Here is a 57,671-nt window from a genome sequence, read left to right as displayed (position 1 = left end):
CGCGGCGATGCGTCACGCGGCCATCGTCGGGCTCCAGCGTGCCGGCGAGCACGCTCAGCAGCGTCGACTTGCCGTCGCCGTTTTTACCAACAATACCAATGCGGTCGCCCTCGCCCACGCCGAGCGTCACGCTATCGAAAATATGCTTGGTGGGAAACTCTAGGCTGATGGAATCGCATCCCAAAAGAATCGCCATATGCCCTGCTCCTTCGTAGAAATTCAACGTTGTCCATGATAGCAGCGAGCCCCACCCCAAACCACCACGAAGGTGCCTGTCCCCTTTGTGGTGGTCGATTCGGTTGCAGAGCAAAAGGCGGGCCATCTCCCATAAGAGATGACCCGCCTCTCCAATCAGTCCCGTGGCGACCGTGGCCGCCGCGGGCCTCAAGCATGTCCCGGACTAGGAGAACATGCCGGTGAGGTAATCGTTCAGCCGCTTGTCCTTGGGCCGTTGGAATATCTCGTCGGTCTCGTCGTACTCGACCATATCGCCCATGTAGAAGAACGCCGTGCGGTTGGACACGCGCGACGCCTGCTCCATGTTGTGCGTCACGATGACGATGGCGCGCTCGGCCACAATCGACGACATAAGGTCCTCAATCGCCAGCGTCGAGATGGGATCGAGCGCCGAGCAGGGCTCGTCAAACAGGATTACGTCGGGGTTGAGCGCCAGCGTGCGTGCAATGCACAGGCGCTGCTGCTGACCGCCTGAAAGCGCATAGGCGCTCTTGTCGAGCTTGTCCTTGACCTCGTCCCACAGCGCCGCGCCGCGCAGACTCTCCTCGACCATGCGGTCGAGCTCGTCACGGTCGGTGATGCCGTGGCGCTTAGGCGCAAACGTGATGTTGTCGCGAATGGACTTGCGGAACGGGTTGGGCTGCTGAAACACCATGCCAATGGAGCGACGCAGCTCATAGGTGTTCTCGGCCTTGGTGTTCACGTTGCGCCCGCGGTAGTTGATCTCGCCCTCCACGCGGCAGCCGCGAATCTCTCGATTCATCAGGTTGAGGCTGCGCAAGAAGGTCGACTTACCGCAGCCCGAAGGCCCGATGAGTGCCGTGATCTCACCCTTGTGAAAGTCGAGCGACGTATCGTGCAGCGCATGGTGGTCGCCATAGTACACGTTGACGTCCTTGGTGGAGAGCACGACCTCGTCGCTCACGGCCTTGCCGCTCACGCGCACGCGCTTTTCGCTCTCCCCCACACTCGACAGAAAGTCCTGGGTCTCGGACGATGCCGCTTCGGTTGCGGGCATTGCATTCATCTCGCTCATTCGGCCGTCATCTTCCTTGCCAGTTGCTTGCCCACGATACGGGCAACTATGTTAAACAGCAGCACGCAGATCATCAGCAGTGCAGCGGTGCCCCAAACGATCTGCTGGGCCTCGGGGCTGCCCTCGCCGTAAATCTTGTAGATGTGCACGGCGAGCGACTCACCGGGGCGGAACACGTTCCAAGCGCAGGTGGGGCTCGACAGGTTAAAGCTCAAGAAGTTCAAACGCACCGGCGAGCTCATGCCCGAGGTAAAGAGCAGTGCCGCGGCCTCGCCAAACACGCGGCCGGCCGAAAGCACGATGCCGGTCACGATGGCAGGCATGGCCTCGGGGATCAGGATGTGCAGCGTGGCCTCCCAGCGGGTAAGGCCCATGGCCAGGCACGCATCGCGCTGGGCCTGCGGCACGTCCTCGAGCGCCTGCTGGATCACGCGCACCAGGATGGGAATGTTGAACATGGTGAGCGCGACGGCGCCGGAGATGATGGAGTACTTCCAGCCCAGCTGCACCGAGAACACCAGGAAACCGAACATGCCGACAACGATGGAAGGCAGCGAGGACAGCGTCTCGATGGCGGTGGAAGCGATGTCGCGGATGGGACCGTCCGGCGCGTACTCAACCAAAAAGACCGCGCCGCCCAGGCTGATGGGCACCGAGATGATCAGGGTGATCAGCAGCAGATAGAACGAGTCGAACAGCTGGTAGAGTACGCCGCCCTGAGTTCCGTTGGCGCGCGACGGCTGCGTGAGAAAACCCGGCTGGAACAGCGTCGAGATGCCCTCGAACAGGATATAGGCCACCATGGAGACGACGATGAGCATGACGATGGCGATGATTGCCGTCAGCACGCCCGTGGCGATGCGATCCTGCTTTTGGACGCGCCCGAGTCTCGCCTCGTCGATATGGATGCGCGTGCTAGCCACGAGCCTTCGCCCCCTTGCGGCCGATAATGTGGATGATCAGGATGAAGATGAGGCTCATACCCATCAGCAGCAGACCGAGCGCCCACAGAACATCGTCCTGGGCCGAACCCTCGGCATAGACCGCCATGGACGTGGTGAGCGTGGTGGTGATGGTCGAGGCCGGCGACAGCAGCGACGTCGGCATGGCCTCGATACCGCCGATGACCATGCGCACGGCGAGCGTCTCGCCAAAGGCGCGCGTCATGCCAAGGATGACCGCAGTCATGAGCGACGGCATGGCGGACTTGAGCACCACGTGCCAGATGGTCTGCCAGCGGGTGTAGCCCAGCGCGAGCGAGCCCTGACGGTAGCCGTCGGGCACGGCGCGCAGGCCATCGACCGAAAGGGTGGTCATCGTCGGCAGGATCATGACAGCCAGCACGATGGCGCCGGGCAGGATGCCCAGACCCGTGCTCACGTGGAAAACGGACTTCATAAGTCCGACGACCACGTGAAAGCCAATCAGTCCAAAGACGACCGAGGGAATGCCGGTCAAAAGCTCAATAAGCGGCTGAAAGACCTTGGAACCAAATTTGGGTTGGATCTCGACCGCAAAGATGGCGGAGCCGATGGCGATGGGCAGCGCGATGAGCGTGGAGAGCACCATGACCGCAAACGAGGTGACGATCAGGGGCAGGGCGCCGGTATAGGGCAGACCGTTTTCGGCTGTGTTGGCCAGGTCCCACTTGGTGCCGGTGAAGAACTCGACAACCGAAACGCCATCCTTGAGAAAAGCCGAGAGGCCCTTTTGGGCGACCATGAAGATAAGCGCGGCAACGACAAGCGTCACGAGCGCTACGCACGCGCCCGTGACGCCCAGGCCCACGTTCTCAAGGTCGCGCTTTGGCAGCTGTTTTGCCATTGCAAACCTTTCCGGGGGCGATTACTTATTTAGCAGAGACCTTGCCGCTGGCGTCCTTGACGACCTTCATGGCAGAGACGGGGATAAAGCCCTGCTCCTCGACGAGCTTGCCCTGGACGTCGTCGGAAAGCATGAACTCCAGGAAGGCCGTGGTGGCCTCGTCGGCGTCCTTGGAGCAGTACATGTGCTCGGTAGCCCAGATCTTGAAGGAGTCGTCGGTGACGTTTGCGCTCTTGGGCTCGACGCCCTCGACCTTGATGGCGTTGAACTTGGAGTCATCGAAGTGCGAGAAGTCGAGGTAGGAGATGGCGTTATCGGTGCTGCCCATCTGAGTCTGGACGTCGCCGGACTTGTCGAGCTCGGCATCGCCCTTAAAGTCGACTGCCTCGTCGCCAAAGACGGCAGCCTCGAAGGTGGCGCGGGTACCGGAACCGGCCTTGCGGTTGAGAACGACGATCTTGGCGTCGTCGCCGCCGACCTCCTTCCAGTTGGTGATCTGGCCGGAGAAGATGCCCTTGAGCTGCTCGAGGGACAGGTCGTCGACCTTCACGTTCTTAGAGACGACGGGACCCATGCCCACGACGGCGACCTCGTGGTCGACGAGGTTCTTGACCTGGTCGGCCTCGAGCTTGGTCTCGGCGAAGACGTCGGAGTTACCGATGGTGACGGTGCCGGCGGCAACAGCGGTCAGACCTTTGCCCGAACCGTTGCCCGAGCCGGAGACGGAGACGTCGGGGTTGGCATCCATGAACTTCTCGGCAGCGGCCTCGACGAGAGCCTGGAACGAGGAGGCACCGTCGTAGGTCACCTCGCCGGAGACGGACTCGGCAGCAGCGGCGCTACCCTTGTCGGCGGCGTCGGATGCGCCTGCGCCGCCGCAGCCAACGAGACCGAGACCGACGATGCTGGCAAGACCACCAGCAAGGCCGAGGAACTGACGACGAGAATAAGCCTGATCGAGCATGATCTTCCTTTCGTACATGCGAATCGCGGGCACCCTGCCCGCTTTGCTGTTTGGAAAGATACGACCCCGACCGGGCAGCACCCGCGCCAACTGCGGTTTCTTACGGGCATTTGATAAACCCTTACCGCAAGCGCGGCAGGGCTTTACAAACGAATAACAATCCAGCGCCAAATATGGCGCACCTTTTACACCAATAAAAGCAAAGTTGCGGTGAAATAGTTCCTGTTTGGCTGTTAGGCAGCCGATTCTAGGAACTATTCCACCGCAACTTAGATTGGCAAAACGCCGCAACCTTAAAGCTCGAGCTCGTTGAGCCTTAAGATCGCAACAATATAGATCTTGAGCGCTTGCTTGAGCTGTTCCTCGTTGGCGCACTCGTTGGGGCCATGCATCTGGCCGCCCCATGCGGGCAACTCCAGGCCGGTCTCCTCGGGGCCAAATGACACGGCGCGGGCAAAGTTGCGCGCGTACGTGCCGCCGCCCATGGCAAAGGGCTCGGCATGCTTACCCGTAAACTCGTTATAGGTATCAATCAGCGCTTTCACGGCCGGATCGTCGGCAGAGACCGAGAACGGCACCTTTGCATGACCCACGCGACAGGTCACGTCAAAGCGCCCCACGAGCGGCTCGAGCTGCTCGCTGATGGTATCGGCGCTCGTGCTATCGGGGAAGCGCACGTCGATGACCTGCTCGATATGGCCATCCACCACACGGATGACGCCGGGGTTGCAGGTGAGCGGGCCAAACGCCGGGCTCGTCGCATCGATTCCCAGGCCGCGGCCATAGGCGTCCGCATGCACAAAGGCCAGAAACTTGACAAACTCGTGCTCGGCAGGCGTCAGCAGGCGCTCGTCGCGCGCACCAAACGCATCCTCGGCCTCGCGCAGATACGCCACGATGAGGCCGACGGCATTGATTGTTCCCTCGGGCATCGAGGCATGACCGCCAATGCCGTGGGCGAAAATCTGCGCATGCCCGTTGCCGAGCGCCGTGATCTCCAGGCGGTCGGCGTTCTCAACAGGCGCCGGCAGCTCATCGGCGGCAATCGCAAGCTCGCAGATAGACTGCGACGGAATGGCGTTGCTCGCTTCGGCGCCGCTCCAGGACACAATGCGCCCGCCGTCGATCTTGGGACTCACAAACGTCGCCCCAAACTGGCCCTTCTCGGCATTACAAACCGGGAACTCGGCATCGGGCGTAAACAGAAAGTCGGGGTTCGCGTGGTTCTCCAGATAATGGTGAACGTCGGACATGCCCACTTCCTCATCGCATCCCAGCAGCGCGCGGAAGGTATAGCGCGGGGTAATGCCGTGCTTGAGCAGATAGGCGCCGGCGTAGAGCGACAGCACCGCCGGGCCCTTGTCGTCGATTACGCCGCGACCGAGCAGCCAGCCCTCTCGGCGCTCCATCGCAAACGGGTCGGTGTTCCAACCGGGACCGGCGGGAACCACGTCCACGTGGCAGATGGTCGCGAGCTGCTTGTCGCCGCGGCCAGGGATATCGGCAATGCCCACATAGCCCTCGTCGTCGCTCGTCTGGTAGCCGAGCTTCTGCGCAATGCCGAGCGCGCAATCGAGCGCATCACGGACCGGGCGGCCAAACGGCGCACCGGGCTCTGCGTCGGCAGCAACGGCTACGGACGGATAACTCACCAGCTGCTCGATATCGGCGACGACATCTTCCCAGACCTCGTCGACATACTCAGCGACGCTCTGCTCCACCTGATTCATGGACGACCTCCTTACCAATGAGGGGCGAGCGTGCCCGCCCCTCACATCACATACTTATATAGCGAAAAGTTTAGCAAGCTCGGCCACCGAGTGCACCACCGCATCGGCACCCGCGGCCTCGTGCTCCCCCAGCGCCGCCGCGCCCGAATAGATGCCGATACACGGCACACCCATCGCGTGCGCGCCCTCCACATCGTTAAAGCGATCGCCGATCATCACGGCATCGTCGGCCGCCGCACCCAGAGCCGCCAGGGCATCGCGGACCGAATCGGCCTTGGTCTCGCGCCCCTGCGGCGGATTCATGCCAATCACCGCCTCAAACTGAGAAAGCCCGAGCTCACGCACCATGTCGATGCACTTTGCCTCCATGCGCGACGTTGCCACAGCCATACGCTTGCCCTGGGCGGTCAACCCATCCAGCAGCTCGGGAATCCCATCGAACACGGGGTACTCTTCCGGTCCCAGTTCATCAAAAAAGGCGCGGTACTCATCGGCCACAACCAGCGACTCCTCGCGGGAAAAGCCGTAAAAGTCGTGAAAGCTCTTCCACAGGGGTGGCCCGATCATGCGGCGCAGGTCACCCATCTGCGCCTCAGAAAGCCCGCGCGCAGCCAGCGTCTTGCGCGTCGAGGTCATCACCGCCCGGCCCGTATCTGCCACCGTGCCGTCAAAATCGAACAGCACGACCGGCCGTCTGCATATCTCCAACGCCTCCATCGGCATTCCTCTTCCCCAGTTGACGATTTCCACACCGACACTTCAAACTGTTGACTATTCAACAATTGAACCTAGTAATGTGGAACGACTCTACTATACTTGTCGCACTTTGCTCTCAGAAGGCGGCGCGCAAGCGCCCCAATGAAAGGTGCAATTATGTCTTTTGCCATCATAACCGACTCCACGTCGGACATCTCCCCCGCCCGCGCCCAAGAGCTCGGCATTTACGTGATTCCGCTGCATGTGATTATCGAGGGCGAGGACCTGCTCGACCAGGTGCAAATTACCGCCCAGGAGTACGTCGCGCGCATGGCCGGCACCGAGCAGCTGCCGCACACCTCGCAGCCGAGCGCCGGCGAGTTCAAGGCACTCTTTGACCGCGTGCGCGCCGACGGCCACGACAGCGCCATCTTTATCTCGCTATGCAGCGAGTGGTCTGCCTGCTATGCCAACGCCAGCCTGACGGCCGATACCCACGAGCTCGACGTGCGCTGCATCGATTCGCGCACCGGCTCGGGTGCCGAGGGCCTGCTGGTGGAGTATGCGCTCGCCATGCGCGAGGACGGCCGCAGCCTGGACGAGACCGAGGCGCAGATCCGCGCGACGCTGCCCGACGCCCACCTGCTGCTGATTCCCCGCACGCTCGAAAACCTCGTTAAGAACGGCCGCGCACCTAAACTCGCCGGCCAGCTCACGCAAATGCTCAACATTCGCCTAGCCGTTTCGCCGGAGTGGAAATCGGGCGAGATCAAGGCCATCAAGAAGGGCCGCGGCGCCAAGCGCATCGTCGCCAACACCATGGCCGACTGCCTCGCGTTTTTGGCTGAACACCCGGGTTCGAGCGTGCGCGTACTCACAACCGGCGCCGCCGAGGAGCACGAGCTCGTCAACCAGGCGCTCGCAGGCCAGAACTACGTAGACGCCGGCACCGGCCCCATCGGCTGCACCATCGCCACCCACGTAGGCGTCGACGCCATCGCCATCAGCTACTGCCCCCGCTACCAGCCCATTCACTAGGGGCACCTTTACCACTTGCGGTGGAATAGGGACTGTTTTTGGCTTATCAGCCGCAAATCAATCCCCATTCCACCGCAACCTCTTTTGCTGAGCCATCCATATACAAGATATGCTGACGATCGGCGCATTCCCAGCTGTTTGGGGGAGCTTCGACTAGCCCCTAGCGGTACCCGGTGGGCAAAAAATGGCAAATATGAGTACTGTCATAAATTTAGTAACAGCAAAATGTCGCTGAAATTGCCCGCTTCCACCGATTTCAAGCTCCATAAAGCCCCGAATCGTCGTGTTTAGAGGGGTGAATATACTAAAACTCAGTCAATTGGTCTTAGATACTTCTCAAATGATATGAGACTAACCGAGCAACAGTACTCATATTTGCCATTTTTTGCCCACCGGGTCTGAATGAGGTCCGCTCTTTACGCCTCCGGCTACCTATATGACCGCAAACCCTGATTATCAAGGGCCGTCGCGCGCCTTGGCATCGACCGAAAGCCGCTCGCAGAATAATCCCTTGCCATTAGCAAACTTGAATCGAAATTACATATCCCAAAAAGCCGTAATGCCGTACCCTCGTCTCAACAACTCCAATACAAGGACGGCATTCAAATGGGCAACGCCATGCATCAATACGCCCTCTTTGGGACCGCACAATTTAAATACGATCAGACGATCACACATATATCGGACCAACACCGACAAATCGTCATTTGCAACAACGGTTCAGACGTACGCTACGCAACGCTAGAAGAGTGGGAAGAAGCTGGCGCTTTGTTCGATGAACGAGCGCAAATCGAGGGCATCGTCACCAGCGCGAGCCCAGCACGCGATAAACTCGAGCTCTTTCGCAGTCTCTTTACCGGGCGCAAAGATGTTTACGCTCATGGATATCGCAGAAAGGACGGGGGCATTGGCTATACGCCTGCTTGTGCTAATGAGTGGGAGCCAGGAATTTGCCCCAAAGCAGCCCATCAAAGAGTTAAATGCGTAGAATGCAGCAATCGCGTCTTCCCGGAATTAAGCGATGCCGCAATCATTGCTCACTTTAAAGGCAACGATGACCGGTTCCGCGATGTCCTCGGGCAATATGTTCTCGATAGGAACTGCAACACGAAAGTTCTCGTCATCGATTTTGACAAAGCGGACTGGAAAGAGGCAACAAATGCCGTACGGCTTGTTGCAATACGACGGGGCATTAACGCCGCCGTTGAGCGCTCAAGGTCCGGCAACGGCGCCCACATCTGGTTTTTCTTCCTCGAGCCAATCAGCGCAAAGGCTGCCCGAGAGTTTGGAAGTTGCCTCATAACCGAAGCTGCGGCGCATAATAAGACAATCACGTTCGAGGCCTTTGATCGAATGCTACCCGCTCAGGCCACTATTCCCGATGGAGGCTTCGGAAACCTCATCGCACTCCCCTTTCAAGGCAAGGCGCAACGTGAAGGAAACAGTGTATTTGTAGACGAACAATTCAAGCCCTTTCCCGACCAATGGCTCTATCTATCACAAGTCCAGCTGATTCCGCGCTCGACGGTGCAAGATCTGATTGAGGCCCCTGGAAACAACCCGCACGGACCAGCAACAACTACGGTGGCAAACAAGGGCAAACGGTATGCCCAAAGACCACGAAAGCGACTACCACTCACATCGCGGGACTTTCCCTCATCGCTGCCCGTTATTCAAGCCGATATGCTGTACATCCCCGAGAAGTCTCTGAGTCCAGCAGCTCAAATGGAAATCCGCGGACTTGCGACATTTGCCAATCCGGCATTCTATCGCGCGCAGTCCATGCATCAATCAGTATTCGGCAAACCGCGACTCATAGACCTTAGCGAACTGAGAGATGGTCATGTTGCAATTCCCCGGGGCTGCAAAACTCAACTTGAGCAGCTAGTTCAAGAGACCGGCGTTACCGCCCACTATTCAGACGAGCGCAAATCGGGTAATCCGATTGTTATGGCATTTAAAGGAGTCCTTCGCCCTGAGCAGCAAATCGCCGCTGATCAGATGCTCATATACGAAGACGGAATCATGTCCGCGCCGACAGGCTTCGGTAAAACAGTCATCGGAGCTTATCTTATTGCATCCATTGGTCTTCCAACGCTCGTCATCGTTCCCAAAACCGCACTCATAACCCAATGGAAATCCCAGCTCGAGCGATTTATCGACATTACGGACAACAGGGAGCCCGTCCGAACCCCAAAAGGACGAATCAGCAAAAGGCAGCCTCCGGTCATCGGACAAATAGGAGGAGGCAAAATGGCCGTAAGCGGCCTCGTCGACATCGCTTCATTCCAGTCGTTATCTGGCAAAGACCGCCAAACCGGAGAGCCGATAGTTAAGGGCCTTGTTCGTAATTACGGCCTCATTATCTGCGACGAATGCCACCATGCCGCCGCACCACAGCTCGAGCTTATTCTCAAGTCCGCCCCGGCCAAATACGTATACGGCCTTTCTGCGACGCCCGAACGATCCGACGGCCTTACGCGGGCGCTCTCCATGCTCTGCGGCCCGCTCCGTTATGTTATCGATCCAAAAGCGCAAGCGATTCAGCAGGGCATCCAGCGCATCGTACGGCCTCGTTTTACTGGAATTCGACTACCCGCCTACGAGCCAGGTGCAAACTTCAATCAGATTCTCGACCTGCTGTGCACGCATGCAGCTAGAAACGAATTGATTGTCAACGACGCTATTGAAGCTGCGTCAAACGGCCGGCATCCGCTCGTGCTGACTAAAAGGAAAAAGCATGCCGAGGAGCTGTTCGGGATGCTCAAAAACCAAGGACACGAACCCGTTCTCCTGACCGGGGAAATCGACGCCAAAGAAAGAAAAACGATACTGAGCAGTCTTCCCCGCTTCGAGCATGAACATCGAATCATCGTCGCCACCGAAAGCCTTTTGGGCGAGGGCTTCGATCTGTCCTACCTTGACACTCTACTCATTGCCACGCCGATATCGTGGGACGGCAGCATCACGCAGCAGGCGGGCAGGCTCCATAGAAGCCACGAGGGCAAGCGACGGGTTGAGATATTCGACTACGTTGATTTATCTATACCCATGCTCGCCCGCATGTACCAGAAGAGACTCAAGACCTACGCCAAGCTCGGGTACGAAGTCTACGTGACCGGAGGCAGCGAGCAGTCCGATCAAAACATTCTCATAGAACCGGCTAATGCCGTAGAGACTCTGGTTGAAGACATCGTTGGCGCCGCCAAGAGCATCTTCATTGCCGCGCCCTACGCATCCGCCGCCTGCCTCGCAAAGCTCGGCGATGCAATCAAAGGTGCCACTGCCCGAGGGATTGCTCTTGAGTTTTTCATTGCCTCGACTCCGCGCGAAGATGCAAGCGAGACTTTGGCAGAAATGAACGTCGAGCATGCCATTAGAGCAGAAGGACGTTTGTGTGCAGCGATAATTGACGAAGAAACTATCTGGTACGGAACGATCCCGCTACTAGCTTTCCCCAAGAAAGAAGACTGCAGCATCAGGTTCAAAAACAGCGAGATCGCAGCGGAGCTCTTAGACGAAATCAACCACAAGGGAAAGCCAGATGCCACGTCAACAGGCAGGACATCCCCACCACTTGCGGTGGAATAGGGACTGTTTTTTGGCGTATCAGCCGCCAATCAGTCCCTATTTCACCGCAAGTTAAAAGCGAGTGGCTAGCTCAGTGGGCCCTGGAACAGTTCTTGATGCGAGCCCATTCTGACCAGTCGGATCACAGGATTAGTCTTATGCGGCAAGTACAGAACGACCACATCGACCAAGCCATCGGATAGGTGGAAATCGATGTGGCCGTTGTAGTTTCCGCCCGGGTTTGAGAGCTCGTGGGCGCCGTACTCCGCTGGAAGCGACCCATGGGCCACAAGCTCTGCAACCGCCGCTTTAAACTCGCTCTTTAGCTGCGGATGGATGCGCATCGTCCGTTTGTAATCCACCTTAAACTGAGCCTCGACTTTAATCTCAAACATCGCTAGCCCTCATCGAGGAACGATATAAGCTCATCAGCGTCGTTGAATGACGGGCTATCGTCCGGCAAAATCCCCAACTCATGAGCTTCGGCGATTACCATGGCACGCCTCGTCGCCTCGTTGGGCACTTCCGCCCTTCCTACAATCTCAAAAGGAATCTTTCGCTGATTTACCAGCTGCCGAACAGCAAGGTTGAGATACGAATTGAGACTCAAACCAACTGAGTCCAAGAACTCAGTCGCCTGTTCCTTGAGCCCCTCTTCGATGCGAACCGTCGTAGGCTTAACCGTTGCAGTAGACATACGCGACCTCCTCGCCTCGTCTTTTGCATCAGTATACCCAGTTTAGATGGCAGGCTGATGTTAAATAACATCAATCTGCCGTTCTCATTACTACAACAACAGGCACGCTCGCCCTACATCAACCCGCTCAGGACAATGTCGACAGCTTCGTTGAGGTCGTCGGTGATGTGTACGAGCTCGGGATCGAGCGGGCTGATCATACCGGTGTCCATCACCGGACCGTTAAGCCAGTCGAATAGGCCCTGCCAGTACTCGGTACCCACCAGCACAAGCGGCATGCGCTTGACCTTGTGCGTCTGCACCAGCGTAAGCACCTCGAACATCTCGTCGAGCGTGCCAAAACCGCCGGGAAACACGATAGCACCCGAGCTGTATTTAACGAACATGGTCTTGCGCACAAAGAAGTAACGGAAGTCCATGCCGAGGTTCACGTATTTATTGAGCCCATGCTCGTGCGGCAACTCAATGCCAAGGCCAACTGACTTGCCGTTGACGCTCGCCGCTCCCCTGTTGGCCGCCTCCATGATGCCGGGGCCGCCACCGGTTATGACCGCCACGCCGCGCTGGGCGATTTTGCGGCCGACGGTACGCGCCGCCTTGTAGAGTGGATCGGTCTTGGGCGTGCGGGCGCTGCCGAAGATGGTCACCGCGGGCCCGAGCTCGGCAAGCGCACCAAAGCCGTCGACAAACTCGGCCTGAATGCGCAGCACGCGCCACGGATCAGCATGCAGCCAGTCGGTCGACTCCTCGGGCGCCAGCAGGTTGGCGTAGGTGTTGTCCTTAGGAATCATGGGGCCGCGCATGACCACGGGGCCGCGGCGGTACGTCTCGTCGTAGGCGGGCTCGCCCTCGACGTTCTCATTCTTAATCATGGGTACTCCTATCGAGAAAAAGAAAACGGGCGGGGTCGACGCCATGCGCCAAACACCCGCCCGAACATCAACTATTCGGTATGGTACCCACGATGCATCAAGTGCTTGCAAGCTATCGGTCAGCGGTCGCGCAACCGATGCCGGCGCATGCGATGGCCGGCGCCGGTTGCGCGCGGTCGATTGGCACACGATCTCGACACCGCACGAACGCCCCCACAAGCACGCCCGCAGCTCTTAGTAGTCCACCGCCGCAGGACTGTTCATCCAGTCGCTCACAAACGCGCCGTAGCGGCCCTCGATAATGGCCTGGCGGGCACGCTGCATAAGGTTGAGCAGGTAGTAGATGTTGTGCATCGACAGCAGAATACCGCCGAGCATCTCCTTCTGCGTGACCATGTGACGGATGAGCGCGCGGCTGTAGCCGCCCGTGCACACCGGGCAGGTGCAGGTGGGGTCGATGGGGCCGTCGTCGTGCGCAAAGCGCGCGTTGCGGAAGTTAAGGCGACCTTCACTGGAGAACGCCGTACCCATGCGGCCGGTGCGCGTCGGCAGCACGCAGTCGAACATGTCGATGCCCACGCCAACGCCGCGCACGAGCGTGGTAGGGTTGCCGACGCCCATGAGGTAGCGCGGCTTGTGCTTAGGCATGTACTCGGAAACCAGCGGCGCCAGAGTCTCGAACATGGTCTCGTGGTCCTCGCCCACCGAGTAGCCGCCGATGCCGTAGCCGGGGAAGTCGCCGCACTCCTCCAGGTGGCGCAGCGATCGAAGGCGCAGGTCCAGATGCATGCCGCCCTGGACGATGCCAAAGAGTGCCTGGTCATCGCGGGTGTGAGCCTTGTAGCAGCGCTCGGCCCACATGCTTGACAGCTCCACGGCGCGCTCGACGTAGGCGCGCGTGGCAGGATAGCCGGGGCACTGATCGAGCTGCATGCAGATGTCGGAGCCGAGCTTCATGGCGATTTCCATGTTGTCCTCGGGCGTCCAGAACACGTGGCGGCCGTCGTAGTCGTTGACGATAAAGCGCACGCCCTCGTCAGTGAGCTTGACGGCGTCGTTGTGGCTGAAGACCTGGAAACCGCCCGAATCGGTGAGGATGGGGCCGTGCCAGTTCATAAACTTGTGTAGGCCGCCCAGCTCGGCGATGGTGTCCTCGCCGGGACGCATGGACAGGTGGTAGGTATTGGCAAGCACGATCTGGGCGCCGAGCTGCTTGACGGTCTCGGTAGGAATACCCTTGACGTTTGCCTTGGTGCCCACGGGCATAAAGATCGGCGTCTCGATGTCGCCGTGCGGGGTGTGCAGCACGCCGGCGCGCGCGTGCGTCGTCGGGTCCTCGGCGATCAGGTCGAATTTAAAAAGGCTCTGGTCCATAAACTGGAACTCCTTGGTTGCGGTTCATACGCAAACCATTATACGGGCAACCAACAACCCGCACCGACTCGACAGAAACTGATGCAAAGGGGTCATAGTCATTGGGGACGTTCTTAAACGACTAGCCGTCGGGGACAGTCTTCAGCGCCACCTTACAAAGGAGTGTCCCAATCTGCCGGCAAGAGTGTCCCCAAGTGCCGGCAAGAGCGTCCCCCTCGACTAGTCATTTAAGAACGTCCCCAACGACTACATCAACAAAGGCAACGCCGATGCTCTGGCAACGTCAGCGAGCGGTCGCCAGAGCGAACAAGTTGGCATGAAAAGAGGGCGGCATAGACCTTCTGGTCATGCCGCCCTCTTTGAATGACAAATTGTCGCTCTGGTGACCGCGCAGCGTCGGCCCGTTACGGCGTTTGGTAAAACGCCGTAACTCCTACGGCCGCTGGCCCATGCCACCCTCGAGGGTGACGGTCTCGCCGTTCATGTACTTAAAGTCGGGGCCGCAGAGCTGAACGACCACGCGGCCGATCTCCTTCTCGACGTCGCCGTAGTGGCCTGCCGGCGGCATGTGGACGTTGGCCTTAAACGCCTCGGGATAGGCATCCTGGAAGTTCTCGAGCGCAGCAGTCCAGGCAAGCGGGCACACAATGTTGACGTTGATGCCGTCCTTGCCCCACTCGTTGGCGGCGACGCGGGTCAGACCGCGGACGCCCTCCTTGGCGGCAGCATAGCTGCACTGGCCATAGTTGCCAAACAGGCCGGCGCCCGAAGCAAAGTTGACCACGGAGCCCTTGGTCTCCTTCAGGTGCGGATAGGCCTTCTGCATGTACAGGTAGGTGGCATACAGGCCAGAGTAAATGGCCAGGTTAAACTGGTCCATAGTGTGGTCGGCGATGGTCACACCCGAGGCGCTGGCCTGAGCGTTGTTGACGACGGCGTCGATGCGACCGAACTCCTCAATCGCCTTGTCGATAACGTTCTGCACGACGGCCTCGTTGTCCTGACCAGCCGAGACATCGGCCTGAACAGGCAGAACCTTGACGCCGTACTCGGCCTCAAGAGACTCTTTGGCAGCCTCGAGCTTGGCGACGTTGCGACCGGTGATAACGAGGTTCGCGCCCTCCTTGGCAAAAGCGATATCGATACCGTAGCCGATGGAGCCAGCAGAGCCGTCCTTAAGCGTGGCCTTGCCGCCGCCGGTGACGATCACGGTCTTACCAGTGAAAAGTCCCATACGAAGTCCTTTCAAAATCGCGACGGGCACGCCCGCCGACTGCGCGCATCCAAAATAAACGCGCCAAAAGCTGAGATGCAACTTTAGCTTCTTCAAGTGAAAAGAAAAGGCCTCGATAGGCGAACGGCATAACGTTTTTCGGCGAAGGGATTGTCAAGTAAAAATTGGGTAGAGCGGCCGAGTTTTTGCTATCGACGCGAGCCATCGAACACGTTTTGAAACTTTGCTGCGGCGCGCGGGATGTCGGCGCGAGACTTTATCATAGGGTGACAAACAACGATGAGGAGCACATGCCTATGACAGACGAGCTGGACCCCCAGACTCAACAGCATATTGATGATTCCGCAGACGTCGCCGCAGATACTGACGCCGCGACCTGCAATGATACCGACGTCGACGACGCCACTCTGGATAACGGCGCTGCGGCGGAAACCCCTGCGACCGAAGATGCCGACGAGCAAAACGGCGATTCGGCCGCTCAGGACGACGCCCCCGAAAAGGACGCCACCCCGCAAGTAGCGGGCCCCATCGAGGTGTCTTCGGAAGAAGAGCTCGACGCCGTCATGGACTCCATGATGGATGCCGTCAAAGCGATGAAGGACGCCGTCGCCGATGCTGATGTCGACGCCGAGGAAGAGGAAGCCGCCGAGGCTGCCTCGACGTTTGTGCCCGGCGAGACCCCGGTTGCCGACCAGGGCAGCACCATGCCCTCGTTCCTGCAACTCGAGCACCCCACGATCGGCGCCGACGCGGTCGACCCGCATGCAGCGGGCTTTTCTGTGATCGAAGGCGGCACCGGCAATATCGCCGCGCCGCAGACTGCCGATACGAACGCCGCCGAGGCCGCACACCCGACCACCTCGCATGCTCCCGCCACGAGCCGCGACCTGGGGAGCGCCGTCTCAAACACCGCTAACGCCGTGGGCACTTTTATCGCCCAGGGCGCGTCGGCCATGCGCGAGATGAACGCCGCCAAAAAGGCGCTCGCCGATGCCCGCGCCCATTTAGCCGAGCTTGAGCAGCGCATCGCCGACCAGGCAGAGGAGCTCGAGACGCGCCAGGACATCGCAGACCGCTACGATCAGATCATCGCCGATCAACGCCAGGCGATTGCCGCGGCACAAAAGACCGCTGCGGCAGCTGAAATTAACCGTGATGCCCGTGCCGCCAAAGCGACTGAGCTCAAGGGCCAGCTCGAGCAAATGAAGGCAGAAGATGATGCGACCGAGCTCCGCCTGAAGGCTGCACTCGACGCCGTGGAAGCCCGCGAGGCGAGCTCGCGCGAGACCGGCAACCGCCTCGTTCGTCGCCTTGAGGATTCCAAGCGCATCCGCGACAAAGTGAAGGCTGAGCGCGATGCCGGTGTCGCCGCCGCACGACAAACTGCCGATGCTACGCGCGCGCAGCTCGAGACCTTGCGTCGTGAGTATGCCGAGCTGCAGCGCAACCCTTCGGCAAATCCCGCCAATTACACCGTGCGCACCAGCGAGTTGTCTATGCAAATCTCCGACGCTGCCGACGCCCTCCGCAAGGCCGAGGAAGATATTCCGCGCGTGACCGCCGATCTTGAGCATTCACTCGCCGCCGCCGAGCAGGCCGTCGAGCAGGCACAGGCCCCCATCGCTGACGCTAAACGAGCGCACCAGGCCGTAACGGCTGAGGCAGATGCCGCGCGCGACGAGTTGCAGTCCGCAAAAACTGCCGCCGCGACGCGCCAGCGCGAGCTGCGCGAAAAGATCGCCACACAGGACAAGGCACGCCGCGAGCAAGAGCAGGCCATCGCAAACGCCCGGGCAGATGCCGCGCATGCGCAGTCGATTATCGAGCAGGCGACCGAGGTGCACGACCATCCCGAGATCACCGAATCGCTCGCCGGGTCCTTGGCGCGCGACAAGGCCGAGCATACCGAGACCGAGCGCGAAGTTGCCCAACTCGAGGCCGCCGAAGACGACGTTCGCAAGCGAACCCGCGACTCACGCGTCAAATTCACCGGAGCCATCGCCTGCATCATCGCAGCAATCCTGGTGATCATCCTGATCTGGCTGTTCGCGAGCAAGTAAACCCGCTGCCAAAAACGCTCAACGCAGTTGCGGTGAGATAGTTCCTGTTGAGCCCTCAAAAAGGCCAATTCAAGAACTATCTCACCGCAACTTTTTGATTGGTGCAAGGTAGTCATTGGGGACGTTCTTAAACGACTAGTCGAACAAGAACGTCCCCAACGACTAGTCAAGTGCCAAGCGCCGCAAGAGTGTCCCCTTTGACTAGTCATTTAAGAACGTCCCCAATGACTACAGCAACAACCACGGCAACGCCAATGTTTTGGCGCGGACAGCGAAAACGCCCCTAAGCGAGCAAGGTGACGTGAAAGAGGAGGGCATTGACCTTCTGGTCATGCCCGACGATTGAACGTCAGATTGCCGCTTAGGGGCGTTTGCAGCGTCGGCCGGTTACGGCGTTTGGAAAACGCCGTAACCTACAAAATGAGCATTGCATCGCCAAAGCTGAAGAAGCGGTAGCGCTCCTCGATGGCGGCGGCGTAGGCATCCATGATCTGGTCGCGGGAGGCAAGCGCGCTTACGAGCATCATGAGCGTGGAGCGCGGCACGTGGAAGTTCGTGATCAGCGCGTCAACCACGTGATAGGTCGAGCCAGGCATGAGGTAGAGCTGCGTCGTCGCGTTCTCGCGCACCACGATGTCACCGCGGCCGAGCGTGTCGGCGCCGTCCTCACGGCCCTCAAAATAGCGCGCCGTCACAGCCGGATCGGACACCGGCGCGTCCGCGTCAAACGCGCTCTCGAGCGAGCGCACCGCCGTGGTACCGACGGCGATCACGCGATGCCCCTCGGCCTTCGCCTTATGCACGGCGTCGACGACCTCCTGCGATACGTGGTAGCGCTCGGTGTGCATCACGTGCTGCGTGGGGTCGTCCTCCTCCACCAGACGGAAGGTATCGATGCCGACCTCGAGTTCGACAGCGGCAAACTTCGCACCCTTGGCCTCGATAGCGGCCATGAGCTCGGGAGTAAAGTGCAGACCCGCCGTAGGAGCGGCAGCCGAATGCTCCTCCTTCATGGCGTACACGGTCTGGTACTTCTCGGGGTCGCCCTCGTAGTCGGTAATGTAGGGCGGTAGTGGCACATGGCCGGCAGCATGAATAGCCTCGTCGAGCGTGCGCGGGTCGCCGGCGGCATTGCAACCGGCCGGCTCAAAACGCACCAGGCGGCCGCCGCGGCTATCGATAACAAAGTCGACAACCTCGGCCGTCAGCACCACGGGAGCCCCCTCGGGCGCATGAGCGCCACCGGCACGATACTCAATCTGAGCACCGGGCTTCAGGCGCTTACCCGGCTTGACCAGGCACTCCCAAACATGACCCAGCGGGTCAACATCCTCGCGGCGCTTGAGCAGCAGCGTCTCGACCACGCCGCCCGAGCCCGTCTTGCGACCGATAAGACGGGCCGGCATCACGCGCGTCTGGTTGATGACGAGTACGTCACCCGGCTCGATATAGTCGATGATGTCGCGGAAGATGCGGTGCTCGACGGTACCGCCATGCTCCAGCGGCGTTCCAGCGTGGGTGCCCTTGCGATCCACCACCAGCAGGCGGCAGGAATCGCGCGGCTCGGCAGGAGCCTGGGCGATCAGTTCCTCAGGAAGGTTGTAATCAAAATCATCGGTACGCATAGACACGTCGGATACTCCTTATATAGCTAAAGTCCGCTCTACATCCTAGCAGGCCGCCAGCCCAAAAGAACTACTTTTTGGACGCTTTGCGCTCGTCGCGAATGCGGGCGCGGTCCATGGCCGCCTCGACAGCAGAGAAGCGGCAACCACAGTAGTTCTGCCGATACATGCCCAGCTCGCGCGAACGGCGTGTCGCTTCGGGGTAATACGGGCGAAAATCGCGAATGACCGGAGTGAGGTCGCGGGCGGCAGCCAGACGCTCCAGCACATCATTGCAGGTTTCGAACAGCTGATACGGCGAAACGGCGAGCGTCGTGCCCACATATTCAAACCCGTGCTCCTGGGCCACACGGCATGCCTCGGCCAGACGCAGGGCATAGCATGCACGACAGCGGCGGGGTCGATCGGCGCCCAACGGGGCCACACCGGCCTCCCAGCGCTCGCGGTCCTCCCCCGCCTCGATAAGCTCGATGTCGCCATCGGCACACCACCGGCGCAGCTCGTCCAAGCGGCGCTGCCATTCATCGCGCGGTTGAATATTGGGGTTGGTCCAACAAATCGTGGGCTCAAACCCCTCCTCGCGCAGCAGGCGAACCGGCTCGAGCGAACACGGCGCACAGCAAGCGTGCAGCAGCAACGGCTTCATCAACATCCCCGTCCCAAAAAAACATCCCAAAATGACTACCTTGCGAAAAAACGCACGCCAAAGGACGTGTCCTCGCAGGCGACAATGCGGCGGTCGCGCAAAATGGTCCGCACGTAATACCAATCGCCCACACAGCCCGACAAATGCAAGCCGGCCGCCAGGTAGCACAGCAGCGGATAGCCCGAGAACGCAAACCCCAGGGCAAACGCCGTCGTCACAACAACCGTCGGCGCCAGGCAAATCGCCATATACCGCATGCGCGAATACACAACGCCCTCGGCGCAGGCATAGATCATCGCCGTCTCGCGATTCGCCCCAAAGGTCACCTGCGCGCCCGCAGGCGCCAGCAGCTTAAAGAACACCGCGTGTACCAGCTCGTGCACGGCAAATGACGCCGCCGAAACCGCAGCCAAGCCGACTATCCAGCCCAAGACGGCCGTCCAACCGCCCGCGCCAGCCGCATCCAGGTCCGCAGGCCCGCCCATCAGCATAAACACCGGCACCAGGCACACGGCAAACACCGCAAGCACGGCCATCCCCCACACAAAGCAGGCGTGCAGAAAATCCTCATCTTCAAACGCATGTATGTTGGAAATCTCATTCATGGCATCTAAGGATAGCGCCCCTGCCACGTGTCCGCCCGCATGTGCGATAATGATGAACGATATGCACGAATTGACCACCGCGTCGCCAGGCCTTGCGCCCGGCCGCGCCCTCACCATATGCGAAGGAGTCCCATGGCATCCAAATACTCCATGAACGACCGTCCCAGCTGGCCGCGCCGCGCCATCGTTACCGCCGGCGAGCCCTATGGCAACAAGGGCCTGCACTTTGGCCACGTCGGCGGCGTCTTTGTCCCGGCCGACTTCTTCGCCCGCTTCCTGCGCGACCGTCTGGGCCGCGAGAACGTCATCTTCACCTCGGGTACCGACTGCTACGGCTCGCCCATCATGGAGAGCTACCGCAAGCTCAAGGAGAACGAGGGCTACGACAAGTCCATTAGCGAGTATGTCGAGTCCAATCACTCCCGCCAGGCCGCGACCCTCAACAACTACAACATCAGCTGCGATATCTATGGCGGCTCGGGCCTTGAGCCGGCGGCCCAGATCCACAACGAGGTGACCGCCGAGATTATCGAGCGTCTGCACGAGCAGGGCACCATCTCCAAGCGCTCCACGCTGCAGTTCTACGACGCCAAGGCCGGCACGTTCCTCAACGGTCGCCAGGTCATCGGCCGCTGCCCCATCCAGGGCTGCAAGTCCGAGAAGGCTTATGCCGACGAGTGCGACCTAGGTCACCAGTTTGAGCCCGAGGAGCTCATCGCGCCCAAGAGCCAGCTCACCGGCGAGGTGCCCGAGCTGCGCCCGGTCGATAACCTCTACTTCGACCTGCCCGCCTACCTCGACTTTATGAAGACCTACACCGCCAAGCTCGCCCAGAACCCGCAGGTTCGCTCCGTGGTCTCCAAGACCATGGAAGAGTGGCTGCTGCCGGCTCAGCTCTACATTCAGAACAAATTCCGCGAGGCCTTCGACGCCGTCGAGGACCTGCTCCCCGAGCACACCGTGCTGGAGCCCGAGGGCAACAAGAGCAGCTTTACCGTCACCTTCCCCAGCTGGAAGGAGCGCGATGACGCCCACGCGGTGCTCGCCAACGGCGGCGTGCGCTTCCGCAGCGGCAAGGCACTCGTGCCCTTCCGCATCACCGGCAACATCGACTGGGGCGTTCCGGTGCCCGAGGTCGACGGCGTGAACGACGTCACCTGCTGGTGCTGGCCCGAGAGCCTGTGGGCGCCCATCAGCTACACCCGCACCGTGCTCGCACGCGATGCCAAGGCCGCCGGCGTGACCGAGGGCGTCGCCGCCCAGGATGCCGCCCTCATGGGCGAGCCCGCCGCCGATTCCACGCAGGTCCCCGCGCCCACCTACCAGCACAGCTCGCTCGACTGGCGCGACTGGTGGTGCTCTGACGACGCTCAGATCTACCAGTTCATCGGCCAGGACAACATCTACTTCTACTGCATCGCGCAGACCGCCATGTGGGAGGCCCTGGGTTGGGACCTTACGCAGAGCACCGTCAGCGCCTGCTACCACCTGCTCTACATGGGCAAAAAGGCAAGCTCGTCCTCGCAGACGCCTCCCCCACCGGCAGACGACCTGCTCAACCACTACACCTGCGAGCAGATGCGCGCGCATTGGCTGTCGCTCGGCCTGTCCGAGAAGCCGGTGAGCTTTAGCCCCAAGGCATACGACACCCGCGTGACCGGCAAGGACAAGAACGGCAACGAGGTGCGCGCCTGCGACGACAAGCGCGTCATCGATCCGGCCCTTAAGGAGAGCGCCCTTTTGACCGGCGTGTTCAACCGCCTGGCCCGCAGCTGCTTCTACGGCGTCGCGGTCAAGGAGGGCGACGAGAGCCCGTACCGCAACGGCTGCATCCCCGCCGGTGCCGCCTCCGCCACCGTGGTCGAAGCCGCCGAGCAGGCAGCCCTCGCCTTTGAGCAGGCCATGTACAAGTTCGAGACGCACCGTGCGCTCGCCGTGTGCGACGACTACCTGCGTGCCGCCAACAAGCGCTGGAGCGACGCCTCCAAGGCCGCCAACAAGCTCGAAGGTGAGCCGGCAAACGCCGCAATGACGCAGGCCCTCGTCGACGCCTTTACCGAGCTGCGCGTGGCAACCGTGCTCATGCACGGCATCGTCCCGGCCGGCTGCGAGCTCATCTGCGAGTACTTCGACGTCGATCCGGTCGCCTTCTTTAGCTGGGACAACATCTTCGCCTCCACGGACGAGTTTGTGGAGAGCCTGGGCGAGAAGCCCGGTGAGCACCGCATAAAGCCGCTGCCCCCGCGCTTCGACTTCTTCAGCAAGCACGAGAGCCAGTACTAAAGCACGCCAGCAGCGGCGTGCCCGGAAAGTAGTCAATTTGGGACGGGAAGGAAAGACGGATGTCCAAGCCGCGTCGTCGTAAGCAGAAAAAGCAGGTCAAGGCCGAGCTCAAGCTCAGGCAGTTTGCTGCTACCGAGCTTTCCGACCAGCTTGCCGCCCTTCCCTGCGCCACCGACCTGCCGCGCTTTATGGTCGACACGGTCGCCGGCGCCTATGCACCCGCCGATGCCGAGCTCATGATCGAAGGCTTTGGCGCTGCGGCCACGCGCCCAGTCACACTGCGCGCCAACACGCTCAAGGCGACCGCCGAAGACATCGCTGCCGCACTCGACGAGGCCGGCATCGCACACCAAACCGTTACCTGGTACCGGGATGCCTTCATCCTGCCCGAGGCCCAGGTTTCCGACCTATGGGACCTCGACATCTACCGTGACGGCAAAATCTACTTGCAAAGCCTGTCGTCCATGATGCCGCCGTTGGTCCTGGGCGCTCAAGCCGGCGAGGACATCCTGGACATGTGCGCAGCCCCTGGCGGCAAGACGACGCAGATTGCCGCCCTCACGCAGGGACAGGCGCACCTCACGGCCTGCGAGATGAGCATTCCCCGCGCCGAAAAGCTTGAGTCCAACCTCCGCCGCCAAGGCGCCAAAAACGTGCCCGTCATGCGCATCGACGCACGCGAGCTCGACGAGTTCTTCCGCTTTGACCGCATCCTGCTCGACGCCCCCTGCACCGGCACAGGCACCGTCATCAGCGGCAACGAGAAGAGTCTGCGCGGCCTCACCGAGCAGTTGCTCGGCAAGTGCGCCCGCTCGCAGCGAGCACTTCTGGACCGCGCCATGGGAGCCCTCAAACCGGGCGGCACGCTCGTCTATTCGACTTGTTCGATTATGCCGCAGGAAAACGAGGACGCCCTGCAAGAGGCCCTCGACAAGCATATGGACTGCGAGCTCATCCCCCTCGATGGCACGCCGAGCGAAAGTGAAACGCGCCGTGCTCAGGAAGCTGGCGAAGAGCCGCGCGTCGAGTGCAACGCCCTCACCGAGGCCATCGCCGCCGGCCACGTCTCGTCCGTCGCCAACGGAATGCCCGGCACGCTGACCATTCCGCCCAGCCGCGACTTTGAGGGCTTCTACATCGCCCTGATCCGAAAACGCAGCTAGCGCACGGATTCAAAACTCAACAAACTATCTCTGTGCGCGCTTGTCCTGCTGGTCACGGTGCTGCTTAAGTGCCTCGCGTTCCTTGCGCTCGGCTCTTTTGCCCTTAATGGCCGTGACCACCAAGTAGATGATCGCGGCGGCAACGATTGCGCCCACACACAGGCCAATCGAGCCCAACATTGCTGTGAATTCCATACCGCGTCACCTCTCTTTTAAACGGGACATTCAAGATAGCACCTCAATACCCGCCACCACAGCTCCTTCACGTTCGCCGGTCCTTCGGTCTAACGGATGGCGCGGCGGGGAAAAATCAGCTCGTCAAACGATTTAGCAAGTACAACGCTGTCGGCACCCTGCCAGCCACCATCGCATAGAATCGAGCCCCCATGGATACTCTCAACGATTTGAACGAGCGCGTCGACGCCTTTGTCGGCACCAGCTCCTTCGAGACGCCTGCCGCGACTAACGACCAAGCCCCCATCGATGTTCCCGCCGAGGTTCACGAGGACATCGTCGCCTCGGTCGACTTCTCCGAGGTTGAGCTTGCAGACGAATTTACTGAGCCCCAGGTGGCCGTAACTCCCAACGGCCTTTTGCCCATGGAGCCGCTGCCCATCGACGGGCGTCTGCGCAAGGCAGCCCTCCGTATGCCCGATGAGATCGAGGAGGCCAGCGGCTTTACGCTCTTTGGCCGCCGCATCAAATCGCTCATCTACACCACCGACGTGGCGGTCATCCGCAACTCCAATGCCGACGCCGTGTTTGCCGTCTACCCCTTCACGCCGCAGCCCGCCATTACGCAGGCGCTGTTGACCGTCGCCGAGTGCCCGGTCTTTGTAGGCGTGGGCGGCGGAACTACGACCGGCAAGCGCTCCGTACAGATGGCAGCCGTCTCCGAGATGCAGGGCGCGGCGGGCTGCGTGGTCAACTCCCCCGCTACCGCCGAGATGGTCGAGCACATCACCAACATCGCCGATATCCCCGTCATCGCCACGGTCGTTCGCTGCGACGATGATGCGCATGCCAAAGTGCGCGCCGGAGCCAAGATCCTCAACATCGCGGCCGGCAAGAACACGCCGCAGGTCCTGCGTGAACTGCGCGAGCACTATCCCAACCTGCCGCTCATCGCACCGGGCGGCAAGACGCCCGAGAGCATCCGCGAGACCATCGCCGCCGGTGCCAACGCCATCATTTGGACGCCGCCTTCGGCCCAACAGCTGCAGACCGACATGATGCAGCGCTACCGCAAGATGAAGGAAGACGCCACGCCCGTCATCTCGCACGACGATGTGCCCATTATCGACCAGGTCGCCGCCGCCGAGGTCAGCCAGGTCGAGAACATGAATCCCGACGTGCCGATCCCCGACGAAATCATTGAGCGCGTCGCTTCGATCCACGATCATATCGAGGAGCGTCGCGCCAACCGTGGACTCAAGCCCTCGCTGCACGGCTTCTTCTTCCGCGGAAAGAAACACTAACCCCAACAGCAAGGCCCGCCCCACAAACGTGAGGCGGGCCGTTTTCGTTTGAGCAATCATGCAGCGACGTGATGAGGCAAATTAATCCACGCGCTGGTCGCCCATAAAGAAGAGTGCCACCGTACCTGGTCCGGTGTGCGAACCGATCAGAGCACCGATATTGTCGATCTCAATCTTGCCTTTGAGCTGCGGAACTTGTTCCTCAATCAGCGCCGCAACGGCCTCAGCGTCCTCGCGGCACGCCGAATGGGACAAGATGCACTTACCCGAATAATCCGCACCGTCCTGCACGTGTGCCATCATGGTCTTAGCCATCTCGGAAATCGCGCGCTTCTTAGTGCGAATCTTCTCACGTGGCGACAGCCCACCTTCGCAATCGACCGTCATAAGTGGGCAAATCTTAAGCGCCGTGCCGATAATCGCGCTCGCGGCCGAAATGCGACCGCCGCGCAGATAGCTCGACAGATCGGTCGAGAAGAACCAGTGGTGCAGGTTGAGTTTATGCTCCTCAATCCAAGCGGCCGTCTCGTCGAGCGAAGCGCCGCTATCGCGCACGTCGGCGGCATATTCCAGCAATAGGCCAAAGCCCGAAGACGCCCCCAGCGAATCGATGACGCGCACCTTGCCGCCCTGGGGATAGCGATCCGCGAGCATCTGCGCCGCAACGCAAGCCGAACCATACGTACCCGAAATGCCCGACGACAACGTCAGGTGCAGCACGTCTTTACCCTCGGCAACAAACGGCTCCCAAAACTCCTCGTACTCACCCACGCTCACCTGAGAGGTCTTGGGCATGGCGCCCGCGGCAATCTGGGCAAAAAACTCATCCGGCGTAATCGACTGATACAGATCGTCCGTATGGACAACACCATCAATCTCGTAATGAAAACACACGACAGGGATATTGCGCGACGCAAAGAACTCACGGGTTCGATCGGCGGCGGATTCACAGGTCAGGACAAAATCACTCATATGAGGCTCCTTAAGTATTGCTACGCAAATTATCGCACAGCAAGCCTAAATACGATACAAATGTCCACTATTTACCAATTCGAACCATTGGCATTGAATATCTTTATCATCAACATCCCCATCCCCGCCATGGGCCAACATGGGCAAAATCATCCCCTTCGTCTCCACTTAACCGACACATCAACCTCAACTAAATCGATTTAGCAAACCGTTCAGTCGACAATTCAGCCACCGGCGCTAAATCGAAACAAAGCCGGCGCATACTGATAAACGTTTGACGATGTTTATCAGTTTTACCAACCATATTGGAAGGTGTTTCATGGTCGCATTCGATCGCAATCCGCAAGACTTTAAGTATCTGCGTCTGCTGTCGAGACAATTTCCCACCGAGCAATCCGCGTTTACCGAGATCATCAATCTCTCGGCCATTCTCAACCTGCCCAAAGGCACCGAGCATTTTATGAGCGACGTGCACGGCGAGTACGAAGCCTTTATGCACATCCTCAACAACTGCTCGGGCGTCGTGCGCGAACATGTCGACGAGATCTTTGGCGACACACTCACCTTTGACGAAAAGGGCGAGCTGTGCACGCTCATCTACTATCCGCGCGAGAAGATCGAGCTGGTCCGCAGCCAGCACGAGGACTCCCCCACCTGGTACAAGACCATGCTCGACCAACTCATTGTGGTTGCCCGCTCGCTTTCGAGCCGCTATACGCGCTCCAAGGTGCGTAAGGCCATCCCGCGCGATTACGCCTACATCATCGACGAGCTGCTGCACACGCATCCGGACGAGAACAACTATCGTGTGCGCTATCACGAGCGCATCGTGGAGTCCATTCTGGAGACCGCAAGCGCCGACGACTTTATCGAGTCGCTCGCCTCGCTCATCAAGCGCCTGGCCGTCGACCACCTGCACCTGGTGGGCGATATCTTCGACCGTGGCGGCGGCGCTGCCAAGATTATGGACCGCCTGCTCACCTACCATTCGCTCGACATCCAGTGGGGCAACCACGACCTGCTGTGGATGGGCGCCGCTGCCGGCGAGCCCGCCTGCATCGCCACGGTGCTGCGCAACAACCTGCGCTACGACAACTACGAGATCCTCGAGAACGACTACGGTATCTCGCTGCGCGAGCTCGTCGCCTTCGCCGACGCCACCTATACCGCCGGTGAGTCCATCACCCCGCTGATCAAGGCCATCAACGTGCTGCTCTTTAAACTCGAGGGCCAGATTATCCAGCGCCACCCCGAGTTCGACATGACCGACCGCCTGCTGCTCGACAAGATCGACCACGACGCCGGCACGGTCACGCTTGCCGACGGCAGTGTATGGCCGCTCACGACCAACGACTTCCCCACCGTCGATCCGGCGGACCCCTACACGCTCACGCCCCAGGAGCAACACATCATCGACAAGCTTGTGTCCGAGTTTGTCACCGCCGATCATCTGCATCGCCATATCGATTTCCTCTACACCCATGGCTCGATGTACAAGGTCACCAACGGCAACCTGCTGTTCCATGGCTGCGTGCCGCTCAACGAAGACGGCACCTTTAGCAGCATGAACTGCCTGGGTACCTGGCACGCCGGCCGTGATTATCTCGATTTTTGCGACCGCATCGCCCGCCGCGCCTGGCGCGTGGGCGACCGCGACGCCCTCGACTGGATGTGGTACCTGTGGATCGGCTTTAACTCACCCGCCAGCGGACGCCTGGTGCGTACCTTTGAGCGCGCCTATATCGCCGATAAGAGCACCTGGGCCGAGCCGATGGACCCGTACTTTACGCTTACCAAGTCGCCCTCGGTCTGCGATGACATCATGCGCGAGTTCGGCGTCGCGCCCATGGCATGCTCGCCGACCGGCCACATCATCAACGGCCACACGCCCGTTAAAACCACCAAGGGCGAACAGCCCATCCGCGCCGAGGGCAAGCTGCTGGTCATCGATGGCGGCTTCTGCCGCGCTTACCATCCCAAGACGGGTATCGCCGGCTATACGCTCATCTCGAGCTCGCGCGGCTGCCGCCTCAAGTCGCACCGGGCCTTTACGACGGTTGCCGAGGCACTCACGCGCAACGTGGACATCGAAAGCGAGACCAACCGTTTTGACCAAGCAGACCGTCGCCGCATGGTGAGCGACACCGATACCGGTGCCAAGATCCGCAGCCAAATCCAGGACCTGCGTCAGCTGCTCGATGCATATAGAAACGGTGCTATCGAGGAGCGCGCCTAGCACCACCCGCGGGGATTGGCTAAACTTGCTGAGTTTGTCATCCCCGCGGCGCTCCGGCGCCACCCTAAGGCAGGTACCATGCAAAAGCTCCTTGCGCAGATCATGAAGTTTGGCGTCGTCGGCGTCGTCGCCACGGTCATCGACTTTGGCATCATGAATCTGCTCCACTACGGTCTGGGCCTTAACATCCTGATCGCCAACACCAGCGGCTTTATCGTCTCGCTCATCTTTAACTACGTCGCGAGCATGAAGTACGTGTTTGCGCACAAGGAGGGCATGAGCCGCCGCCGCGAGTTCATTATCTTTGTCGTGCTGTCCGTGATCGGCTTGGCTCTCAACGACGGCATCGTGCTGGCGCTCAACGCCGGCCTGGGGCTCGAGGCCAATATCGCCAAGATTTGCGCCACCGCGCTTGTTATGGTCTACAACTTTGTGACCCGAAAGATCTTCCTGGAGGGAGACGAAACCAAGTAGCCCAGCCTCCTCGTTGCACTACGGGGCCCACGGACGACGTACGTCGAGCGCTGCGTTGTTCGTGGGCCTTGCTCGTTTACGGATGGATTTGCGACGTTTGCGGATTGTCTCTTGCAAATTTGACGAGTTCGTATAGTTCTTGGCAAAGACCTTACGTTTCCCATGCAAAAGCTCTAAAGTATCCTCTGCTCGATTCGTCAACGCATTGGATGTGATTACGTGCGCAAGGCACTGGCACAACCTCATACCAAGCAGTTCCTCAAGTTCGCTGTCGTGGGACTTATCTCCTTTGGCATCGACTGGGGCATGCTCATTGCGCTCGTCGAGCTGTTCCATCTCGACTTTTTGATGAGCACCACGATCTCGTTTATCACGTCCGTCGTGGTCAACTACTGGCTCAGCATGAAGTACGTGTTCGACCACCGCGAGGGCATGAGCCGCAAGCGCGAGTTCACGATCTTCACCATCCTGTCGGTGATTGGTTTGGGCCTCAACGACCTGTACATGTTTGTGGGCGTCACGTTTTTGAGCATCGGCTACCAGGCCATGAAGGCCATCGCCACGTTCCTGGTCACCTGGTACAACTACTTTAGCCGCCGCTTCTTCCTCGAAGGCGCACAGTCGTAGACGGCCCAACATAATCTCGCTTCGCAGCCGGTTGGAATTCACGTTCCAGCCGGCTTTTTGTTTGCAGAGCCTGCCGAGGAAGGCGCACGAGGCGGGCTACAACGCCGGAATGGGACGCAGTTTCCCCAAGAGCGCCGTTCCGGAAAGTGCATCCCAGATTGCAGCCTCAGAATGGGATGCAGCTTCCGCAACGCCGTCCTAGCGGAAGCTGCGTCCCGGAATCAGTCAGCAGAACGGGATGTGCTTTCCCAATGGATGCTGATGCGGAAACCGTGTCTCGGAATTCGCCTTCAGAGTGGGATGCATTTTCCGGTTGAGCCTCGATTGGGAACCCCATCCCATCCGTATTAAAAACGGGCGGCTCGGATGTTGGTCCGAACCGCCCGTTTGGCGCGTTATTTCGAGGCATTTAGCCCGTTACGTAATACCAAACGACGTTGTCGCCATTGGAGAGAACGTAGTTACTGCAGGCCGTCATGGGCGTTGTGCCGTTAACGGAGTACATCCAGCCACTCTTGCCGCCGTGCTCCTTCTCGGCCAGACCGCCAATAGCGGCGACATAGGTACCATACGACGAAGGGCGCGCATTGATAGAAAGTCCCAACGCACACAGCGCGTCGTAAGGGGTTGCGCCCTCGTTAAAGGTGAAGGTACCACTAGAAGACACAGGATTGCCCACAGCGCTCGATGTGACCGAGACCGTTACCGTGACGTAGCCAGGCTGCTGCGAGCCGTCCTGATTGCCCGCAGAGGCGTTGCCGCTGTTGGATGCAGACCCACCGCCGGACGCCGAGCCGCTGCCCGAAGAAGAACTCGATCCACCAGCGGATTCCGAGCCCTGTCCGGCAGACGTGCTGCTGGACTTCTTGCCGCCCTTGCCTTCGGACTTCTTCTCCTTCGAATCCTTGTCAGACTTCTTGTCCGAAGATTCAGACTTGTCCTTGGAATCAGATTCATCCGAATCCTTCGACCCGTCCTTCGCATTGTCCGAAGATTTGGAGTCCTTGGGCGCAGCCTTGCCCGAAGCGGTAGTCGAGCCGGAAACCGACGCATCCTTGGCAACGACGCTCTCCCCTGTCACAGCCCGCGCGATCCAATCGATGGACCATGCACTGCCGTCAGAGGGATAGACAAAACCCAGCGACACAACGATCAAAACGATGCAGCCGGCCGTCAGAGCGCCAAGCAGTGCCTTGCGCCGAGGGGCGGACGCCGCCGAAGCGGCGCCCTTTTGCTTTGCATCGTCGAGCTGAATGAACGACGAGTCGGGTTGTTTGGAGTCGGCGTCCTGCGGCTTATTGGACATAGCCCTCACCTACCGACGCTTGGTGAATACGAACACGCCGATGACGGCAAGACCGATCACGCCAGCCGCAACGCCGACGATGGCAAGCGGATTGAAGCCAGACTGCTGCGTGGGAGCCTCAGCGGACTTCTTAGCGGTAGTCGCGGCGGCCGCGCCCGTATCGGACTTGGAGCCGGACTTGCTGGACTTCTTATCAGACTTCTCGCTGTCCTTCTTGTCGGACTTGTCGGAATCCTTCTTGGAATCCTTGCCGTCCTTGGTCTCGGTCTTGGTCGTGGTGGACACCGGCTTTTGGCCCGGAGCAACAGCACCGCCAGTCTGCTGGCCGTTTGTGCCGTTACCGGAGCCAGAACCAGCACCGGCATTACCCGAGCCACCATTGGAGCCAGAGCCACCGTTACCGCCAGGGTTAACGGCATTCTTGACCCACTTGGCATACAGCGTCATATCGGCCGTCACCGCAGCGCTAAAGTCATACGCCTCCGTACAAGCCTCGTCGGTATACCAACCAGCGAAGGTGTAGCCCTCGCGTGTCGGATCGGCAGGCTTGGCGATAGAGCCGTTGGCGGCCGTAGTCTGAAAATCGACCTTGGACCCCTCGCCAGCGCTAAACGAAACCTTAACGCCAGCATTCAGCTTGAACAGCGTGCCAGAGTCGTTGATGTAGTACAAGTTGCCCTGGGCATCACAAGCGATTGGCGAGTCACAGTAGTTGTTGTGGCCTGTTGCGCTAAACACACCAGAAGCCCCAGCGTCACCCAACTTGTAACGATATACGCCACCGCCCGAGGTGTAGTTAACGAAATCAGGGCTCTCGCCGTAGTTAACCGTGAAGTAGACATACGCGTCTTCGCCCTGGACACTCACCAGCGGAGCGCCCTTGATGCCACCTGTAGGAAGCGCAGAGCCATCGGCAGACGAAACCAGCGTCTTGGCAAAGTCGTTGGCCGGATCAACAATCGCTAGCGCAGAGCCGCCAGCAACCTCGCCGCCAACGATCAGCTTGCCATCATACGTCGTAGGCACACACGCGCAGCCGGTAAGGCCAAGGTCAACTACGCGCTCCTCGGTAATACGCGAAGCGGCATCCGCATCGCGTGAGTCGCCATCAGAAATCGCCAACACGTGCAGCTTGCCGTCGCGCGAGATCAGATAGGCATGGCTGCCATCATCCGAAAGCACGCAGGTGGAGTTGACAATCGCTCCAACCGAAACGCTGCCGAGCACATCACCCGTTGACTTGCTGAGCATCTCGACGGTACCAGCACTGGTGGGAACCAAGACATAGTCATCGCCCACCGTCGCGCCTGTCCAGTAATAGCCCTCATCAGCATTAACATGCTGCCAAGAAACAGCGCCGGTCAGGATATTAATACGCGTCAGATGACCGTTATTGTACGTACTCGTTCCATAGTCGACATCAACGGTGCCGACATAGAGGTAATTGCCATCAACCGTCAGCTGAGAATTCGACTGGGCAATCTCGCTCACAGAGTCAGTGACCCAAACCGTTGTGAGCGCGTCAGCCGTCAGGGCCTGGACCGCACCGCCGTCAAGCGGAACGATAACCAAACCGTTCGCATAAATCGGGCGCGAGGTGTAACCGACCGCTTTCTTAAGATTCGACTCGGCAAGGACCTTGCCCGACTCGGCGTCAATCTTTAGCAGACGCTTGTTGACGGCAAGATACACGTTGCCGTTCACGACGATAGGTTCACTCGCGTTGGGATACGCCGAACCAGAATACGCCTTCCAATCGAACGTCCAAGAGCTCGCTAGCGCACCCGTAGGCGTCGAAACGTTCTCGACCGCCGCATTGGACTTGCCATCCCAATCGGACTTCCAACCGGACGGACGCGGGGCGCTCGGATTGACGACGACCTCGTCGGGATTGGGAACCGTATCGCCAGCAGCATAAGCCCAGACGATCGTGTCGCCCGATTTGACAACGTAGTCACCATCGAGCTGAGATCCGGGAACACCGTTAACAAAGTACGACCAAGCGCCGGCCAACTTAGTGCCGTCAAGCGGAGAGACAAGGCTGTGAACGCCCCAATAGCCCAGCTGATCGTACATCTCGGACTTGATGCCCAAGGCATCGAAGTAGGCGGCAGTGGCGTCCTTGATCGTCGTGCCCCCAACAAACACCTGCTTCGAAGGATCGGTCCAGCGCTGTGCCTTATCGTCCTTCTTGCCGATGATCTCCATCGAGACAGAAACCTGACCGGGCATGGTGCCATCGGAACCATAGACCCAGGCAATCTCATCGCCGGCCTTGAGCGTGTAGTTGCCGGCGCCGACATTGGCCATCTTGCCGTTAACGAAGAACTGCCAGGACTTCCAGGTGCTTTCGTTAACCTGTACGGTCGAAAGTGTCACGTTCTTATTGAACGGGGAAGTCAGCGAATTGAGGAACCAACCATACGAACCGGTTTGGACGTCGGCGCCAATACCGGCCTGCTTAAAGACCTGCTCGGAAAGATCGGCGGCAGTTGCGCCCTCTTCCACCAGCGAGGTCGTAGGTTGCGCCCACGTCTGCTGAGCACCCGAAGCGTCCTGGCCGATAACGGTGCAGCTTACGGAAAGCCGGTCGGTGGGCGCAGCGTCACCGTACTTCGAGTAGCACCAGACGACAGAGTCGCCCGCCTCGAGCTTGTGGTTGCCAGCGCCCACCGATGCAGCGACGCCGTTGATGAACAGCTGCCAATAGGCGCCCGTAGCATGGTCGTATGCAAGAGTACGATTCGGCTCGAAAGGCGACGTAATGGAATTGAGCACCCAGCCCCAAGAGCCGTTGGGGTCATAGTCGGCCTTGAGGCCGGCCTGCTTAAAGAGCTCCTCGGAAAGATCGGCGGCAGTCGAGCCGTTCTTAAGCGTGTACTGCGAAGCGGCAGCCCACGTCTGCTGCTTGCCCTTAGCGTCGACGCCAATAACCGAGCACGTCGCTGTGACCTCGGGGCTGTTTTGACCACTCGTGCCCACAACCGTCAACGTTGCCGATACGTCCTGGTTGGCAAGCTTGGCATACGTGGCATTGTCGGGATAGCGCTCGGCATAGCGAGCGTACTTCTCGCTCGTCAGGCGCGAGGAAACGACAACCTTCGTGTTGTACTGCGGCTGCGTGACCTTGAGATTCTCTGCGGAGACAATAGAGCTGTTGCTCGACTTAAACAGACGCCAATCCTGCCCGGACATCGCGTCATAGCCAGGCAGGTCAACCGGAACAATACCAAGGGACGTCGAATCGGTCGTTGCCTTGTTGTAGCTCCAGGCAAGGTTGCCGTCGGCATCAAGATAGGCCTTCTGGAACGCGTGCATGTCACCGGTAACAGCAGCGGCATCCTGACCGTTAAGGATGGCAGCAGCGTAGCCAGCCTTGGCTTGCTCCATAAGGGACAGCTCGGCATCGAGCTCGTTCTGGTCCTGCGGGGCAATCGCAAAATCGAGGGTCTTGCTTGCCGTGACCTCGGCGTTGGACTTATCGGTCACCGTAAGGGTGACCTTGGTCTTCGCTGCCTCGGTGCCAGGCAGCGGCTGGTAGACCGTGCCCTTGTAGCCGTTGAACGTAATGTCATCGGTGCTGGCAGAGTACTTGACCTCGTAATACTTGCCGTCGATATTGAGCGTGCTCGTGCGCGGCATCTGCAGATCGGCGGTCAAGCCATCCTTGTTGGCGACCGTGTCGGTGCCGGAGTACTTGATGTTGTCGTAGGTAAAGGCCGCATCGACCTTCTCCTGGAGCGCCTTCTTGTCGGCGGCGACCTTCTCGGGATCGCCCTTGACGGTTACGGTGAAGTCGTGCGAGCCCTTAACGTCAGACGGGCCGCCGCTCACAAACGAAACCGTCGCGGTCAGAGTAACGGCGCGATCGCTCGAGACGCGCGTCACCTTGCCGGTGTAGTCGTCCCAGCCATAACCGGACGGCCAAATGACATCGCCGTCGGAGCTCTTCCATTCAACCTCGAACTTGCTCTTGGAGCCTGCGCGGTACGGAAGCGTGAGATTCGACGTGACGGACTCGGCCGAATCGCCCGAAGCGTAGCCTATGGCAATTTGCTCGGCGGCATCGTCGAGCATCTGCTGAACGCGGGCTTCGTCCCAAGCAACCTGCACTGTCTTGCTGGGCTGATAGTATTCGGTTTCGTCGCCACGCGACAGCTCAAACACGACCTCGGCGCTACGCAGACCGTCGATGTTGTAACCGGTGTAGTCGTTGGGGTCGATGTAGAAGAACGTCACATCGCCGTTGGTCTTATCCTGAGCGTCGGAGATGCCGACCGTGGCCTTAGCATCCTCGGCATTAAAGGTAACGCCGCCCTCGGAGACCTTAACGTCAACGTCGGTAAAGCCCAGGTCGGCAAGCTGCGCCTTCAGAACATCGTTGACGTTGCCGCCCTTGGTGCTGTAATCAACAGCGATCTGCTTGTTAGCATTGTTGAGCTTTTGGACTGCAGCCTCAAGCGAGCCCGCGGCAATAACCTTGTTGGCGGAGACGAGCTCGACCGTCGAGCTGCCGCTCTTGGCGACAGCCTTCAGATACTTGCCCGCGGCAGAAGCCGAAACCGTTGCCGTGGCGCCCGACATATCGGACAGAAGCGTCCAGTCGGCCGCGGGAGCCTTCGCATCGTCCGCCGCATACCAGGCAACAGTCGCCTGGCCGGTAACGTCGATGCCGTTGGTGGTCGAACCGTCGGCGCGCTTGGCCTGCGCCGTCGCCTTAACGCTATCGCCCGAGACGAGATGGGTCGAATCGCTATTGATCTGCGGCGTAGTTGTCACGCGCAGCAGGTTATACTCCCCCGCCGCGGTGACGCTATCGGGCGAAACCCACTCAACGGTGTTGTCGAGGGCGCTCGCCGTAACTTTGATGCGCTTGCCAACAAGCGCGTCCGAAATAGTCAGGCTGCCATCGGTCGTATCGATGCCGTCGGTAAGCTCGGTCCAATCGGCATCGCCCTCGCCCTTGGCATACCACGCCATGGTGAGCTCGGCATCGTCGGGCACGTCCTTGGTCGAGCCCGACCAGCTGCCCGGAACCTGCGCGCTCGGCGTAATCTTTGAACCCACGCTCAGCGTAACGTTCTTATCGGCAAGCTCAATGCCCGCCAGCTTGTACTGACCCTTGAGCGTCACGGGGCCGAGAGGGGCAACAGTCTGGCCGTATGAGCTCTTCTTCTGCGTGCTGGAAACGGTGTTTTCGCTCGTCACCTTCACGCGCAGATACTTACCGGCATAGGCAGCGTCAACGGTATAGGCGGCCTCGGTGGCACCGGGGATATCGGTGTAAGCGGAGTCGGAGCTCGAGCTGCTATTTGCATACTGCCACTGGTAGGTCACATTATCGGTGCGGTCGATATAGCTGTAGCGCGAACCGTCCTTTTTGCGCACCTTAGTCTTGAGCTTATCGCCCACGTGCACGCCGTTGGTGGCAGGAGAGCCCTCAAACTGCACGTCGTAAAGCTCCACTTGACCCGCAACGGAAACAGGACCCGCCGCATAATAGCCGTTAGGCCTCTGCTCACCGTAACCGCCGTTGGCCTTGGCCACGACGTAGTAGCCCTTAAGGGCAGCGGTCACTGTCAGTGTGTTGCCGGTCTCACCCTCGATAGGCGTGTTGCACGAGCTTGCGGTGTTCGAGGTGCCCTTATACCACTGCCACGTGACATGCGAATCGGTGGTAACGTCGGTGGAACCCGCCGTGGCGGTCGCCGTGATCGTGGAACCAACCTCGACTTTGCCCGAGGAGGGGCTCATGGACGCTTTGGTGATATTAATTGAACCGGTAGCCGCAACGAGAGCGCCCGTCGAGTTGGTCAAGCTATAAGAGCCGATCTTCGAAGACACCTTGCACTTGAGGTACTTGCCGCCCAAAGCGTCGGTCAGCTCGAGGGTCTCACCCGTGGCGCCCGCAATGTCGGTATACGTGCCACTCTTGGTGTCAGAGCACTGCCACTGATAGTTGAGCTTGCTCGCGTCGACGAACGCGCCGGACGCACCGCCCTTCTCCTTGGCGCGAGCCTTAGCGGTATCCCCCACCGCAAAGACGCTCGTGTTGTCCTTGGTGTTGATAATGGACACGGCCGAAATCTCGACCGCACCGGCCTGTTTGACCTTACTGGAAGTGGTCTTGCTCACCGTGTTGACGCCGGCAGTGGCCTCGACCTTAATGTACTTACCCTCGAGGTCGTCGCCCACCACGAGCGTAGCGCCCGTCTCGCCCTCGATCTTGGTAAAGCCCGAGTACTGCGAGGTGGATGCGGACCACGTGTAGGTGACCTTGGCATCGGCGGGGGCTTGCTGATAATAGCTTATGTACGGAGTCGCCGTCAGGGTATCGCCTATGCTCGGCGTGTCGTTATTCAGCTTGACGCTGTTAAGCTCCATCTGGCCGACGCCCAGCACGGGACCGGGGATGTAATTAGCGTTGATGCCCGAGCCGTACGCAGCGGGACCATAGTAGTCCTTGCCGTCTGCCGTAACCTTGCAGATGAAGTACTTGCCCACCATAGCGTCGGTAACGGTGAGCGACTGCTCGTGGCCTACGACCTCGGTGTAGTCGGCGACATTGCCGCTGGCCCTGGTCGTGCCGGCGAGCCAGGTGTAAGTCCAGGTGCCGGGATTGGCAACGGACTCAGTCGAAGTGCCGTACCAGTCGTCCTCGACCTCATCGAACATATTTGCCCAGAGTGTATCGCCCGCGCTGAGCGCACCAGACTTCGTGGAATACGAGTTGTCCTTATCCTTGGCGTCCTGGATATAGACCTTGGCCTCGCTCGAAAGCGTCGTGGCAGAAGCGGCGGCAACGGCGTTCTTCTGCTCCGAGGCAGCAGGCACCGCGGGAGAGCTCTCGGACTCAGTCGCGTTGTCTGCGGCGGTGTCAGCACCATTCGCGGCACTCGCAGTTGCGCCCTGATCTGCGCCGACGCCATCGGCAGCAGCGCTCGCCGCAGCACCGTTCGCGTCGGTGTCGGCAACAGTGCCCTCGTCGGCCGTCGCGCCGTCGCCGCCCGTCGCAGCCTGCGCCACGGCCTCGGCAATGCCCTCGGCGCCCTCGGCCCAAAGTTGCGCCGGCGTGGTGCCAAAAGCCATGGCAAAAGCCAGGAACGCCACCAGACCGCGCTTGGCTACGCCACGGGCAATCGCTCCATGGCGACGCCACGAGGCGCGCTGGCGCTCGTCTTCAAACATATCCATTTGTCTCCTATTGTCTGAACTTGGAGCATTGCCCAGCGGCTGCCCCACGTCATCGCGCAAGTTGCGCTCGAGTACCCCCATCGGGGTCCCCCTTCCCTCCAGAGCCCAACGCGTACCGGCGGCATGCGCCACGGTCGCGTGCAAGATGGGAGGCGATCCGACTTAACCTTACCGACCCGGGCGCGCCGTCCGATCTGCGACGTGACCATCCCGGGCCAAGAGGAATTACGGTTACTGGTACAGCCGGGGACTTGCACCCCGATTCTCCCAAACACGCAGGAAAACCGCGCATTCGTGCGTCTCCGCACCACCATCTAGGCCATCGATTATTGCTGTCGATATGGTAGCACGCAAAAGGGCCCCGCACACAGGCGAAGCCCAAGGTAAAAGCTATGGTTTGCGATAGGAAAGGACGCCATCGGGCCTTTAAACCCGATTCGTTTCAAAACTATGCCGGATTACGGCGCTGAATCAGCACCTCGCAACCATACCCGTCATTTTTAAAAACCTACGACTCATCTACCTGCGGTTTTAAAGGCGCGAATTTCGGTATGCTCGAGGTTCGGCACTCCAGCCCCGTAAACCGGCATAGTTTTGTTCGGACCAGCCCACGCCGGCGCGACGCGAGGCAAAATAACCCGTTTCCCCCGACCCCGGGAAATCGTTAACGCTTGCCGCCGTGGCTGTTGCGCCAGATCTCGCGGCCCAGCATCAGCGCCAGCACTAGCGCGCTCACGTAGCCCATAAAGCCAATAACCGGGATACCGAACACAACCGGCTCGATGCGCGCGTAGTACACCACCGACGAACCGATAAACAGACCAGCGATCACAATTGCCATCGACATGCGGTCGATAATTCCACCCAGCTGTCGCAGCGCCTTATCGCTGCTCATGATCTGTGTGTTTACCTTAAGCTGGCCGCGCGTGAGCATGCGCGACGCCAAGCCCAGATACTCGGCCGCCTCGAGCGAGCCTTTTGCCGCGCGATAGCTGCTCGCGGCAAGATCGCGCCCCATTTCGCGGACGCGTGCATAGGCGCTCTTCTCGTTTTTGATGTGCGTCTGGATGATCTGGATCATGTTGACGTTGGGCATGTACTCGGTCAGCAGACCCTCGAGCGTCACCATGCCGCGCGCGAACATCGTCACCACGCTCGGCAGCTCAACGTCGTTTTTGCGCGCCAAATTTAGCAGCGAGGTCAAAAACTCGCCGATATCAAGATCCTTAAGGTCAAGACCCGCAAAGTCGGCGACGATAAAGTCCAAGTCGGACAAAAAGGCCGAATGGTCGAGCTCGGCAGAATCGCCGCGCGTCACGGCAAAGCGCATGAGCGAATCCTTGAGCTTGGGCACGTCGCCCTCGGCCACGGCAAAGATCATATCTTTGACGATACCGCGGTCGTGACTCGACATGCGCCCGACCATGCCCAGGTCAATAAAGTAAACGACGCCGTCCTTGAGAATGATGTTTCCCGCATGCGGGTCGGCATGGAAAAAGCCATCATCGAGCACCTGCGTCGAATAGTCCTCGACAATCGCCGAGCCGATTTTTTCCAGGTCATAGCCCTCGGCCACCAGGCGTTCAGGATCGGCGATCGAAATGCCGTCAACGTAATCCATGACCACCACGTGCTCGGTGCACAGGTCCAGATAGGATTTAGGGCACGTCACGCCATGCACGCTTTTGTGGAACTCATAGAAATCATTGAGGTTTTTGGCCTCGGCCAAAAAGTTGGTCTCCTCGCGAAACGAGGTCCACAGCTCCTCGACCACGCCGTGCAGGTCCACAAACTGATCAGTATTGACGAACTTGGAAACGATGCGCACCACCGAACGGATGATGTCGATGTCCTGAGCCATCACCTGCTGCGCGCCGGGGCGCTGCACCTTAACGGCCACGTCCTCGCCGGTCACCAGGCGGGCACGGTGTACCTGCGCGAGCGACGCGCTTCCGAGCGGGTTGGGGTCAATCGCGTCGAACATCTGCCCCAGGCGCTGGCCGTATTCCTCTTCCAGACAGCGGAGCACTACCTCATACGGCACCGGCTCTACGTCGGAGCGCAGGCGACGGAGCTCGTCGCAAAACCGCTGCGGCAAAATCTCGGAGCGGTTAGCCAGAATCTGCCCCATCTTGACGAACATGGGGCCGAGCTCTTCGAGCAGGCGGCGTAGGCGCACCGGCGTGAGGTTATCCCATACGCGGTACTTTTTGACCAGGCGAACGATTTGCCCGATGCGTTCGCGACGACCCGCCGGCGTGAGCTGGTATTCCTCGTCCGGCGCCATCGCGTCGGGCTCCTCGGGGACCATATCGACAGCGCGCGGCTTCTTGCGAGCGCCCGAGACGGCGGCCTCGACCTCATCGACAACCGCCGTCTCGTCGCCCAAGGGATCTAGATTGTTGTAATCGGTGGTGGAATCTGCCATCTGCGCTGCTACTCGGCCTCTTCGGCGTCCTCTGCGTCGTCGGGCTCAACAGACTCGACGGGCACCGAGGTCACGTTGTCCTCGACCGAATCGACGATGTCGCGCACATGGGCCAGGAAGGCCGTGCGCTCGGGGCCGGTCATAACGCGGACGCGGGCCAGGATGAGCTCGTCGAGCACGCGCTGTGCCGCAGTCTCGCCCTGCATGCCCAGGCGCTCGGTCAGGTCGGAGATGGTGCCGCCGGCCTGCTCGAACATGTCGGATACACTGCGGGCGATATCGGGGGTGCCGGCATCCTTGCGGACCTGCTCACCCTTGGTACCGAGGTCGTCGAGAACCTTCTTGCCGCCCTCGACGGCAACGGCGGCGGCACCGAAGCCCACGTTGATGGCACCGTTAACAAGCTGATCGAGTTTCATAACCATGGTTGACTCCAATCATGAACAATTGCATTGGCCTTCTTGTACCCAAGATTGGGCGAACGACACAAAATCGTTTTACCGCCAAGATAGGAATCGAGCGGGGCAAAGCCTTTGACGGCGTTTGCCCCGCTCGCTCGTTGCAAGTTCGACTCTACCTTACGTTATCGTTCATCGCGAAGGAGTTCTTCATGGCACAGCTCGTGGTGTAGAGCACCTTGCCCAACAGAGTATCGGTCTCCACGCGTACGAGCTCGGCAAAGGCCTCGTTGGCGCGGGCGAGCTCGGCGGGCACCTCGGCCTCGGGCAGCGCGGCTGCGGCAGCGTCAACGTCGTGAATCTGCTTGTGGCCCATGCCGCCGACCTTCTCCTGATAGTCCTCGACCGCGCGACCACACTCATGGAAGCGAACATCGGCCAAGGCACCGATCAGGCGATTTGCCCAATAGAAATTCTCGGACGTCACGCGAGCCTGCGTGTTGGCATAGTACTCGGGCATGGTCTCGACGTTGGCGTACAGCGGCACGAGCGCGTTAAACGAGTTGGAGCCAAACGCCATCCACTGCACGGCGCGATACGCAGGCTGCGCATAGGGACGCAGCTGCAGCACGGCGAGCTGGCTGTTGCGGTTGATGCCGATAGGACGATAGGCGCCGCGCGTGGCGGGCGTGCCCTTGCTGCCGTAGCAGTCGTACTCCGTGCCCTGGTAGTGGCTCGAAAGCACGTACTTGATATCTTCGATGGTCACCTTGCGCTCGGGCACGCGGCTCCAGGGGATGTCGTCGCTCTCGGGCGTGTAGTCGGCCTCGGGACCGTCCCACACATCGCTTGGGTTGAGGCAGCGCTGCATGTACCAGGCGCGCGGCGTGTTGTAGACATGGTCGCTGTCGCTGTGCGAGCCAAAGGCCTCGCGCGGATTAAAGACCGTCGCCGGACCGTCGCCCTCGACGCCCAGCGTCAGGTCCAGATGCCACTCGGCCATCCAGGTGCGCAGGTCGGCAGAGCACATGTGGTCGGCCTGGGCGCCCTCGGCGTCGTCCAGGTCAAAGCTGTCGATGCCCAGCTGGTTAGGCATGGTCACATAGGCGTCATCGGGCACGCGCTTGGCGATCCAGTGGTGGCCGCCGATGGTCTCGAGCCACCAGATCTCGTCAACGTCGCTAAAGGCAATGCCATTGTTCTCATAGGTGCCATAGCGCTCGAGGAGGTCGCCCAGGATACGCACGCCGTCGCGGGCGGACTTGGCATACGGCAGCACCAGGGTCACCATGTCCTCCTCACCCAGACCGCCGGGCTGCGCCGGAACATAGCCTTCCTCGCCCTCGTTGCCCTTGGCGGGCACGTAGTCCACGAGCGGATCGGCGCCGCGGACGCGCTCGTTGGTGGTGAGCGTCTCGGTTGCGGACATGCCAACATTGAGCTCGTTGAAGCCGGCCTCGGCCCAAATGCCATGACCCGGGACAACGTCGGGGACGCTTGTGTAACGCATGGGGTTGTCGGGCAGCTCAATGGACAGGTGGCTCAGGACACTCGTGTAGACGCGCGGCTGCTCGTCGGGATGTACCACGCGCATGCGCTTGGGCTCAAACACCCCGTTGGACGAGTCCTCATTGCGGGCGACAAGCGTCGACCCGTCGTAGCTCGCGTTCTTACCAACCAAAATCGTTGTGCACGGCATGCGCATCCTCCTTGAGCGAAGAAATCAAACGGCAACAGTGTATCGCTTCGGAGCAAAAAGGGCGAAACCGCGACCCCTCGAGCCCCTCGAGATCCCTGTGGTCAAAAAATGCCAAATATGAGTACTGTCACAAATTTAGTAGCAGCAATTTAAGCGAATGCAGGTGTCGATAATCTACATTTGTTCAAAAGCTTGACAAAGTAATTCCTCATAAGTCCAATAAAATAGGCTCTCTATCGATAATAAATACCGATAGAGAGCTAAAATGACCTAAAACATATGTGACTATCTTGGCAACAGTACTTATATTTGGCGTTTTTTGCCCACGTGGTATATGTCTAACCCCCTCAAACAGCCCAAAACGCCTATTTCGATGCGCGCTCCGCCGCCTCAATCACGTGTTTGGCAAGAACCACTGTCGTTACAGCCCCCACGCCGCCCGGCACGGGCGTGATGGCGTTAACGATCGGCTCCGTAGCATCAAAATCGACGTCGCCGACCAGCTTGCCGGCGGCCTCGTCCCAGTTAATGCCCACATCGATGGTTGTCTGGCCCTCGCGAACCGCATCCGCGCCAATCGTGCGCGCACGTCCAACCGCAGCAACAACAATGTCGGCAGAACGGCACTCGGCAGCCAAGTCGCGCGTATGCGTATGACACGTCGTCACTGTGGCATTGCGGGTCGTAAGCATGGCGGCAACGGGACGGCCAATCACCAGCGATCGACCGACGACTGCGACCTTTGCCCCATCCAGTTCCACGCCATAATGGTCCAGCAAAGCCAGCACGGCCTCGGCCGTACAGGGGGCAAAGCCCTCGCCTCGCCCCGAAAGCGTGGTAAGCAGCGAGGCCGGCGTCATGGAATCAACGTCCTTGACGGGATCGAGTGCCGCGGCAACTGCATCCTCGTCAAGCCCAGCGGGCAACGGGCGGAACAGCAGGCAGCCGTGAACAGCAGGGTCGGCATTGATGCCCTCGATGGCCGCCAGCAGCTCATCCTGCGAAACATCGGAGGGAAGCAATACGCGGCGAGCCTCAATGCCAACCTTCTCGCAGCGCTTGAGGGCACCGCGCTCGTAGGATAGGTCGTCCTCGCGCTCGCCCACGCGCACGATAGCAAGCGTCGGAACAACGCCGCGCTCACGCAAAGCCGCGCAGCGAGCAGCGAGCTCCTCGGTCAAAGCACGGGCAACGGGAGCACCCTTCAGCAGTTCTGCCATGGCTATCCCCTCTTCCTTGCGGCGTCAGCAGCGCGGCGCGCCAGCGCATCGGCGCGCGGCAGCCACGTATCCAACAGTTCATCGCACGCCGCCTCGAGCTCTTCGGCGCGTGCCCGGTCTTTCATAGACGTGGTGTTCGCAAAGAGCGTCAAGCTCGCGCCCTGCATGGCGGCGCGGCAGAACACGGCACCGCAGGCCACATCGGACAGCAACTGGCGCGAGCCCTTATCGGCCATGTCCTCGAGCAGCGCCAGCGCGCGCCCGCAGGCATCCATGATCCGATATGGCGGCATGGCGGCCACGTGCAACGCATCCTGAATTGCAGCCGCACGCGTCGGGTCCTCACGCGGAATACCATACGCTGCCGACACCTGCCCGTAGGCGCGAACATCCTCGGCGACCAGACCCACAAGCTCCTGCGCTAACTCATCCGCTTGGGCAAATGCACGCGTCAGATCGCCTGCGCGATCGGCAAGCGTGGGGTTCGTCGCGCCATAGCGAGCAACCATCCCGCACAGCGAGGCACCCAGCGCTCCCACAAACGCGCTGGCGCTGCCGCCGCCGGGAACCGGCTCGCGTGCAGCCAACGCCTCGGCAAAACCGCGACAGGTTTTATCCATCATCTCTTGGCTCATCGAAACACCTCTATCTGGCGTGCCGGCAGTCGAGGCCATAACACGCCAAAATAAAAATGGGGCAACGATGCCAGGAGGCAGTTGTCCCATTCATCGGATTTTTCGAAGCCCAGTCTAACCCATAAGAAAGCGGCTGTCAGGAGCCTCGGCTATCGCCGTTTTCGATTGCCGGCAATAGAAAATTCCACCTAAAGTGGCACCGTCGCGCAGTCGGCAAGCGATCCACCCAAGAGGCGGGAGCGTTGCAACCGCCCAAAATGCTGTCGCTGACGCAATTTTGTTGCAAAAACACTTGCAACATTTTACAAATTCCTGTGTTTTTACTGTGTGGTTATAACTTATCGGCAATCTAATTTTTAACACGCTCGGAAAAAAATTTACAGAATCTAAACTATATATGTTGGCTAAAACCGGAATAAAAGGAGTGTCAGCATGAAGTCGTTAACCAGAACGGCATATCGTGCGATCGCTGCGTTTGTTACCGCTGCGTTTGTCTTGATAGGCCTCGCGTCGCCTGCTTTTGCAGACGGCGCTACCAGCACGATCACCAATGCCCGCACCGGTGCAAGCTACAACGATCTTGCCACCGCCACCGCCGAGGCGGAAAGCGGCGACACCATCAAGCTCGGCGAGGTGAACTACACCCTCTACGGCGTGAGCTCCGTGGGCCACACCAAGGACAAGGACCTCACCTTTGTGGGCCAGGGAAACGATAAAACCGCATGGAACATCGGCGCACTCGTGCCCGATCCCGCCAACTTTGGCACCGAGTACAACGGCGACTATTCCTTCGATGGCGCCGGCACTGTAACGTTCGAGAAGATGACGCTGCGTTCCGGCAACGCAGACTACCTTGGCTTCATCCGCGCCAATAAGACTGTCGTTGACCATTGTGTCATTAACGGCAAGACGTTCTACTGGGGCTACACCTCCGCTGAGTTCAACAGCACTACGTTCAACGCCCCTGATGGAGACTATTCCCTGTGGACCTACAGCTCGCCGGTCATGACGTTTGACACCTGCACCTTTAACGCAACCGGTAAGGTCATCAACGTCTACAGAGAAGCCAGCACGCAGGACATCACCGTTAACGTGAATAATTGCACGTTCAACTCGAATGGCGACAAAGACAAGCAGGCGTTGAATATCAACGACTCTCTTATGGGGGACCACAAGTTCATCCTCAACATTACTGGCAATAATACCGTCACGGCTGCGCGCGACAGGACCACCTGCTCGCAGCTCTTTGGCTTTGGTGGCAAGTCGGGCAACAACACCGGCCGTACCGATGTCAAGATTGACGGCACTCTCGTGTGGTCCAAAAAAGGCGAGACGTTCAAAGGCGAGAAGAAAACCCACAGCTACACCGACGGCGAGCATGACAACGCCTACGATGTCGCCTACACCGAGTGGGCCTCTGACAATGCCGGTACTTGGACTCGCACGGGGACCCCTAAGTGCAAGTACTGCGGCTTCGTCAAGCCTGATTTCGTGGAGAAGGCCTACGATCTCTCCTACGACCTGAACGGCTCCGAGGATGAGCAGGCTGCCGAATTCGCACCCGTTAAGTGCGTCACCGAAGCCGAGGTTACGGCCGAGCAGCCGGTGCGCAAGGGCCACTCCTTCGTGGGCTGGAACACCGCAAAGAATGGCTCCGGCACAAGCTATGCCGCGGATGCTACGGTTGAGCTTTCCGCTCCTGTGACGCTCTACGCCCAGTGGAAGAAGGACGAGCCCGCGCCCAAGCCTTCCGACAACAAGCCTGCCGGCAAGCCTGCAAATAAGACCAAGGCAAACAAGCAGGCTCTGCCCAACACGGGTGACGCCTCCGCCAACATCGTCGCTGCTATGGGCATCATGGCAATCGCCTGCTTTGTCGCCAGCGCTGTCGTGTCTAAGGTTCGCAAGTAATTTCAACTTCGAAACACGCCGCAGCAACTTGTTGCAACGCAAAGGGGTCCGCACCGCAAAAGGTGCGGACCCCTTTTTGCACAAAAAGCTGTGGCGAGGCACCCACGATGACTAACCGGCTGCGTCCGTCGTCAAGATTCGCAGCCCCGGCCACGCTCCGCCCCACCGCACCAAACACGGGGCACATGGCCCACCCTTACGAGTCACTTGCGCGTACAGTAAAGGCGGGTAATCCATAGGCGGTAACAGATCAGGAGCTCTGGCTATCGGCGTTTCCGATTGCCGGTTATAGGCACGGATGCCTAGTCCACCTGGAATGTCGGCAGCAGCGTGTCGATAATCTTCGACCCCATGTCGCTGTTCGCGGTCGAGTATTCCAGAGACGCCGTGGCGACCGTCGAATCCGTGACAATCGTCTTTGTGTACGTAATCATGTCGCCCTCGCGCCACGAAACCACGTACCAGTTGTCGCCCTCCGCGGTATAGAGGTCGGCCTTGCCCGAGGTGTCCTCATCGACAAACATCTCGTGTGCAGTTTCGTCGTTAATGTTGACGTAGCCAGACAGGCTGATCACAAAACCCGTCTCCGGATCCTCGTACCTTGTGCTGCTGCCGCTGGGAGTATCTTCCATCTCAAAACGGTTGGGAATCGACATGCTATAAGGATGCATGTCGTTCGTGTACGTATGCACGTCGGTCAGGTAATCGTCCGAATCGCCCGAGCCGTAGTATGCCGGTTCGTCCTCGGGAACGGCCTCGTCATCCGACGACGAAGACTCCTTGGCCTTGGACTTGTCATCCTTCTTCTTAGCAGAAGAATCTTTCTCGTCCGAAGACCCAGTATCGATCACCGAAATCTGCGTGTCAGAGCTCTTGGACCCGTTAAGCATCGTGAGCGCAAACACCGTGCCGCCACCGATGAGAACCACAACAGCACATGCCACAGCGATAATGACCGGCGCCTTGCTCTTGGGCTTTTGAGGCGCAGGCGCGACCGGCGGCATCGACTGGGTCAGGCCCGGGGCAGAGGAAGGACCAGCGCCCGTAGGCGTCGGCGCGGAGCCACCCGCAAGCGACGCCCCGCAATGCGTGCAAAACGTCGATCCATCGGGAACTTGCTGTCCGCATTTTTGACAGAACATCGTTCGACCTTTCGTGGTTTAGCTTTTGTCACAGCCAAGTCTATACGCCCCCACCCAGGGCGCTGTTGCGCAACATGAAAAAGCCGATGCCGAGCCGTGCCGTCCCATGCGCCTGCCCCAAACATGGGACACATGGCCCACCTTTCGAGACTCCCGGGCAGCACAAGCTGGGGCATATCTATAAGTAAGGAACCCGTTGGGGCACGGCCGCGCAACGGCCGAAAACTAAGAACGGAGGTATCGCCGCACCACACACAACGACATCCGTCACGCTTGCGAATAGCAACATACACCAACGGCTCCAACAACCCGCGGCGCCGTGATGTCATCGGCAGACAAGGAGGACGCCACCATGAAGAAAAAGACCCTATCGATCCTTTCCCTTTGCATCGCCCTCTTTGCCGCATTTGCCCTTGTCGGCTGCGGCGGAAGTGCGTCAAGCGGAGGCGGGGGCAGCAGCGCATCCAAGAGCGAGGGCAAGGAAAAGGCTCCCGTCGCCAAGAAGACCGACTTTATCTGGTTTAAGGTCGAGATGCCCGAGGGCGTTGGCGTAAGCGACTCCGCCGGCAAGAATGCCGACAGGGTCCAGCTCACCTTCCCCGAAGACGAGAATAGTTCGGCCGATCGCTTTATCCCCGTTTGGAAAAAAGCGCTGACGGCAGAGGAATCCCACGCCGACCAGGCAGAAAAGAAAGGTGATACGTTCCAGTGGAAGGATGGCGGGTCCGTCGAGTATAACGGCAGGACGTGGCTCGTCGGAACGTACGAGGACAACAGCGGCGTCTCAACCCTCCTCTTTACCGACGTTGAGCCGGGAAGCGTCTACGTCCTCATCTCGAACTTCGATCTGCATAAGAAAGAAGCCGAGGCGCTCCTCAACTCCATCGAGTTTCCCGATGACATGGCGAAGGCAGTTGCCGAGGCACGCGAAGTCGAGATTTCGAGCATCGAGATCAAGCATTAGGGGCTCGCACGCAGCATCGCATGCGCAGTCATTAAATGATCGGACGCCCAGCCAGGGGAGGATCGGATCGGCCGGCCCTCCCCTCTTTTACGCCCGGGCATATTGCCACTTGTCGGCGCAAATCCGGCCCCCAGAATGGGACACATGGCCCACCCGAACGAGCCGCTCGCGCGTACAGTAAAGGCAGGTAATCCATGGGCGGTTACAGATCGAGGAGGACACGACCATGAAAAAGAAGGCCTTTGCGATTCTCACCCTCTGCATCAGTCTCTTTGCCGCGGTTGCCCTGGTGGGTTGTGGCGGAAGCGGTGGCGCTACCGGCAGTGGCGGTGGCGGCGGAGCAGAAAAGCCAGCCGTGGATATGAGGACCGACTTCATTTGGTTTAAGGTCGAGGTCCCCGAGGGCGTCGAGATCACCGACGTCGCAGGCGACACCGCCGACAGGGCCCAGTTTAAGTTCACCGAGAGCGAGCACGCCAGCGATCGCTTCATCCCTGTCTTCGACTCCGACAAGAACGCCGACGAGCTGTTCGACTACGAGGCCAAATGGAAGGCCAACTTTGAGTGGACCGAGAATGACCCCGTCAAGTACAACGGCAAGACTTGGCGCAACGCTTCCTATACACACTCGGGCGGCGTGACGACTGAGTACTTCACCGAAGCAGGCGGCGGCAGCGTTTACGTGAGCATCGACAACGTCGAGGAGCACAAGGACGCCGTCGAGACCATGATGAAGTCCCTGGAATTTGCCGATGACATCGCCGAGGCCAAGACCGAGGCCATGGACGTCAAGCTCGACGATATCGAGATCAAGCGCTAAAGCTCCAACGGCATGCAGCAGCGCCGTTTTAGCTCAGCCGGGATGCAAGGTGCGACTCCTTGCATCCCGGTTTTTTGTGTTCGAAAGTGCCCGGTCACATCACCATGTTCAGCACGTTCACAAATTCCTGAGCCTGGGAGTGACTGCTCAGCCTGTAGGAACAGGCGGTCAGCAACCTATTACGGAGGAGCACGCGCTTACCCTTGACCCTGTTGACACCCGTAATATCCTTGAGGTAGACGATCTTGGTATGGGTACCGAAGAAGTCGTTCTTCACGACCGCCTCGATGCGATTGGGATAGATGCTTATTCCCTTGAAAACGCCGGCGCCCTTATCGTGAAACAGCAACGTGTTGTTATCCACGCGCGCCACCCCCATGGAGTTCGATAAAACCATCTCTATGACCACATTTTGGCCACCGCAAACCCTTTTCGCGGTCGTGCGCAGAGCACCAAAATCGTGTCCGCACGAGGCTTTAAACTAAAGACAATAAAGATGTTCGATGCGCTTGGTGGGCTCTTAGGATGTTCCTCAAATCGCCGGCATCGGAGGAGGTCTTACATGGTTTACGTATGGGAATTCGAGTTCTTTGATTCGGACGGCGTTGTCGACGCTGTGCCATGTGGCTCGCTGGGCGGAGGAGGAACGTTTGGCTCCGACCTAAACGACGCTGTCGAAAGCGCCGCTGATTTTCTCGCATGCATGGTCGATGACCACCTAATGGGCGGCGTCGACCTGCCTGCGCCGGACTTTGGCCACGAGCCGCAGCACGGTGGCAAGATTATCGCCGTGGCCGTCAGTCGCGAACTCGGCGACATCCCCGCCGTCACCGCAGCGGATGCCGCGCGTATGCTCGGTGTTAGCTCAGCACGGGTATCGCAACTGATAAATGCAGGAATGTTGGATTCATGGAAGGACGGCACCAAGCGCATGGTGTCAAAAGCTTCCATCGAGGCACGACTCGCCGACGCACCAAAGGCAGGGCGCCCAAAAGAGGTCCCTATTGCCGTATAAGGCGAGGCTACTGCGCACTTTTATTCCACACGATGTTTTCAGCCTGGTATAAACAAGTTCAATAACAGAAAGCAAATCCAACCATCGTGTCTAATTACGAAAGGATTTTCGCCTTTTCTGCAGCAAACTCTTCCTCGGTAAGTACTCCACTATCACGCAGCGCTGCAAGTCTCTCGGGCCTTGCAACTACATCACCACTATCCACCAGCGTCTCAATAGTCTGTGAAACCTGCGGATACTGCTCGAGCTCCTTCGATAGGGCATCGACTATCTCGGCAATATTCTTTGCATTTTTGCCCCGTTTAATACGTTTGTCCTGACCTTAGATGACGAGTTGACAGTAACGCCAGATCCGCCTTCAACTGGAACAACCGAAATACTGATATTTTCACCCCAGGACCAAAGGCTCATACCAATCTCGGCTGCAACTGTTCTTGTTGCGGGCGATGCGCTATCAACTTTTACTTTAGGCAGCTTTTCCATAACTGCCTTCAAGGCATTAAACGTGTCGTCAGGAGAATACGGTACCTGAATCTGAAGCTGCTGATCCGCAAAACCCATAATCCGGCCTCCGCTTCTACAAGATTAAGGCTATCGGCAATGGTAGCACGTTCCCAGCACTTTTAAATTCATCTAATGACCTTGTGATGCAGCCCGACACCCCAGCACTACTCCCTATTTCCCAAATAGCGCACCCAGCAGACCGCGGCGCTTGGACTTTTCCTCTCGGTAGGAACCCTCGGCAGCTGCCGCCGCCTGCCGCGGTTGCTCACCGCCTCCTCGGCGCACGATCTGGTATAGGAACGACGATTTAACGTATTTGACCTCGATGGGCGTGGCGTGCACGGTGCTTTCGCTCGACAGCATCACGTTGGGATTGAGCGGTGCCACCACATGCGTCTCGCGCTTGTCGCTAAACACCACCGCTGCCGCGCGACCCGTCTGGCCATTTACAGCAATGCGCACCTGCTCGCCATCGCGGCTGTCCGTCGCCGGACGATCGACAAAGTAGACCGGCACCATCACCAGGCCGTCCTTATGCTTGCGGGCCTTGCGCGCCCACGTGCGGATGCTCTTTTTATTGAGCCCCAGCACCGCCTCGGCATCGTTGCCGGCAACATCGAGCGCCAGCTTATCAATGACCACCTGGTCCTTGGTAGACGCATCGACGGAAACGACGCGGAAGTCGCCCTCCTGCATAGCGGGATCGAACGGCCCAACCTTGCCAAAGTCCCACGGCCCCAAAATGCCCATAAGGCGAACATCCAGGTAGTTGGCCCTGGGATATGCCCAGTCGAGCACCTCGTAATACACCAGGGTCTCCTTGCTCAGGCCCTTGCCCGGGAAGGACGCCATCATGCGCAGGTCCGCCAGCGCCATGGGGAAATAGAAGAGCATCATGTCATTTTGGATCGCGTCTTCTACGTCGTGCCCGGCAAAGGCGTCGGGGTACTGGCGCACCAGCTGCAGCGCGTTGGCACGTGCCTGCTGAGGCGAGATTTCGCAGGGGACGCCCTGTTCGGGAACGTATTCGGCACCCACGCCCATGGTCAGGCGTTTGCTAAACGTACCGGGCTTGAGCAGGTCGGCAACGCCGATCTTATTGCCGCATGACGGGCACTCAAACACGCGCTGAGTCGATGACCCCTCAAAGGATGCACCGCAGAAGGGGCACGGGATGCTCACGTGCGTGGCATCTTGGAACTCTTGCGCCGTTCCGCGATCTTCCCACAGCAGATGCTCCAGGACCGACTGATTGCGCCAGTACGAATTGAAGAAATACCAGTCCGGGTCCTCCGGGCGCTCGAGCTGCGAAACGTGTGTGAGCTTGAGCAGCCCATCAACCACCGTCAGCGGCGTATGACGGATACCCAGGGCGCTCTTGGGCTCTCCGGCGTCCGCTTGCCACGGAATAACCGTTTCGCAATAAGCGCACTCAAAGCTGCGCTTTGCCTGGTGCGAATACATGGGGCCGCCGCAGTTTTGGCATTTAATGGCAAACATCTCGTCCATGGAAACGTCCTCCTTTGCACAGGGCTGTCGACATTAAGTATGTCGAGCAAATCGGCACGTGCCCATACCCATGTGGCCCAAAATGGAGCACTCGGTCGGACGGGAAGACGCGGTGAGCTCGAACGGGCGTGAGCAGTCGTCCCCCCTCCGCCTCGCGCCCGTTAGCGCCGGCAGACCATTGCTGCATTTTCTGAGCATCGGTACACGTTGCGTCTGTGCGAGCTACACTATCCCCTTAATAAGAATGCGAGGAGATACGCCATGCTATTTGTAAATCGGCTGGTACATATGCTTGTTCCCGGCAGCGAAAGCGAGCCGGTCGATAGCTCCTGCCGCACCAATGCGGGTTTTGCCGCAAGCCTCATCTGCATCGGGCTCAACATCACGCTGTGCCTGGCCAAGGGCATAGCTGGTCTGCTCGCGGGCTCCGTCTCGCTTATCGCCGATGCCTTCAACAACCTTTCCGACGCCTCGAGCAACATCGTGAGCCTGCTCGGATTCCGCCTTGCCAGCCGCCCGGCCGACGAGGGGCACCCCTACGGCCACGGCCGCTACGAGTACCTAGCGGGGCTGTTTGTCGCCGTTCTCGTTTGCGCCGTCGGCATCAACCTGATCCTGGAGTCGGTCACCAAGATCATCAAGCCCTCCCCCACCGCGTATTCGGCGCTCTCCATGGCAGCCCTTATCCTGTCCATGCTCGTCAAGTTTTGGATGGCTGCGTTCAATCGCACGCTGGGCAACCGCATCGATTCCGAGACGCTTATCGCCACGGCGCAGGATTCCAAAAACGACGTCATTACCTCGGCCTCGGTCCTAGCCGCAGCGCTTATTTCGCAGACGACCGGCTTTGACCTCGATGGCTGGGCGGGCCTGGGCGTGGGCATCTTCATCTGCATCAGCGGCATGGGCCTGGTGCGCGACGCCATCAGCCCGCTGTTGGGGCAAGCGCCCGACCCCAAGCTCGTCCAGGCAATCCGCGACAAGATCATGTCGTATCCGCAGGTCCTAGGCACGCACGACCTGATGGTGCACGACTACGGCCCCGGTCGGCAATTTGCTAGCGCACACGTGGAAATGCCCGGCGAGGGCGATGCGTTTGAGCACCATGAGATTCTGGACACCATCGAGCACGATATCAAGCATCAGATGGGCATCGGTATCACGCTGCACTGCGACCCCATCGCCACCACCGGCGACGACCTGCGTGGCTGGGTCAAGCGCGGCATAGCGCAAATCGATCCCGCGCTCTCCATCCACGACCTGCACGAGCACGACGGGTTCGTTTCGTTTGACCTGGTGCGTCCCGACGGCTTTGACATATCCGACGAGGAGCTGCTGGAGCTCGTCACGCGCATCGTGCACGAACGTCGGCCCGACGCCTCGTGCGTCGTCACATTTGACTCGGGCTTCAGCTCGCCCGAGCGTCCAGCCGAGCAGCTGTAATCGACAACAAAACGGGACGCAGGACCGCCGACCAACGCGCCTATGCGCCCGGTCACGCGATCCTGCGCCCCGTTTTTGTTTGCACCGCTAAGGCTCTAGCCGCTCGATCGCTAGTTCCCCTGCGCGCCCGAAATGCCATTTTGCAGGGCGTCCCAGGCGTTCGTTGCCATATCGCCCAGGTTCTGTGCGGTATCGCCGAGATTCTGAGCCGTGTCACCCAGCTCTTGGGCCTTGTCCCCAAGCTCCTGCGCCTTGTTGCTCAGATCCTCCAGCGTGTTGGAGCTCGAGCTGTCCGCGCCGCCCTGGTCGCCGGACGCATTGCCCGACGAGCTGTCCTTGCGCGTGAGCTGAATCTCGAGGTTGCCGTTGTCGTTATAGTAGGCAGACGTCACGACCCAGTTGGCATCGACAACGGGCGTCGAGCCGTCGTCGGTCAGAATCACGGCATTCGAAAGATCGGCCCCGCGCGACTTGAGGAGCTTCTTGGCGTTGGACCAGTACTGACCCGGGATATCGCTCAGGTCGACGGTGCCGGACTGGGTAGTCTCGGTCTGCTCGGCCGTGGTATCAGTCGTGGAGCCCCGCTTGTTGAGCATGCCCGACACGATGGCAAACACAACTGACAAGGCAAAGAAGATCGCCAGCACGATGAGGATCTTCTTGATCACGCTCGACGAACGCGAAGGCTTCTTCTCCTCGTCCTCGCCATACTGGGGGATGGACTTGGGATACTCACGATACGGCTCGCGCGCATATCGGTCGCGCGACTCGTAGCGCGGTTGTGCCGTGCGCGGCATATATGTCGTCTGCTGAGGTTGCGGAATGGGATTTTGCAGCAGGTCATCATAGGGGTCTGCCGCCGCGTTGCCGTAGGGGCTCTGCGACGAGGCGCCATACGGGTCCTGCGCTGCGTTTCCGTAATTCACAACGCGCGTGGGATCGGCCGACGCCTGCGTCGTATCGGGGGCAGCGTAGCCGGGATTCGGCACGACGCGGGTCTCATCGGCGCCATTGCCCGTCCGCGGGGAGCCGTAGCCACCCATTACGGTCGTCTTATCCTGGTCCATGCAACGATTCCTTTCCGTCGCCCGTAAGCATCAAGTTATCCATGCATTCTACCCGCGCAAAAGCCTATGATGGGCAAAGCCCGCCGGTATCTACAAGACAAGCGCGGCTGACGGTTACAAGCGAATCGAGGATACGTCATGGCAAAAAGCAAGCTCATCAAGGACACGACGCGTGCCGAACGTGAGAAAATCATCAAGCTAGCGCTCGCTGGCTGCGGCAACGGCAGTTGCGACAACTGCGGCAGCTGCAGCTTGGGAGCCGGCGACCCGTACGGCACCTACCAGCCCTACATTGACGGCGAGATGGAAATCGCCGATATCAACATGATGGTCGCCGAGCGCAACGCCAAACTCTTCGGCCTCCAGCGCGGCTAATGATCCCTTCTTGGGCCGTGCACCAAAAAATGCGCCCATCTACTACGTTTAACCCAAGGGTGCCAACCATAGCCATATTTGTGTTAACAAAACCGCAGGTAAACGTCTTGTCGCATTGTTAAAAAACGCTCCATGGTCGGTCCAACCCTGGCAAACGTAGTAGATGGGCGCTTTTCGTGGCGCGACTGGCCCAGATAGCTTATTTCGGAGCCAATTTGCATTAAAATGTCCCCGGCGGCGCTACATTGGCGTTGCCGGGGACTGTTCAGTTCACTTTCTGCAGCCTCGTCTTACTCGTTAAGAGTGTACGTATAGCGAGGATACTCGGGGGTCACGTCCTGGCCGCTGGAATAGCTCGAGTCAAAAGCATGTGCCACCAGATCGTGTGTACCCCATGCGTCGCAGTCAAATACACCGGTATCGAGCACCACAACATAGCCTTTGCCGTCGTAGTAGAAATGGTCCTCGGTAAAGTTGTCATCATCTTCGTAGCTATTGGCGTATGAAGAATACATATTAGTTTTCGCAGCCTTAATCGCCTGTTTAGCCTCACTCTTGAGGGTGTCAAACGAGAGCCCGTGCTGTGCGAGCGAGTCCTCGAGCGAAACCTGCTCGCCTGTCTTGAGGTTATAGCATGCCGACCTTGTCGCCTGCTCCGAGCGATACGGAGGCTGATAGCTATCGGTGTAGGTACGCACACAGGCGATATCCCCGTCAATCGAGACTATCTCAGCGTAATACACCGTGGTCACACGATGGCTCTCATCATATGGCGTCGCCTGCTTGCTCGCGTCAAGCGCATCAGCGACGAGCTGAATCATATCTTTGTTGAACTTGGCGACACCCACACCCTGGCCTTTTACCTGAGGATAGGTCCACGTAGCCGAAATCTGGCACGTAACGTCGGGATCAGGCGCACCCTCGCCCACCGGCGCCGTAAAGCTGACATCCTGCGTGGCAGAGATGGCCTCGTAGCTCGCCTGCGCATCGTCAGAGTCCTTCGACTTCAGCTGTTCCAGCGTCGTGGCCACCGTGCCAATGGTGCTGTTAACCGAGCTCTCGTCGGCATACAAGAAACCAAAACCGCCCAAAGAGGCAGAACCGACTTCATTCGGGGCAACAAGGTCGGTCATGGCTTTGAATGACTTGCCGTCGTAGCCAATGAATTTAACTTGGTATTCGTGAGCAGAAGGACCACTTTCGCCAGAGAGATCGCTTTGCTTAATTGCTGTCCCATGGTCATACCACTGCGAAAAACCAATCTTGCCCTCGTATTCATCAAGCCAGACAGACACACACGCCTCCTGATGAGATACGTTTACCTCTGGCGTGTAGACCTTCTCAATCTCGCCATTCTTATACGCCCAGACCTCAAGATGCGCAGCGGCTGCGTTATCCCCACGGTCCACTGGCTCATCCGAATACTCAATCAGCAGTTCATCTTGACCATCGCCATCAAAGTCAATGAGCTTGGCGTAAGCAACACCCTGGGCTCCATACGCATATTCATCGAACCCGACAGCCTCACCCTCGCCGTACTTTTTCTGGTACTCGAGAATCCTGTCGGTGAACAGCTCGTTTGCCGTCTTGACCGCTGCCTTGGCAGAGGCTTTGGCCTCCTTCTTGGACTGCGTGAGCTCAACGCTCTTAGGGGCGTCCGAACCTTCCTTGGTATAGTCGACCTTCATGGTGGTCGTACTCTTCTTTTTGCCCTTGCCCGAGGTGATGGTCATCTGGTACTTCTGGTCGGGCAGCTCGCCAAAGTCCTCCATAGCAAAGCCGTCCTCGCCATCGACCTTAATGGTGTAGCTCTTGCCCTTGCCGGACACCGGCGCCAGCTCAACGGTATAGCTCTTAAGCTTTTTGCCCTTGCTGTTCTTGGGCAGCACTTTAGTCTCGCACGCGCAGACAACGTAGCCCTTGCCGCCCGAAGTCACCTCGGACGACGCGCCAATACGCGGCACGATCACGATAGCGGCGACAATGGCGACAACGGCAACACCGCCGATAACGGCAGCGACGATACGGCCCTTGTGCTTGGGTTTCTTGGGCTGAGGCGTCGGAACAAACGACTGAGAGGCCTCGGCAGGCTCGGTCATAGGCTCCTCATAACGAGGCTGCGCCGCCATATGAACCGGGGCACCCTGAGGAGTTTGCTGTCCCACAGGAGCGGACGCCGGCGCGTCCCCCACTGGAAACGCCACGGGCTCCGCCTGGTCCTCAACTCCACCCACGCGAGCGCCGCAGCTTGTGCAAAACGTGGAGCCATCGGGTATCTGAGCTCCGCACTTGGTGCAATACATCGCATCTCCCGTCTCTCGTCGCAGCCGCAATGCGCCCGCGCAGTTCTTCCAACTACACCGTACGGGAGAAATCGTGATTCTTGTTGCGCAACATTGCCGCCACGTCCAAAACTATGCCGGTTTACTACGATAAATCGCCTGAACCCGAGCACGCTACTTTACAGAAAAACAAAACCGACGCTCCTATAAGTTGTCAATAGGCAGTTTGCGGGAGCGCTCCCTTCAATTCGCACAGGAGCTCGTAATACCTCCTCTCCAGTTTCGTCGACCGCCGTCTCCCATGTTCCAGGTGACCGA

Annotated in this window: 45 protein-coding genes (1 of these 45 running past the window's edge); 15 read left to right on the top strand and 30 right to left on the bottom strand. The window is 59.5% G+C overall.

The genetic code is table 11. The features are described 5' to 3' along the window. The 7 genes from AAA138_RS06420 to AAA138_RS06390 form a co-directional block, all read right to left on the bottom strand. Positions 1-196: the start of an ABC-F family ATP-binding cassette domain-containing protein gene (locus tag AAA138_RS06420; protein ID WP_349090060.1), read on the bottom strand. Its footprint begins 1,664 nt before the window's first position; only the first 196 of its 1,860 coding nucleotides appear in the window; it begins with the start codon at positions 194-196; the stop codon falls past the left edge of the window. A gap of 204 nt (positions 197-400) precedes the next feature. After that, a complete protein-coding gene (gene pstB, locus AAA138_RS06415; protein ID WP_349090059.1) occupies positions 401-1,273 on the bottom strand; it encodes a phosphate ABC transporter ATP-binding protein PstB in 873 nt (290 codons plus the stop codon). Next, positions 1,270-2,196 (bottom strand): phosphate ABC transporter permease PstA, encoded by a 927-nt coding sequence (pstA, locus tag AAA138_RS06410; protein WP_082437810.1) that lies wholly within the window; start codon positions 2,194-2,196, stop codon positions 1,270-1,272. Before pstA ends, pstB begins: the two co-directional genes overlap by 4 nt. Then, positions 2,189-3,097: a phosphate ABC transporter permease subunit PstC gene (gene pstC / locus AAA138_RS06405; RefSeq protein ID WP_349090058.1), complete on the bottom strand. Its 909-nt coding sequence runs from the start codon at positions 3,095-3,097 to the stop codon at positions 2,189-2,191. The genes pstA and pstC overlap by 8 nt, the downstream gene beginning before the upstream one ends. Positions 3,098-3,122: 25 nt before the next feature. After that, positions 3,123-4,079, bottom strand: a complete 957-nt coding sequence (locus AAA138_RS06400; RefSeq protein ID WP_229030421.1) for a phosphate ABC transporter substrate-binding protein — start codon at positions 4,077-4,079, stop codon at positions 3,123-3,125. 275 nt (positions 4,080-4,354) lie between these two features. Further along, positions 4,355-5,791, bottom strand: a complete 1,437-nt coding sequence (locus tag AAA138_RS06395; protein ID WP_349090057.1) for a M20 family metallopeptidase — start codon at positions 5,789-5,791, stop codon at positions 4,355-4,357. 54 nt (positions 5,792-5,845) lie between these two features. Continuing rightward, complete coding sequence (locus AAA138_RS06390; RefSeq protein ID WP_349090056.1) at positions 5,846-6,508, bottom strand: HAD hydrolase-like protein; 663 nt, start codon at positions 6,506-6,508, stop codon at positions 5,846-5,848. Positions 6,509-6,664: 156 nt separating this feature from the next. On the opposite strand from AAA138_RS06390, the gene AAA138_RS06385 reads away from it, so the two are divergent. Both AAA138_RS06385 and AAA138_RS06380 read left to right on the top strand, forming a co-directional pair. Then, entirely contained in the window at positions 6,665-7,525 is an 861-nt protein-coding gene (locus tag AAA138_RS06385; RefSeq protein ID WP_349090055.1) for a DegV family protein, read from the top strand. Between the two features lie 606 nt (positions 7,526-8,131). After that, positions 8,132-11,116: a DEAD/DEAH box helicase family protein gene (locus tag AAA138_RS06380; RefSeq protein ID WP_349090054.1), complete on the top strand. Its 2,985-nt coding sequence runs from the start codon at positions 8,132-8,134 to the stop codon at positions 11,114-11,116. A 65-nt stretch (positions 11,117-11,181) separates the two neighbouring features. Here the strand turns inward: AAA138_RS06380 and AAA138_RS06375 are convergent, their stop codons facing one another. From AAA138_RS06375 to AAA138_RS06355, 5 genes are all read right to left on the bottom strand, one after another. Continuing rightward, positions 11,182-11,490 carry a type II toxin-antitoxin system YafQ family toxin gene (locus AAA138_RS06375; protein ID WP_349090053.1) on the bottom strand — a complete coding sequence of 103 codons (309 nt, stop codon included), beginning with the start codon at positions 11,488-11,490 and terminating at the stop codon, positions 11,182-11,184. A gap of 2 nt (positions 11,491-11,492) precedes the next feature. Next, complete coding sequence (locus tag AAA138_RS06370; protein WP_055310238.1) at positions 11,493-11,792, bottom strand: type II toxin-antitoxin system RelB/DinJ family antitoxin; 300 nt, start codon at positions 11,790-11,792, stop codon at positions 11,493-11,495. 113 nt (positions 11,793-11,905) lie between these two features. Next, a complete protein-coding gene (locus AAA138_RS06365; RefSeq protein ID WP_349090051.1) occupies positions 11,906-12,664 on the bottom strand; it encodes a TIGR00730 family Rossman fold protein in 759 nt (252 codons plus the stop codon). 234 nt (positions 12,665-12,898) lie between these two features. Further along, positions 12,899-14,038, bottom strand: a complete 1,140-nt coding sequence (gene tgt, locus AAA138_RS06360; RefSeq protein ID WP_055285790.1) for a tRNA guanosine(34) transglycosylase Tgt — start codon at positions 14,036-14,038, stop codon at positions 12,899-12,901. Positions 14,039-14,471: 433 nt separating this feature from the next. Next, positions 14,472-15,272 (bottom strand): SDR family oxidoreductase, encoded by an 801-nt coding sequence (locus tag AAA138_RS06355; protein WP_349090049.1) that lies wholly within the window; start codon positions 15,270-15,272, stop codon positions 14,472-14,474. 296 nt (positions 15,273-15,568) lie between these two features. Here AAA138_RS06355 and AAA138_RS06350 point away from each other — a divergent pair, with 296 nt between their 5' ends. Continuing rightward, positions 15,569-17,332 (top strand): hypothetical protein, encoded by a 1,764-nt coding sequence (locus AAA138_RS06350; protein ID WP_349090048.1) that lies wholly within the window; start codon positions 15,569-15,571, stop codon positions 17,330-17,332. 413 nt (positions 17,333-17,745) lie between these two features. Here AAA138_RS06350 and queA read toward each other — a convergent pair whose 3' ends face one another. The 3 genes from queA to AAA138_RS06335 form a co-directional block, all read right to left on the bottom strand. Continuing rightward, the gene (gene queA / locus AAA138_RS06345) at positions 17,746-18,957 is read right to left on the bottom strand and encodes a tRNA preQ1(34) S-adenosylmethionine ribosyltransferase-isomerase QueA (protein ID WP_349090083.1); all 1,212 of its coding nucleotides are present in this window, start codon (positions 18,955-18,957) and stop codon (positions 17,746-17,748) included. A gap of 70 nt (positions 18,958-19,027) precedes the next feature. After that, the gene (locus AAA138_RS06340; RefSeq protein WP_349090047.1) at positions 19,028-19,603 is read right to left on the bottom strand and encodes an epoxyqueuosine reductase QueH; all 576 of its coding nucleotides are present in this window, start codon (positions 19,601-19,603) and stop codon (positions 19,028-19,030) included. A 35-nt stretch (positions 19,604-19,638) separates the two neighbouring features. After that, complete coding sequence (locus AAA138_RS06335; protein WP_349090046.1) at positions 19,639-20,208, bottom strand: DUF3267 domain-containing protein; 570 nt, start codon at positions 20,206-20,208, stop codon at positions 19,639-19,641. A 132-nt stretch (positions 20,209-20,340) separates the two neighbouring features. On the opposite strand from AAA138_RS06335, the gene AAA138_RS06330 reads away from it, so the two are divergent. Continuing rightward, positions 20,341-22,491, top strand: a complete 2,151-nt coding sequence (locus tag AAA138_RS06330; protein WP_349090044.1) for a class I tRNA ligase family protein — start codon at positions 20,341-20,343, stop codon at positions 22,489-22,491. Positions 22,492-22,550: 59 nt separating this feature from the next. Next, a complete protein-coding gene (locus AAA138_RS06325; protein WP_349090043.1) occupies positions 22,551-23,654 on the top strand; it encodes an RsmB/NOP family class I SAM-dependent RNA methyltransferase in 1,104 nt (367 codons plus the stop codon). Between the two features lie 24 nt (positions 23,655-23,678). On the opposite strand, the gene AAA138_RS06320 is transcribed toward AAA138_RS06325, so the two are convergent. Beyond that, on the bottom strand, positions 23,679-23,849 hold the full coding sequence (locus tag AAA138_RS06320; RefSeq protein ID WP_195239456.1) for a hypothetical protein: 171 nt from the start codon (positions 23,847-23,849) through the stop codon (positions 23,679-23,681). A 191-nt stretch (positions 23,850-24,040) separates the two neighbouring features. Here AAA138_RS06320 and AAA138_RS06315 point away from each other — a divergent pair, with 191 nt between their 5' ends. Continuing rightward, positions 24,041-25,132, top strand: a complete 1,092-nt coding sequence (locus AAA138_RS06315; protein ID WP_349090041.1) for a hypothetical protein — start codon at positions 24,041-24,043, stop codon at positions 25,130-25,132. An 81-nt stretch (positions 25,133-25,213) separates the two neighbouring features. Here AAA138_RS06315 and AAA138_RS06310 read toward each other — a convergent pair whose 3' ends face one another. Further along, positions 25,214-26,104, bottom strand: a complete 891-nt coding sequence (locus AAA138_RS06310; protein WP_349090040.1) for a DegV family protein — start codon at positions 26,102-26,104, stop codon at positions 25,214-25,216. A 319-nt stretch (positions 26,105-26,423) separates the two neighbouring features. On the opposite strand from AAA138_RS06310, the gene AAA138_RS06305 reads away from it, so the two are divergent. The 3 genes from AAA138_RS06305 (at position 26,424) to AAA138_RS06295 (ending at position 29,441) form a co-directional block, all read left to right on the top strand. Continuing rightward, positions 26,424-28,340 (top strand): fructose-1,6-bisphosphatase, encoded by a 1,917-nt coding sequence (locus AAA138_RS06305; RefSeq protein WP_349090039.1) that lies wholly within the window; start codon positions 26,424-26,426, stop codon positions 28,338-28,340. Positions 28,341-28,418: 78 nt separating this feature from the next. Next, positions 28,419-28,814, top strand: a complete 396-nt coding sequence (locus AAA138_RS06300) for a GtrA family protein (RefSeq protein ID WP_117583990.1) — start codon at positions 28,419-28,421, stop codon at positions 28,812-28,814. A 219-nt stretch (positions 28,815-29,033) separates the two neighbouring features. Then, complete coding sequence (locus AAA138_RS06295; protein ID WP_195520714.1) at positions 29,034-29,441, top strand: GtrA family protein; 408 nt, start codon at positions 29,034-29,036, stop codon at positions 29,439-29,441. A gap of 409 nt (positions 29,442-29,850) precedes the next feature. On the opposite strand, the gene AAA138_RS06290 is transcribed toward AAA138_RS06295, so the two are convergent. The 7 genes from AAA138_RS06290 to AAA138_RS06260 all read right to left on the bottom strand — a co-directional run bounded on the left by AAA138_RS06290 (position 29,851) and on the right by AAA138_RS06260 (position 44,321). After that, complete coding sequence (locus tag AAA138_RS06290; RefSeq protein WP_349090037.1) at positions 29,851-30,747, bottom strand: DUF4430 domain-containing protein; 897 nt, start codon at positions 30,745-30,747, stop codon at positions 29,851-29,853. Between the two features lie 9 nt (positions 30,748-30,756). Continuing rightward, a complete protein-coding gene (locus tag AAA138_RS06285; protein WP_349090036.1) occupies positions 30,757-37,941 on the bottom strand; it encodes a DUF4430 domain-containing protein in 7,185 nt (2,394 codons plus the stop codon). A 664-nt stretch (positions 37,942-38,605) separates the two neighbouring features. Beyond that, positions 38,606-40,369, bottom strand: coding sequence for an AarF/UbiB family protein (locus AAA138_RS06280; protein WP_349090034.1), 1,764 nt, complete (start codon positions 40,367-40,369; stop codon positions 38,606-38,608). Between the two features lie 8 nt (positions 40,370-40,377). After that, positions 40,378-40,794, bottom strand: a complete 417-nt coding sequence (locus AAA138_RS06275) for a hypothetical protein (RefSeq protein WP_349090033.1) — start codon at positions 40,792-40,794, stop codon at positions 40,378-40,380. Between the two features lie 148 nt (positions 40,795-40,942). Beyond that, positions 40,943-42,466 carry a C69 family dipeptidase gene (locus AAA138_RS06270; RefSeq protein ID WP_349090031.1) on the bottom strand — a complete coding sequence of 508 codons (1,524 nt, stop codon included), beginning with the start codon at positions 42,464-42,466 and terminating at the stop codon, positions 40,943-40,945. A gap of 365 nt (positions 42,467-42,831) precedes the next feature. After that, positions 42,832-43,686, bottom strand: coding sequence for a tetrahydrofolate dehydrogenase/cyclohydrolase catalytic domain-containing protein (locus AAA138_RS06265; protein ID WP_349090029.1), 855 nt, complete (start codon positions 43,684-43,686; stop codon positions 42,832-42,834). A gap of 2 nt (positions 43,687-43,688) precedes the next feature. Next, positions 43,689-44,321: a cyclodeaminase/cyclohydrolase family protein gene (locus tag AAA138_RS06260; protein ID WP_349090028.1), complete on the bottom strand. Its 633-nt coding sequence runs from the start codon at positions 44,319-44,321 to the stop codon at positions 43,689-43,691. Positions 44,322-44,753: 432 nt separating this feature from the next. Here AAA138_RS06260 and AAA138_RS06255 point away from each other — a divergent pair, with 432 nt between their 5' ends. Further along, a complete protein-coding gene (locus AAA138_RS06255; protein WP_349090026.1) occupies positions 44,754-46,232 on the top strand; it encodes an InlB B-repeat-containing protein in 1,479 nt (492 codons plus the stop codon). A gap of 302 nt (positions 46,233-46,534) precedes the next feature. Here the strand turns inward: AAA138_RS06255 and AAA138_RS06250 are convergent, their stop codons facing one another. Beyond that, positions 46,535-47,374, bottom strand: coding sequence for a zinc-ribbon domain-containing protein (locus AAA138_RS06250; RefSeq protein WP_349090025.1), 840 nt, complete (start codon positions 47,372-47,374; stop codon positions 46,535-46,537). Positions 47,375-47,726: 352 nt separating this feature from the next. Between AAA138_RS06250 and AAA138_RS06245 the strand changes: the two genes are divergently transcribed. Further along, positions 47,727-48,338, top strand: coding sequence for a hypothetical protein (locus tag AAA138_RS06245; RefSeq protein ID WP_349090024.1), 612 nt, complete (start codon positions 47,727-47,729; stop codon positions 48,336-48,338). Positions 48,339-48,564: 226 nt separating this feature from the next. Further along, positions 48,565-49,158 carry a hypothetical protein gene (locus AAA138_RS06240; protein ID WP_349090023.1) on the top strand — a complete coding sequence of 198 codons (594 nt, stop codon included), beginning with the start codon at positions 48,565-48,567 and terminating at the stop codon, positions 49,156-49,158. Positions 49,159-49,252: 94 nt separating this feature from the next. On the opposite strand, the gene AAA138_RS06235 is transcribed toward AAA138_RS06240, so the two are convergent. After that, entirely contained in the window at positions 49,253-49,522 is a 270-nt protein-coding gene (locus AAA138_RS06235; protein ID WP_349090021.1) for a hypothetical protein, read from the bottom strand. 198 nt (positions 49,523-49,720) lie between these two features. On the opposite strand from AAA138_RS06235, the gene AAA138_RS06230 reads away from it, so the two are divergent. Then, entirely contained in the window at positions 49,721-50,173 is a 453-nt protein-coding gene (locus AAA138_RS06230; protein ID WP_349090020.1) for a helix-turn-helix domain-containing protein, read from the top strand. Between the two features lie 267 nt (positions 50,174-50,440). On the opposite strand, the gene AAA138_RS06225 is transcribed toward AAA138_RS06230, so the two are convergent. Both AAA138_RS06225 and AAA138_RS06220 read right to left on the bottom strand, forming a co-directional pair. Next, entirely contained in the window at positions 50,441-50,734 is a 294-nt protein-coding gene (locus AAA138_RS06225; RefSeq protein ID WP_349090019.1) for a hypothetical protein, read from the bottom strand. 114 nt (positions 50,735-50,848) lie between these two features. Then, positions 50,849-52,186, bottom strand: a complete 1,338-nt coding sequence (locus AAA138_RS06220; protein ID WP_349090017.1) for a hypothetical protein — start codon at positions 52,184-52,186, stop codon at positions 50,849-50,851. 261 nt (positions 52,187-52,447) lie between these two features. Here AAA138_RS06220 and AAA138_RS06215 point away from each other — a divergent pair, with 261 nt between their 5' ends. Further along, a complete protein-coding gene (locus AAA138_RS06215; RefSeq protein ID WP_349090016.1) occupies positions 52,448-53,629 on the top strand; it encodes a cation diffusion facilitator family transporter in 1,182 nt (393 codons plus the stop codon). Between the two features lie 110 nt (positions 53,630-53,739). On the opposite strand, the gene AAA138_RS06210 is transcribed toward AAA138_RS06215, so the two are convergent. Next, the gene (locus AAA138_RS06210) at positions 53,740-54,696 is read right to left on the bottom strand and encodes a hypothetical protein (protein ID WP_349090015.1); all 957 of its coding nucleotides are present in this window, start codon (positions 54,694-54,696) and stop codon (positions 53,740-53,742) included. 138 nt (positions 54,697-54,834) lie between these two features. Here AAA138_RS06210 and AAA138_RS06205 point away from each other — a divergent pair, with 138 nt between their 5' ends. Next, positions 54,835-55,071, top strand: a complete 237-nt coding sequence (locus AAA138_RS06205; protein ID WP_349090014.1) for a hypothetical protein — start codon at positions 54,835-54,837, stop codon at positions 55,069-55,071. A 290-nt stretch (positions 55,072-55,361) separates the two neighbouring features. On the opposite strand, the gene AAA138_RS06200 is transcribed toward AAA138_RS06205, so the two are convergent. Then, entirely contained in the window at positions 55,362-57,374 is a 2,013-nt protein-coding gene (locus AAA138_RS06200; RefSeq protein WP_349090013.1) for a zinc ribbon domain-containing protein, read from the bottom strand. Positions 57,375-57,671: the final 297 nt, after the last annotated feature.

The organism is Collinsella sp. CLA-JM-H32B (assembly GCF_040098065.1).
Lineage (GTDB): Bacteria > Actinomycetota > Coriobacteriia > Coriobacteriales > Coriobacteriaceae > Collinsella.
The sequence above is the reverse complement of the archived record's forward strand: the minus strand, read 5'-3'. Positions and strand labels throughout refer to the sequence as shown.

Coding starts and splice junctions, on each gene's coding strand:
- pstB (WP_349090059.1), bottom strand. CDS start 1,273: ATGAGCGAGATGAATGCAATGCCCGCAACCGAAGCGGCATCGTCCGAG.
- pstC (WP_349090058.1), bottom strand. CDS start 3,097: ATGGCAAAACAGCTGCCAAAGCGCGACCTTGAGAACGTGGGCCTGGGC.
- AAA138_RS06400 (WP_229030421.1), bottom strand. CDS start 4,079: ATGTACGAAAGGAAGATCATGCTCGATCAGGCTTATTCTCGTCGTCAG.
- AAA138_RS06395 (WP_349090057.1), bottom strand. CDS start 5,791: ATGAATCAGGTGGAGCAGAGCGTCGCTGAGTATGTCGACGAGGTCTGG.
- AAA138_RS06390 (WP_349090056.1), bottom strand. CDS start 6,508: ATGGAGGCGTTGGAGATATGCAGACGGCCGGTCGTGCTGTTCGATTTT.
- AAA138_RS06385 (WP_349090055.1), top strand. CDS start 6,665: ATGTCTTTTGCCATCATAACCGACTCCACGTCGGACATCTCCCCCGCC.
- AAA138_RS06380 (WP_349090054.1), top strand. CDS start 8,132: ATGGGCAACGCCATGCATCAATACGCCCTCTTTGGGACCGCACAATTT.
- AAA138_RS06375 (WP_349090053.1), bottom strand. CDS start 11,490: ATGTTTGAGATTAAAGTCGAGGCTCAGTTTAAGGTGGATTACAAACGG.
- AAA138_RS06370 (WP_055310238.1), bottom strand. CDS start 11,792: ATGTCTACTGCAACGGTTAAGCCTACGACGGTTCGCATCGAAGAGGGG.
- AAA138_RS06365 (WP_349090051.1), bottom strand. CDS start 12,664: ATGATTAAGAATGAGAACGTCGAGGGCGAGCCCGCCTACGACGAGACG.
- tgt (WP_055285790.1), bottom strand. CDS start 14,038: ATGGACCAGAGCCTTTTTAAATTCGACCTGATCGCCGAGGACCCGACG.
- AAA138_RS06355 (WP_349090049.1), bottom strand. CDS start 15,272: ATGGGACTTTTCACTGGTAAGACCGTGATCGTCACCGGCGGCGGCAAG.
- AAA138_RS06350 (WP_349090048.1), top strand. CDS start 15,569: ATGACAGACGAGCTGGACCCCCAGACTCAACAGCATATTGATGATTCC.
- queA (WP_349090083.1), bottom strand. CDS start 18,957: ATGCGTACCGATGATTTTGATTACAACCTTCCTGAGGAACTGATCGCC.
- AAA138_RS06340 (WP_349090047.1), bottom strand. CDS start 19,603: ATGAAGCCGTTGCTGCTGCACGCTTGCTGTGCGCCGTGTTCGCTCGAG.
- AAA138_RS06335 (WP_349090046.1), bottom strand. CDS start 20,208: ATGAATGAGATTTCCAACATACATGCGTTTGAAGATGAGGATTTTCTG.
- AAA138_RS06330 (WP_349090044.1), top strand. CDS start 20,341: ATGGCATCCAAATACTCCATGAACGACCGTCCCAGCTGGCCGCGCCGC.
- AAA138_RS06325 (WP_349090043.1), top strand. CDS start 22,551: ATGTCCAAGCCGCGTCGTCGTAAGCAGAAAAAGCAGGTCAAGGCCGAG.
- AAA138_RS06320 (WP_195239456.1), bottom strand. CDS start 23,849: ATGGAATTCACAGCAATGTTGGGCTCGATTGGCCTGTGTGTGGGCGCA.
- AAA138_RS06315 (WP_349090041.1), top strand. CDS start 24,041: ATGGATACTCTCAACGATTTGAACGAGCGCGTCGACGCCTTTGTCGGC.
- AAA138_RS06310 (WP_349090040.1), bottom strand. CDS start 26,104: ATGAGTGATTTTGTCCTGACCTGTGAATCCGCCGCCGATCGAACCCGT.
- AAA138_RS06305 (WP_349090039.1), top strand. CDS start 26,424: ATGGTCGCATTCGATCGCAATCCGCAAGACTTTAAGTATCTGCGTCTG.
- AAA138_RS06300 (WP_117583990.1), top strand. CDS start 28,419: ATGCAAAAGCTCCTTGCGCAGATCATGAAGTTTGGCGTCGTCGGCGTC.
- AAA138_RS06290 (WP_349090037.1), bottom strand. CDS start 30,747: ATGTCCAATAAGCCGCAGGACGCCGACTCCAAACAACCCGACTCGTCG.
- AAA138_RS06285 (WP_349090036.1), bottom strand. CDS start 37,941: ATGGATATGTTTGAAGACGAGCGCCAGCGCGCCTCGTGGCGTCGCCAT.
- AAA138_RS06280 (WP_349090034.1), bottom strand. CDS start 40,369: ATGGCAGATTCCACCACCGATTACAACAATCTAGATCCCTTGGGCGAC.
- AAA138_RS06275 (WP_349090033.1), bottom strand. CDS start 40,794: ATGGTTATGAAACTCGATCAGCTTGTTAACGGTGCCATCAACGTGGGC.
- AAA138_RS06270 (WP_349090031.1), bottom strand. CDS start 42,466: ATGCCGTGCACAACGATTTTGGTTGGTAAGAACGCGAGCTACGACGGG.
- AAA138_RS06265 (WP_349090029.1), bottom strand. CDS start 43,686: ATGGCAGAACTGCTGAAGGGTGCTCCCGTTGCCCGTGCTTTGACCGAG.
- AAA138_RS06260 (WP_349090028.1), bottom strand. CDS start 44,321: ATGAGCCAAGAGATGATGGATAAAACCTGTCGCGGTTTTGCCGAGGCG.
- AAA138_RS06255 (WP_349090026.1), top strand. CDS start 44,754: ATGAAGTCGTTAACCAGAACGGCATATCGTGCGATCGCTGCGTTTGTT.
- AAA138_RS06250 (WP_349090025.1), bottom strand. CDS start 47,374: ATGTTCTGTCAAAAATGCGGACAGCAAGTTCCCGATGGATCGACGTTT.
- AAA138_RS06245 (WP_349090024.1), top strand. CDS start 47,727: ATGAAGAAAAAGACCCTATCGATCCTTTCCCTTTGCATCGCCCTCTTT.
- AAA138_RS06240 (WP_349090023.1), top strand. CDS start 48,565: ATGAAAAAGAAGGCCTTTGCGATTCTCACCCTCTGCATCAGTCTCTTT.
- AAA138_RS06230 (WP_349090020.1), top strand. CDS start 49,721: ATGGTTTACGTATGGGAATTCGAGTTCTTTGATTCGGACGGCGTTGTC.
- AAA138_RS06225 (WP_349090019.1), bottom strand. CDS start 50,734: ATGGGTTTTGCGGATCAGCAGCTTCAGATTCAGGTACCGTATTCTCCT.
- AAA138_RS06220 (WP_349090017.1), bottom strand. CDS start 52,186: ATGGACGAGATGTTTGCCATTAAATGCCAAAACTGCGGCGGCCCCATG.
- AAA138_RS06215 (WP_349090016.1), top strand. CDS start 52,448: ATGCTATTTGTAAATCGGCTGGTACATATGCTTGTTCCCGGCAGCGAA.
- AAA138_RS06210 (WP_349090015.1), bottom strand. CDS start 54,696: ATGGACCAGGATAAGACGACCGTAATGGGTGGCTACGGCTCCCCGCGG.
- AAA138_RS06205 (WP_349090014.1), top strand. CDS start 54,835: ATGGCAAAAAGCAAGCTCATCAAGGACACGACGCGTGCCGAACGTGAG.
- AAA138_RS06200 (WP_349090013.1), bottom strand. CDS start 57,374: ATGTATTGCACCAAGTGCGGAGCTCAGATACCCGATGGCTCCACGTTT.